The 56,342-nt window shown below is 61.9% G+C and carries 53 protein-coding genes and 2 tRNA genes (1 of these 55 only partly in view); 26 read left to right on the plus strand and 29 right to left on the minus strand.

Annotated features, from left to right (window positions below):
- The 3 genes in view from BMZ24_RS02345 to BMZ24_RS02355 are tightly spaced (at most 6 nt apart) and all read left to right on the plus strand, a layout consistent with a single transcriptional unit that may run on beyond the window.
- Positions 1-26, plus strand: partial view of a response regulator gene (locus tag BMZ24_RS02345; RefSeq protein ID WP_092188856.1) — the 3' portion only. Its footprint begins 358 nt before the window's first position; the window shows 26 of its 384 coding nt (coding positions 359-384); the start codon falls outside the window, past its left edge; its stop codon occupies positions 24-26.
- A 6-nt stretch (positions 27-32) separates the two neighbouring features.
- Positions 33-1,181, plus strand: a complete 1,149-nt coding sequence (locus BMZ24_RS02350; RefSeq protein WP_092188858.1) for a hybrid sensor histidine kinase/response regulator — start codon at positions 33-35, stop codon at positions 1,179-1,181.
- 2 nt (positions 1,182-1,183) lie between these two features.
- Positions 1,184-1,603: a response regulator gene (locus BMZ24_RS02355; protein ID WP_015774444.1), complete on the plus strand. Its 420-nt coding sequence runs from the start codon at positions 1,184-1,186 to the stop codon at positions 1,601-1,603.
- Positions 1,604-1,665: 62 nt separating this feature from the next.
- Here BMZ24_RS02355 and BMZ24_RS02360 read toward each other — a convergent pair whose 3' ends face one another.
- The 7 genes from BMZ24_RS02360 to BMZ24_RS02390 form a co-directional block, all read right to left on the minus strand.
- Positions 1,666-2,025 carry a DNA-binding transcriptional response regulator gene (locus BMZ24_RS02360; RefSeq protein ID WP_092188860.1) on the minus strand — a complete coding sequence of 120 codons (360 nt, stop codon included), beginning with the start codon at positions 2,023-2,025 and terminating at the stop codon, positions 1,666-1,668.
- A 76-nt stretch (positions 2,026-2,101) separates the two neighbouring features.
- The gene (locus tag BMZ24_RS02365; protein WP_092188862.1) at positions 2,102-2,479 is read right to left on the minus strand and encodes a NifB/NifX family molybdenum-iron cluster-binding protein; all 378 of its coding nucleotides are present in this window, start codon (positions 2,477-2,479) and stop codon (positions 2,102-2,104) included.
- Between the two features lie 27 nt (positions 2,480-2,506).
- Entirely contained in the window at positions 2,507-3,379 is an 873-nt protein-coding gene (locus tag BMZ24_RS02370; RefSeq protein WP_092188864.1) for an ATP-binding protein, read from the minus strand.
- Positions 3,372-4,241 carry an ATP-binding protein gene (locus BMZ24_RS02375; protein WP_092188866.1) on the minus strand — a complete coding sequence of 290 codons (870 nt, stop codon included), beginning with the start codon at positions 4,239-4,241 and terminating at the stop codon, positions 3,372-3,374. Before BMZ24_RS02375 ends, BMZ24_RS02370 begins: the two co-directional genes overlap by 8 nt.
- Positions 4,242-4,250: 9 nt before the next feature.
- The gene (locus BMZ24_RS02380; RefSeq protein ID WP_092188868.1) at positions 4,251-4,943 is read right to left on the minus strand and encodes a DUF134 domain-containing protein; all 693 of its coding nucleotides are present in this window, start codon (positions 4,941-4,943) and stop codon (positions 4,251-4,253) included.
- A gap of 84 nt (positions 4,944-5,027) precedes the next feature.
- Positions 5,028-5,591, minus strand: coding sequence for a DUF134 domain-containing protein (locus BMZ24_RS02385; RefSeq protein ID WP_092188870.1), 564 nt, complete (start codon positions 5,589-5,591; stop codon positions 5,028-5,030).
- A gap of 195 nt (positions 5,592-5,786) precedes the next feature.
- Entirely contained in the window at positions 5,787-6,767 is a 981-nt protein-coding gene (locus BMZ24_RS02390; protein WP_092188872.1) for an ABC transporter substrate-binding protein, read from the minus strand.
- A 456-nt stretch (positions 6,768-7,223) separates the two neighbouring features.
- Between BMZ24_RS02390 and BMZ24_RS02395 the strand changes: the two genes are divergently transcribed.
- The 10 genes from BMZ24_RS02395 (at position 7,224) to BMZ24_RS02445 (ending at position 19,202) form a co-directional block, all read left to right on the plus strand.
- Positions 7,224-7,877 carry a CBS domain-containing protein gene (locus BMZ24_RS02395; RefSeq protein ID WP_092188874.1) on the plus strand — a complete coding sequence of 218 codons (654 nt, stop codon included), beginning with the start codon at positions 7,224-7,226 and terminating at the stop codon, positions 7,875-7,877.
- On the plus strand, positions 7,864-8,658 hold the full coding sequence (locus BMZ24_RS02400; protein WP_092188876.1) for an ABC transporter ATP-binding protein: 795 nt from the start codon (positions 7,864-7,866) through the stop codon (positions 8,656-8,658). The genes BMZ24_RS02395 and BMZ24_RS02400 overlap by 14 nt, the downstream gene beginning before the upstream one ends.
- Positions 8,659-10,563 (plus strand): AMP-binding protein, encoded by a 1,905-nt coding sequence (locus tag BMZ24_RS02405; protein WP_092188878.1) that lies wholly within the window; start codon positions 8,659-8,661, stop codon positions 10,561-10,563. It begins immediately after the preceding gene.
- A 220-nt stretch (positions 10,564-10,783) separates the two neighbouring features.
- Positions 10,784-11,671 (plus strand): branched-chain amino acid ABC transporter permease, encoded by an 888-nt coding sequence (locus BMZ24_RS02415; protein WP_092188882.1) that lies wholly within the window; start codon positions 10,784-10,786, stop codon positions 11,669-11,671.
- Positions 11,668-12,717, plus strand: coding sequence for a branched-chain amino acid ABC transporter permease (locus BMZ24_RS02420; protein ID WP_225940225.1), 1,050 nt, complete (start codon positions 11,668-11,670; stop codon positions 12,715-12,717). The genes BMZ24_RS02415 and BMZ24_RS02420 overlap by 4 nt, the downstream gene beginning before the upstream one ends.
- A gap of 51 nt (positions 12,718-12,768) precedes the next feature.
- Entirely contained in the window at positions 12,769-13,926 is a 1,158-nt protein-coding gene (locus BMZ24_RS02425) for an ABC transporter substrate-binding protein (protein WP_092188884.1), read from the plus strand.
- 95 nt (positions 13,927-14,021) lie between these two features.
- On the plus strand, positions 14,022-14,819 hold the full coding sequence (locus BMZ24_RS02430; protein ID WP_092188886.1) for an ABC transporter ATP-binding protein: 798 nt from the start codon (positions 14,022-14,024) through the stop codon (positions 14,817-14,819).
- Between the two features lie 97 nt (positions 14,820-14,916).
- Complete coding sequence (locus BMZ24_RS02435) at positions 14,917-16,173, plus strand: phenylacetate--CoA ligase family protein (protein WP_092188888.1); 1,257 nt, start codon at positions 14,917-14,919, stop codon at positions 16,171-16,173.
- A gap of 9 nt (positions 16,174-16,182) precedes the next feature.
- Entirely contained in the window at positions 16,183-17,595 is a 1,413-nt protein-coding gene (locus BMZ24_RS02440; protein ID WP_092188890.1) for a sigma-54-dependent transcriptional regulator, read from the plus strand.
- Positions 17,592-19,202, plus strand: a complete 1,611-nt coding sequence (locus tag BMZ24_RS02445; protein WP_092188892.1) for a PAS domain-containing sensor histidine kinase — start codon at positions 17,592-17,594, stop codon at positions 19,200-19,202. Before BMZ24_RS02440 ends, BMZ24_RS02445 begins: the two co-directional genes overlap by 4 nt.
- A 238-nt stretch (positions 19,203-19,440) precedes the next feature.
- Here the strand turns inward: BMZ24_RS02445 and BMZ24_RS02450 are convergent, their stop codons facing one another.
- Both BMZ24_RS02450 and BMZ24_RS02455 read right to left on the minus strand, forming a co-directional pair.
- Positions 19,441-19,671 (minus strand): hypothetical protein, encoded by a 231-nt coding sequence (locus BMZ24_RS02450; protein WP_092188894.1) that lies wholly within the window; start codon positions 19,669-19,671, stop codon positions 19,441-19,443.
- A gap of 12 nt (positions 19,672-19,683) precedes the next feature.
- Positions 19,684-20,175: a YajQ family cyclic di-GMP-binding protein gene (locus BMZ24_RS02455; RefSeq protein WP_092188896.1), complete on the minus strand. Its 492-nt coding sequence runs from the start codon at positions 20,173-20,175 to the stop codon at positions 19,684-19,686.
- Between the two features lie 302 nt (positions 20,176-20,477).
- Between BMZ24_RS02455 and BMZ24_RS02460 the strand changes: the two genes are divergently transcribed.
- Positions 20,478-20,882, plus strand: a complete 405-nt coding sequence (locus BMZ24_RS02460; RefSeq protein WP_092188915.1) for a Ros/MucR family transcriptional regulator — start codon at positions 20,478-20,480, stop codon at positions 20,880-20,882.
- 50 nt (positions 20,883-20,932) lie between these two features.
- Here the strand turns inward: BMZ24_RS02460 and BMZ24_RS02465 are convergent, their stop codons facing one another.
- The 6 genes from BMZ24_RS02465 to BMZ24_RS02490 form a co-directional block, all read right to left on the minus strand.
- Complete coding sequence (locus tag BMZ24_RS02465; RefSeq protein ID WP_092188917.1) at positions 20,933-21,331, minus strand: response regulator; 399 nt, start codon at positions 21,329-21,331, stop codon at positions 20,933-20,935.
- Between the two features lie 15 nt (positions 21,332-21,346).
- Positions 21,347-22,147, minus strand: coding sequence for a hypothetical protein (locus BMZ24_RS02470; protein WP_092188919.1), 801 nt, complete (start codon positions 22,145-22,147; stop codon positions 21,347-21,349).
- The gene (locus tag BMZ24_RS02475) at positions 22,144-22,377 is read right to left on the minus strand and encodes a hypothetical protein (protein ID WP_092188921.1); all 234 of its coding nucleotides are present in this window, start codon (positions 22,375-22,377) and stop codon (positions 22,144-22,146) included. The genes BMZ24_RS02470 and BMZ24_RS02475 overlap by 4 nt, the downstream gene beginning before the upstream one ends.
- Before the next feature lie 72 nt (positions 22,378-22,449).
- On the minus strand, positions 22,450-23,061 hold the full coding sequence (locus BMZ24_RS02480; RefSeq protein WP_092188923.1) for a DUF4881 domain-containing protein: 612 nt from the start codon (positions 23,059-23,061) through the stop codon (positions 22,450-22,452).
- Positions 23,062-23,086: 25 nt separating this feature from the next.
- Positions 23,087-24,142, minus strand: coding sequence for a sulfite exporter TauE/SafE family protein (locus BMZ24_RS02485; protein ID WP_092188925.1), 1,056 nt, complete (start codon positions 24,140-24,142; stop codon positions 23,087-23,089).
- Between the two features lie 30 nt (positions 24,143-24,172).
- Positions 24,173-24,472: a DVU0150 family protein gene (locus tag BMZ24_RS02490; RefSeq protein WP_092188927.1), complete on the minus strand. Its 300-nt coding sequence runs from the start codon at positions 24,470-24,472 to the stop codon at positions 24,173-24,175.
- Between the two features lie 289 nt (positions 24,473-24,761).
- Between BMZ24_RS02490 and BMZ24_RS02495 the strand changes: the two genes are divergently transcribed.
- From BMZ24_RS02495 to BMZ24_RS02530, 8 genes are all read left to right on the plus strand, one after another.
- Positions 24,762-27,341 carry a sigma 54-interacting transcriptional regulator gene (locus BMZ24_RS02495; protein WP_092188929.1) on the plus strand — a complete coding sequence of 860 codons (2,580 nt, stop codon included), beginning with the start codon at positions 24,762-24,764 and terminating at the stop codon, positions 27,339-27,341.
- A 22-nt stretch (positions 27,342-27,363) separates the two neighbouring features.
- Entirely contained in the window at positions 27,364-29,922 is a 2,559-nt protein-coding gene (locus BMZ24_RS02500; RefSeq protein ID WP_092188931.1) for a PEP/pyruvate-binding domain-containing protein, read from the plus strand.
- Positions 29,923-30,279: 357 nt separating this feature from the next.
- Positions 30,280-31,917 (plus strand): glutamate synthase-related protein, encoded by a 1,638-nt coding sequence (locus tag BMZ24_RS02505; protein ID WP_092188933.1) that lies wholly within the window; start codon positions 30,280-30,282, stop codon positions 31,915-31,917.
- A gap of 108 nt (positions 31,918-32,025) precedes the next feature.
- Positions 32,026-33,171: a sensor histidine kinase gene (locus BMZ24_RS02510; protein ID WP_092188935.1), complete on the plus strand. Its 1,146-nt coding sequence runs from the start codon at positions 32,026-32,028 to the stop codon at positions 33,169-33,171.
- On the plus strand, positions 33,158-33,826 hold the full coding sequence (locus BMZ24_RS02515; protein ID WP_092188937.1) for a response regulator transcription factor: 669 nt from the start codon (positions 33,158-33,160) through the stop codon (positions 33,824-33,826). Before BMZ24_RS02510 ends, BMZ24_RS02515 begins: the two co-directional genes overlap by 14 nt.
- Before the next feature lie 146 nt (positions 33,827-33,972).
- A complete protein-coding gene (locus BMZ24_RS02520; RefSeq protein WP_092188939.1) occupies positions 33,973-35,283 on the plus strand; it encodes a hemolysin family protein in 1,311 nt (436 codons plus the stop codon).
- Between the two features lie 206 nt (positions 35,284-35,489).
- The gene (locus BMZ24_RS02525) at positions 35,490-35,735 is read left to right on the plus strand and encodes a type II toxin-antitoxin system CcdA family antitoxin (RefSeq protein WP_092188941.1); all 246 of its coding nucleotides are present in this window, start codon (positions 35,490-35,492) and stop codon (positions 35,733-35,735) included.
- Positions 35,736-36,053: a CcdB family protein gene (locus BMZ24_RS02530; RefSeq protein ID WP_092188943.1), complete on the plus strand. Its 318-nt coding sequence runs from the start codon at positions 35,736-35,738 to the stop codon at positions 36,051-36,053.
- Between the two features lie 928 nt (positions 36,054-36,981).
- Here the strand turns inward: BMZ24_RS02530 and BMZ24_RS02535 are convergent.
- The 9 genes from BMZ24_RS02535 to BMZ24_RS02575 form a co-directional block, all read right to left on the minus strand.
- A complete protein-coding gene (locus tag BMZ24_RS02535; RefSeq protein ID WP_092188945.1) occupies positions 36,982-37,215 on the minus strand; it encodes a hypothetical protein in 234 nt (77 codons plus the stop codon).
- Positions 37,215-37,961 carry an N-acyl homoserine lactonase family protein gene (locus tag BMZ24_RS02540; protein WP_092188947.1) on the minus strand — a complete coding sequence of 249 codons (747 nt, stop codon included), beginning with the start codon at positions 37,959-37,961 and terminating at the stop codon, positions 37,215-37,217. The genes BMZ24_RS02535 and BMZ24_RS02540 overlap by 1 nt, the downstream gene beginning before the upstream one ends.
- Before the next feature lie 52 nt (positions 37,962-38,013).
- A complete protein-coding gene (locus BMZ24_RS02545; protein ID WP_092188949.1) occupies positions 38,014-38,853 on the minus strand; it encodes an MBL fold metallo-hydrolase in 840 nt (279 codons plus the stop codon).
- A 15-nt stretch (positions 38,854-38,868) separates the two neighbouring features.
- A complete protein-coding gene (locus tag BMZ24_RS02550) occupies positions 38,869-39,780 on the minus strand; it encodes an Mrp/NBP35 family ATP-binding protein (RefSeq protein WP_092188951.1) in 912 nt (303 codons plus the stop codon).
- 158 nt (positions 39,781-39,938) lie between these two features.
- A complete protein-coding gene (locus tag BMZ24_RS02555) occupies positions 39,939-40,478 on the minus strand; it encodes a NifB/NifX family molybdenum-iron cluster-binding protein (protein ID WP_092188953.1) in 540 nt (179 codons plus the stop codon).
- Between the two features lie 160 nt (positions 40,479-40,638).
- Entirely contained in the window at positions 40,639-42,015 is a 1,377-nt protein-coding gene (locus BMZ24_RS02560; protein WP_092188955.1) for a sigma-54 interaction domain-containing protein, read from the minus strand.
- Between the two features lie 105 nt (positions 42,016-42,120).
- Positions 42,121-43,290 carry a methionine adenosyltransferase gene (gene metK / locus BMZ24_RS02565; protein WP_092188957.1) on the minus strand — a complete coding sequence of 390 codons (1,170 nt, stop codon included), beginning with the start codon at positions 43,288-43,290 and terminating at the stop codon, positions 42,121-42,123.
- Between the two features lie 30 nt (positions 43,291-43,320).
- The gene (ahcY, locus tag BMZ24_RS02570; RefSeq protein ID WP_092188959.1) at positions 43,321-44,742 is read right to left on the minus strand and encodes an adenosylhomocysteinase; all 1,422 of its coding nucleotides are present in this window, start codon (positions 44,740-44,742) and stop codon (positions 43,321-43,323) included.
- Positions 44,743-44,782: 40 nt separating this feature from the next.
- A complete protein-coding gene (locus BMZ24_RS02575) occupies positions 44,783-45,718 on the minus strand; it encodes an ArsR/SmtB family transcription factor (protein WP_092188964.1) in 936 nt (311 codons plus the stop codon).
- A gap of 124 nt (positions 45,719-45,842) precedes the next feature.
- Between BMZ24_RS02575 and BMZ24_RS02580 the strand changes: the two genes are divergently transcribed.
- From BMZ24_RS02580 to BMZ24_RS02595, 4 genes are all read left to right on the plus strand, one after another.
- The gene (locus BMZ24_RS02580; protein WP_161949012.1) at positions 45,843-46,325 is read left to right on the plus strand and encodes a DciA family protein; all 483 of its coding nucleotides are present in this window, start codon (positions 45,843-45,845) and stop codon (positions 46,323-46,325) included.
- A complete protein-coding gene (locus tag BMZ24_RS02585; RefSeq protein ID WP_092188968.1) occupies positions 46,322-46,957 on the plus strand; it encodes a DUF2927 domain-containing protein in 636 nt (211 codons plus the stop codon). The genes BMZ24_RS02580 and BMZ24_RS02585 overlap by 4 nt, the downstream gene beginning before the upstream one ends.
- Before the next feature lie 61 nt (positions 46,958-47,018).
- Positions 47,019-47,092: transfer RNA gene (locus BMZ24_RS02590), tRNA-Gln, on the plus strand.
- A 6-nt stretch (positions 47,093-47,098) separates the two neighbouring features.
- Positions 47,099-47,176: transfer RNA gene (locus BMZ24_RS02595), tRNA-Glu, on the plus strand.
- Between the two features lie 122 nt (positions 47,177-47,298).
- Here BMZ24_RS02595 and BMZ24_RS02600 read toward each other — a convergent pair.
- The 5 genes from BMZ24_RS02600 to BMZ24_RS02620 all read right to left on the minus strand — a co-directional run bounded on the left by BMZ24_RS02600 (position 47,299) and on the right by BMZ24_RS02620 (position 56,278).
- Positions 47,299-48,354 (minus strand): Fic family protein, encoded by a 1,056-nt coding sequence (locus BMZ24_RS02600; protein WP_244150267.1) that lies wholly within the window; start codon positions 48,352-48,354, stop codon positions 47,299-47,301.
- Between the two features lie 253 nt (positions 48,355-48,607).
- Complete coding sequence (locus BMZ24_RS02605) at positions 48,608-52,471, minus strand: efflux RND transporter permease subunit (RefSeq protein WP_092188970.1); 3,864 nt, start codon at positions 52,469-52,471, stop codon at positions 48,608-48,610.
- 2 nt (positions 52,472-52,473) lie between these two features.
- Positions 52,474-54,591, minus strand: coding sequence for an efflux RND transporter periplasmic adaptor subunit (locus tag BMZ24_RS02610; protein WP_092188972.1), 2,118 nt, complete (start codon positions 54,589-54,591; stop codon positions 52,474-52,476).
- 18 nt (positions 54,592-54,609) lie between these two features.
- Positions 54,610-54,891, minus strand: coding sequence for a YHS domain-containing protein (locus tag BMZ24_RS02615; protein ID WP_092188974.1), 282 nt, complete (start codon positions 54,889-54,891; stop codon positions 54,610-54,612).
- 16 nt (positions 54,892-54,907) lie between these two features.
- Entirely contained in the window at positions 54,908-56,278 is a 1,371-nt protein-coding gene (locus BMZ24_RS02620) for a TolC family protein (protein WP_161949013.1), read from the minus strand.
- Positions 56,279-56,342 lie beyond the last annotated feature (64 nt).

A 56,342-nucleotide genomic window follows, 5' to 3' on the forward strand; every position in this document is an offset into this window, starting at 1 on the left:
AAGGCAACCAACATCCCCAGCGGTAAATCGATATGGTACGAGTCCTGGTCGTTGACGACGAACGCGATTTCACGGACCTGCTCTCCGAGCGGCTGCGCACGCGCGGCATGGAGGTCCGAACAGCGTATGACGGGCAGGGGGCACTTGAGGTCGCGAAGATTTTCGCGCCGGAGGTCGTGGTCCTCGACATCACCATGCCGGGCATGAGCGGACTTGAAACCATGGACGCCCTGCGGGCCGAAAAACCCGCTCCGGAAGTGATCCTGCTCACGGCCGACACCACCCTGGGCACGGCCGTGGCCGGCATGAAAGGCGGCGCCAGGGATTACCTGACCAAGCCGACGGACATAAACGTCCTGGTTGCGGCCATCGGGGAAGCCGAAGGACGGCGGATGGAAAACATGTCCAGGCAGCGCATGGCCGAAACGGCCAAGCTGGCCGCCATGGGGGAGCTGGCCACGGGCGTGGCCCACGAGATCAACAACCCGTTACAGGTCGTGCTCAATGAGGCGGGATGGATCGAAGAAATCCTGGATGACGTGGTTCTTGAGAACAACAGCCGAGAGCAGATTCTCGAATCCATAGACCTGATCCGGCGCCAGGGCCTGCGTTGCAAGGCCATCACCTCCAAGCTGCTGACCTTGAGGTGCGCCTTGGACGCTAAGGGAACGACCGCAAGTCTCCCTGAACTGGCGCAGGATGTTCTCGATGCACGCCGGAACCGGATCGAGCAGATGAGCGCAAGGGTCGAGCAGCTCTGGCCGGAACCGCTGCAAGGAATCCGCCTGCCGGATTCGGAGTGGAACCAGGTCCTGGGCAACCTCGTCGACAATGCCCTGGACGCGCTCGAATCAACGCCCGCCAAGGAGCGCCTGCTGCGTTTGCAGGGCAGCATCGAAGACGCCCGGCTGCGGATTTCGGTCCAGGATTCGGGCTGCGGCATGGAAGAGCATCTGCTGACACGAATTTTCGAACCCTTTTTCTCCACCAAGGAGGTGGGCAAGGGGATTGGACTGGGGCTGGCTATTTGTCACGGCATCATCGAGGCCATGGGAGGGAGCATATCCGTGCGCAGCACACCTGGGCATGGCTCAACCTTCACCATAACGGTGCCCATGGCCGTGCATGCACACAACGAACATAACGGGCCGGAAGAACCGGCATCTGCCAAGGAGGAATGAACATGAACAAGATGAAGCTTCTGATCGTGGACGACGAGAAGGATCTCTGCCGCATTCTCGCCGATCGCCTGAATATCCTGTATGGCGTGTCTCCGGATGTGGCCCACACAGGTGACGACGCCCTGGAGATGGTCAAGAAGAAAAGCTACGATGTCGTGGTTCTCGACATCGAGATGCCCGGCATCGACGGCATCGAAACCCTCAAACAGATAAAGGCCATCAACTCCAAGATCCAGGTCGTCCTCTTCACCGGTCACGGCAGCGAAGAGACCCGCCGCCTGGCCGAAGTCATGGGCGCCTTCAGCTATGTCGACAAGATCGACGGCCTGCCCAAGCTCGCCCCCATGATCGAGGGCGCCTTCCGTCTGCGCAAGGTGCTCGAAGACACCTACGCCGACGCGGCCATGAACGAATACAACTAGGCACGAAAAGGGGGGAGCGCGATTGCTCGCACTCCCCCTTCAAATTTTCATCCGGCCTTTTTTCAGCCCATTCCGTAAAGCACGCAAAGCAGATTCATGGCCTTGGCCCCGTCATCCCACTTCGGGTTCCCGGGCACGGCGCAAAGCACTCCGAGTCCTTCGCTGTCCTCGTGAAAATCTTCCTCGCCCATGTCCGTGATGACCACGGTGTTGAGCATGGCGTTGACGCGCAGCAAATCCATCACAAAGGCCTTGTAGTCCATCCCGGGCGTCATGGCGTCGACCACGACAAGCTGCCAGGGCGGGGTCTTTGCACGGCTCAGTACATCTTCCGTGCTTTTCGCCCACTCGACATCGCCCCCCAGTCCCTGCGCAAAATCGTGCAGAGCTTCGTTCCGATCGGTGACAATGACCACCTGCATGTCGTTCTCCTTCAAAGGTGCTTGAGAAAAAGGCCGAACGATCTCCATCGGCGAAATCGTCCGGCCAGGAGGATGGCTATTGACCGCCGCCGCAGGTGTATTCCTGGGTAAAGGGCACCAACGCGCCCTTCAGGAGCGCGTCCACGGCCGTTCCGACACTCGGTGCGCCGGCGCCGTAATAAACCTGGATGCCAACCTGGTTGAAACCCATCAGCGGACGCATGCCCATGCCGCCGGCAATGAGCAGGTTCACTCCGTTGCTGGCCAGATGATTGACGGGGGCCATGCAGCCGCCCTGGGCATGAGGGACGTTGGGGAGGGTGCTGACCTGAGCCACGGAGCCGCCCTCGACGTCGATGATGGTGTACAGGTCGCAATGCCCGAAATGAGCGCCGACTTCTGCTTCAAGTCCGCCCGGGAGCGCCGAAGGGACTGCAATTCTTACTTTTTCCATGAACGTGATTCTCCTTGTTCGATAAACTTATGAATGCAAAAGATCCGTGATCGTCCGCCACGCCTGCCGAACCTGCGTGGCGATGGCGCTGTCTTCGCCCTCGGTAATGGCCTGCCTTCGGACCATGGCCTCGGTGACCGCCGTGTCATGAGGCAGCAGCGCAGCCAGGGTGTAGCCCTTTTCCTTGCACAGCGCACCAATTCGACTTGTTTGCTCTGGATTGAGGTCATGCTTGTTGACCACGACCGCGACCCTGGTGCGGAAATGATCGCACAGGCTGGCCACCCGCTCCAGATCGTGCACTCCCGATGGAGTTGGTTCGGTCACGACCACGGCCAGATCCGTCTGTGAAAGGGAAGCTATGACCGGACAACCGATGCCTGGCGCGCCGTCGCACAGGATGAGTTCAAGGCCGCGCTCTTCGGCGAGGACGCGGGCCTCTTTCTTCAGGCGCGAAACCAGAAGCCCCGAATTCTCCTGCCCAGGGAAAAGCTGCGCATGCACCATCGGACCGAAACGGGTCTCGCTCATGTAATGCTGCCCGCAGTGACGGGGGGGGAAATCTATGGCCTGCTCCGGGCAGAAAGCCACGCAGACCTTGCAGCCCTCGCAACGCAGCGGGGCGATGCGGTACACGTCACCGTCCTGATCGATGGCATCGTACCGGCACATGGATGCGCACAGGCCACAGCCCGAGCACTTTTCCGGATCGATGATAGCCTCGTGCCCGGAAATGAAGGCCTCGTCGCGAACGACGGCGGGATCCAGCAGAAGATGCAGATCCGGCGCGTCCACGTCCAGGTCGCAGATCACCTTGCTCTCGGCCAAATGGGCGAACGCGGCAGTCAGAGAGGTCTTGCCGGTGCCGCCCTTGCCGCTGATCACAACTACCTCACGCATTTCGGGCCTCCTTGGCCATACGCCGCAAGTCCTGGCCCAGCTTGACAAACAGTTCGCCCAAGCCCTCATCCATTTCGGCCAGGATCATCCCTTTGGAGTAATGCTCCGCGATGTCGCGGCGGTAGGGAATTTCGGCCAGGATAGGCAGGTTTTGGGCCGTGCAGAATTCGTAGACACGCTTGTCTCCCAGACCAGCCCGGTTAATGACCACGGCGATGGGCTTGCCGTAGGGGGAAAACGCCTCGAAGGCCAATTTGAAATCATGAAAGCCGAACGGCGTGGGCTCGGTGACCAGCACGATGACATCGCTGTCGGCAACGGCGCTCATGGCCGGGCAACTCACGCCGGGAGGGGCGTCGACGAGCACGTCCAGGGACCGCTCCTCGCTCTCTGCCCTCATGCATGAACGCACGTGCCGCATGAGCGGGGGGCTCATGGCCTCGCCGACGCGCAGCCGCCCGGTCAGGCACGGCAACGCGCCCCGGGCAACACCGCGTTCCATGACGCCAAGCTCGCGAGTTCCCGTGCCGATGGCGCCTTCGGGACAGATGGCCATGCATCCGCCGCAACCATGGCACATCTCCGGAAAGGTCATGATGGCCTTGCCCATGACCGCGATGGCCTTGAACTGGCACAGCTCGGCGCACTTGCGGCAATGCGTGCACTTGCTCTCGTCCACTTCGGGCACTTCGATGGTCACGACGTCGGTGTCCGTGACTTCCGGTTTCAAGAACAGGTGAAGATTTGGTTCTTCCACATCCAGATCAACGGCCATGAGAGGCCGGGACCAGGAAACGGCCAGAGAGGCCGTGACCGTGGTCTTGCCCGTCCCGCCCTTTCCGCTGGCAACCGAAACGATCATGATGGCACCCTATCTGTTTGGAGAGTCGGTGAATTCAACCTTGCCGGCCTTGAATGCCTCCACCGCGTCGGCCACAGTGCCGCCGCTCATGTTGTGGCCAATCTTGACGCCGCCGCCCTTCAGCGCCGCAAAAGCCTTGGGGCCGACACTGCCGGTCAGAAGCACCGAGGCTCCGGCATTGATGATGTTTTCGGCGGCCTGGATTCCGGCCCCGTGGGACAGGGTCTGGGAGCCGCCGTTGTCGATGTACGTGGACTCCATGGTCTCAAGATCGACGACGACGAATCCCGCGGCGCGGCCAAAACGCGGATCAACGCGATCCGTCATATTCGGGCCTTCACTGGTAATGGCTATCTTGGTCATGCTAAGCTCCTTCTTGCGGGCCGCCACACGGTCCGGATTCAGTTGAAAACACGGCATCTGGGCATCATGGGCGATGTGCAGAGCCAATCCTTCCACCAGCGCCTTGGCCACGACGCGACGGGCATCTCCAAGGATGCGGCCGAAAGTGTGCCGGGAAACATGCATGCGCTCGGCGCCTTCCTCCATGCCAAGCCCTTCGTAATCGGACAGGCGCAGGGCTTCAAAACCATCCATGGACAGATAGACTTCCGTCAGTTCGCGCAGGGGAATTCCCTGCGGCTTGAAAAACGACGCCTTGGGGCATCCTTCGATGCGACGGCATTTCCTGGGTCGTGGCATGGCACCTCCGTTTTGCTCAAACGAGCATTTATTCCTCGGATTTCACGGTGTCAATCCCCGGCGAAGCCGGAGCCTTGTCGTCGGTCAGACAGGATCCGTCGCGACGGACCCGCCCCTGGCCGGCTCCACCCTGTCCGGCCCCACCCTGACCGCCTCCGGCGCCGCAACCCGGGCGCCTGCCGCGACATCCGCCGCCCTGGCCGGCTCCGCCCTGACCGCGTCCGCCCTGTCCTCTTCCACCGCCGCCTTGTCCTGTTCGTCCTGGCATGATCGTTCTCCCTGCATTTGCCCCGCGCCCTTTGCGCAGATCTTGCCACGCAGACAACACGGAGTCGTTTCCTCAAAATCGGCGCCCGTCACGGTATGCTCGCCCTCTATATCGATACGTATGACCCAGCCACGCGAGAGAGCCCGCGCCGTCTGGGTCCGGGCCTCTCCCAGAATGCGGCACAGCGTCGGCCTGGAGACCTGCATTCGTAAGGCTGCGTCCGCCTGACTCATACCCTCGCCGTCCACCAGCCGCATGGCCTCGAAGCCATCGAGCCCGATCACCACACCGTGCAGCCGCCCCATGGGCACGCCCACGGGCTTGAAAACCGTCACTTCAGGCACATCGGCCACAAATCTGCATTTTCTCCTGCGTCCCACGCGCTCTCCTTGTTTTATATTGAAATTATGTTCAAAATAGTCCCGCTATCACGGTCTGTCAACAGGCACGCGAATAAAACAAGGGGGACTTTGAAAAATGACAATCCAACCGGGATCGAATCGAAGAAGAAGGGGGCTGTCGTGAAAGGCAAGGCTGCAATGGAGGGGATATGAAAAAGAAGAAGCTGTGCGGGGTCAGTCCAAAAGAAGGGCGTTGCGCCGAATTTCCTCGGGAAGAAGAATGCCAAACCGTTCCAGTTGCTTGCGGCTGAAGTAAAATTGTCCCGCCCTGTCCGTCAGGAATGGAGCATTCTGAGGCGAAAACGTTCCTTCCAGAATTCCACGGGCTATCTCCCCGGCAAGGCGGCCATGCTCCGTACCCACCAGAACCAACGCTCCGGTGAAACCGTCTTCGCCGATAGTGTAATCCTGATTCGAGAAGACCGGGACCGGACTATTGGAGGATGTCCACGAAACCACGACCGGGATGTCGACATAGCCCTCTGAGCCTCGCACGGCGTGGAAGGTCGGCGTGAGTACAAAATCGTAATCCGAAGCCCCGCGAATCCGATCTTGCCAGTCGGCCCAGTCGGAAGCCACGTGAAATTGCACGTCCAGCCTTCCGACATGGATAGACGGACGGCCCTGAAAAACCAGATCGACGATGGAAACCGAGGTCAGACTATTGTCCAGCAGTACGAGAACACGGCGCGCCAGGGGCATGATTTCGGTCAGATGCCGCAACCAGGGGATCACTGGGGTGCGTTCCAACACTCCGGCCATGTTGCGGGGAAGTTGCGTGAAGTAGTTGCGCGGATTGTTGTTGATGCCGAAGTAGACAATCGGGATGCCCGTTTGCGCCACTCGCGGACCGAGCATGCTCAAGGCGTCGTCGTCCCCGAGCATGACCAGGTCAGGTTCGATGCTTTGAATGGCTTCCCAGGCCCTGCTGGCGCTCAATGCAAAATCAGATTCGGGAATCCTCTTGGTATCCATGAAGAAGGAGTGGACATCAAATCCCTCGCCCAGGGCCTGACGAATGCCTTCCTCGCACTGGGCGGTCCAGGCCAGCACCGGGTGATAACTCTCGATGATCAGAACCACTGGCGTCCGGGCCAGGGCGACCGATCCAAAAAAAACGAACACAAGGCAACACGCCACTCGGACACCCAACATAGACGCCTCCATTTTACTCCGGGCGCGACCAGCTTGAGGAGGTACCCGAGGGAGAGCTGCGGATATTCAATACTTTCAGGCAATGAATATTTTAGCAGTTCTGTATGGACAACGCAAGAAACGGTCTTTTTTTCACCACACTTCGCAACTTTTAATGCCAATGCAATAAAAGTTGCTCTTGCTTCACTGCGTCGTAGCCAGGGGACTTGATGCATCGCACCAAATATCCTCAATAAAAGTTGCTCACCCCCTCGCCCATTCTGCCAATTCCGCACCTTGACCAGTAAATTCGCCAACCGCGAAAAGTTTCCACAAATATAACACAACAACCTGAAATTGTACAATATTAATCCACTTCAATACATCATTCAACGCCGTTCTGGCACGAGCGAACCTTTTTGGCACGAACCTTTCTATTAGGAAAACATTCCCGCATACGACGAAAAAGGAGCAATCATGTTTGTCGGGCTTAAAATGCTTAAGAATTTCATAGCGATGCCACCGGATGCACTGGTCGAGGACGCGCAACGGCTCATGGATGAGCAGCAACTCTGGATGCTGTTCGTCGTCAAGGACGAAAAACTGATCGGATACGTGCGCACCGAGGACATAAGCGCCGCCATGCCCTCGCTGGCCACGGGTCTGGACAAGCACGAGATCAACTATCTTCTGTCCAAGCTCACCGTCGGGCGAATCATGCGCACGGACATCACGCCCGTGACCCCCGAGACGGAGATCGAGACCGCCGCCATGCTCATGCACGCCAAGAACCTGGCCGGACTGGCCGTGGTCGATCAGGACGGCGACCTCATCGGCTACATCAACCGCACCATCATGCTTGAAGTGCTGGCCGAGGAAATGGGCTACGGTCAGGGCGGCTCGCGCATCGTCTTCGAGGTCGTGGACCGTCCCGGCGTGCTGCGCGAAGTCTCGGGCATCATCGACGCCATGGGATATTCCATCATCTCCACCGGCACCTTCACGCACAGGGAACGGCGCATGGTCGTCATCCGCGTGGACACGCCCAACCCGTCGTCCATCGCGGCCGCCCTGCAGAAAGCCGGCTACGACGTGGTCGGCCCCGAGGATTTCAAGCATGAATGGCAGTAGCGCCCTGCTCGAAATCAAGGAGGTCAGCCTGACCTTCAAGAACGTGGCCGCCCTTTCGCGGGTCTCGTGCTCCGTTCAAAAAGGCAGCATCAGCTCTCTCATCGGGCCCAACGGCGCGGGAAAGACCAGCATGCTCAACTGCATCTCCGGCCGTTACACCCCGACCAAGGGCAAAATCAGCATGGACGGCCGGGAGCTTTCCGGCGTGCCCGCGCACAAGCGCACGGGCTTCGGACTGGCCCGGACCTTCCAGAACATCGCACTGTTCAGGGGGCTCTCGGTCCTGGACAACCTCATGGTCGGTCGCCACTCACGCCTGAACTACGGGCTGCTGGCTTCCATCTTCTACCTGGGCAAGGCCCGCGCCGAAGAGACCCGTCATCGGGAGCGCGTGGAAGACATCATCGATTTCCTGAACCTCTCGCCCTACCGCCACCAGATCGCCGGGCACCTGCCTTACGGGGTGCAGAAAAAAGTCGAGCTCGGACGCGCGCTGGCCGCCGAACCCGAACTGCTGCTGCTCGACGAACCCATGGCGGGCATGAACCTGGAGGAAACCGAGGACATGGCCCGCTCCATCCTGGACATCAACGAGGAATGGGGCGTGACCGTCTTTCTGGTGGAGCACGACATGGGCGTGGTCATGGACATCTCCGACCATGTCGTCGTGCTCGATTTCGGCCGTGTCCTGGCCAGCGGCACGCCAGAGGCAATCCAGAACAATCCCAAAGTCATCAGCGCCTACCTCGGCGACGATGACGGCCTGTATAAGGGACGCTGAATGACCGCTCCGTACGATACCACCCTGCCAAGCCTGCTCCTTGAAAACAGCCGCAATCGTCCCGGGCGCACGGCCCTGCGCGAAAAGACCCTGGGCATCTGGAAACCCGTGACCTATGCCGAATACTGGGCCATCACCTCCGAGTTCGCCGCCGGGCTCAGGGCGCTGGGCCTTGGCCGGGGAGACATCATCGTCATCATCGGCGACAACCGTCCGGAGTGGCTCTGGGCCCAGCTGGCCATCCAGGGCCTCGGCGGGGTGTCCCTCGGACTGTACCAGGACTCGCCCGGCGAGGAGATCGGCTATGTCTTCGAGCTGTCCAAGGCCCGGCTGGTGGTGGCCGAGGATCAGGAGCAGGTCGACAAGATCCTGTCCATCCGGGACGATCTGCCGCTGCTGGAATACATCATCTATCACGATTCCAAGGGGCTGATCGGCTACGATGCGCCGGGACTCAAATCCTTCGATGACATCCGCAAACTGGGCCAGGACCACGCGCACGAATTCGAGCAATGGATCAAGGACGTCACCCCCGACGACACAGCGCTCATCGCCACCACCTCCGGCTCCACAGGACGGCCCAAGCTGGCCATGCTCTCGCACAGGAACCTTCTGTCCATGGCCTGGAATCTGGGCCTGTCCGATCCCAAACACGCAAGCGACGAGTTCGTGTCATTCCTGCCCCTGGCCTGGATGGGCGAGCAGATGATGGCCGTGTCCTCGGCCCTCCTGTTCGGTTTTTGCGTCAATTTCCCAGAGGAACCCGACACTGTGCAGGAAAACATCCGCGAAATCGGGCCGCACCTCATCTTCTCGCCGCCAAGAGTCTGGGAGAACATGGCCGCCAAGGTCCGGGTGCGCATCATGGAGACAACCCGCTTCAAGCGTTTTCTCTTCAACATCTTCATGCCCATCGGGCTCAGGTACGCAGGCACCGTGCTGCGCGGCGAAACGCCGTCCGCGGGCCTGCGCATGGCCAACAGGCTGGCCGACTGGGGGCTTTTCAGGGCCCTGCGCGACCGGCTCGGCTTCTCGCGCGTGCGTTCGGCGTCCACGGGCGGCGCGCCGCTTGGCCCCGACACCTTCACCTTTTTCCACGCCCTGGGCGTGAACCTGAAGCAGATCTACGGCCAGACCGAGATCGCGGGCATTTCCTGCATCCACCGCGACGGCGCGGTCAGTTTCGAGTCCGTGGGCGAACCCATAGCCGAGACCGTGATCCGCATCGCCGAAGACGGCGAGATCCTGTCCAGAAGCGCGGCCGTGTTCAAAGGCTACCTCGGCAACGACGCCGCCACCGCCGAGACCGTCACCGACGGCTGGCTGCACTCCGGCGACGCAGGCTTCTTCAAGGACAACGGCCAACTGGTCATCATCGACCGCCTCTCCGACGTCATGACCACGGCCAGGGGCGTGCGTTTCTCGCCCCAGTTCATCGAAAACAAGCTCAAGTTCTCGACCTACGTGCAGGAAGCCGTGGTCCTCGGCCACCAGCGCGACTTCATCACCGCCATCATCTGCCTCGACGGCGACATCGCGGGCCGCTGGGCGGAATCCAGGGGCCTGACCTACACCACCTATCAAGACCTGGCGGCCAAGCCCGAGCTCTACGACCTGATCGAATCCGAAATCCGGACCATCAATTCGTCATTGCAGCCCGGCACCGAGGTCACGCGCTTCGCCCTGCTCTTCAAGGAGCTCGACGCCGACGACGGCGAGCTGACCCGCACGCGCAAAATCCGGCGCAAGGTCATCGGGGAGCGTTACGCGGAGCTGATCCATGCACTCTACGACGGCACGGACAACACGGACCTGTGCATCGCCATCACCTACCAGGACGGGTCGCACCGCGAAATGACAGGGGCCATCTGCATCCGCGACGTTACGGATGGGGGAATGTCATGATGGAGACGAGGATGGAAACGGAACTTTACGGAAGATGGATCCCCGCCTTCGCGGGGATGACTCGGTGGATTGTCCGAGGACCGCGCTCTCTGGTTCCGGAGTCGGCATGTCCGCCTTGCGTCGATGTCATTCCCGCGAAGGCGGGAATCCATGCCTTTCACGCATTCCAGAGACTCTGGAACGAAAACGCCGCCGACGGCAACAACCCATAAGGTCATTTATGGAATACTACCTCCAACTCATCATAAACGGCCTGGTGGTCGGCTCCATCTACAGTCTGGTGGCGCTGGGATTTGTCATCATTTTCAAGGCCACCAAGGTCGTCAACTTCGCCCAGGGCGAACTGGTCATGGTCGGCGCGTACATCTGCTTCGCCCTGACCGTGCAGTACCAGCTGCCGTTTCTGGTCTCCTTCCTCCTGACGCTGGTCTTTTCCATCGCCCTGGCCATTCTCGTGGAGCGCCTCATCCTGCGCCCGCTCATCGGCGAGCCCATCATCTCCGTCATCATGGTCACCATCGGACTCTCATCCATGCTCAAATCCTTCGTGCAGATGACCTGGGGCACGCAGATCCAGGTTTTTCCGCCCATTCTGCCGCAGGAACCCTACATGCTCCTTGGGCTGCCCATCGCGCCGGTCTACGTCGCGGCCTTCGGGCTCTCGGTGCTGCTCTTCGGGGTCTTCAGCATCTTCTTCAAATATTCATCCCTGGGCATCGCCATGCGCGCCACGGCCTTCGACCAGCAGGCCGCCCAGTCCATGGGCATCGGCATCAAGTCCATCTTCGCCCTGTCCTGGTGCATCGCGGCCGTGGTTTCGAGCATCGGCGGCATCATCCTCGGCAACATCAACGGCATAAACGCCCAGCTCGGCCAGCTGGGGCTGAAAGTCTTTCCCGCCGTGATCCTTGGCGGGCTGGACAGCCTGCTCGGCGCGGCGCTCGGCGGCCTGATCATCGGGGTGCTGGAAAACATCTGCGAGGGCGCGGCCAAGGACCTCTTCGGACTGGGCGGATTCAAGGAGGTGGCCTCCTTTGTGATCCTGGTCATCATTCTCATGATCAAGCCTTACGGGCTTTTCGGAACCAAGGAGATTGAACGGGTATGAGCATGCAAAAATGCGGACTTTTCTACACCACCTACGCCCGCGAGGACGGCCTCTTCCCCTCCAAATTCCAGAAAATCTGTCTGGCCCTTTTCTTCGCGGTCCTGCTGGTGTGCCCCCAGTTTCTGGACTCCTACGTCATGTCCATCCTGAACCTGATCCTCATCGCGGTCATCGGGGCGGTGTCGCTGAACCTTTTGACCGGCGTCTGCGGCCAGATGTCGCTGGGGCACGGGGCTTTCGTCGGGGTCGGGGCCTACGGCGCGGCGGTGCTGTCCAACATGGGAGTGCCCTTTTTCCTGGCCCTGCTCGGCGGAGGCGCGGTGGCGGCAATGGTGGGCATGATCTTCGGCATCCCGTCGCTGCGCCTCAAGGGAATCTATCTGGCCATCTCCACCCTGGCCGCGCAGCTCATCCTGGAATACGTCTTCCTGCATGCCGGAAGCATCACCGGCGGGGCCAACGGCCTGCCCGTCGATGCGCCCGAAATCATGGGCTATTCCTTCGACACCGATTCCAAAATCTTCTACCTCATCCTGCTGGTCACCGTGCTGTGCGTCCTGGTCGTGACCAACGTGATCCGCACCCGCCCCGGGCGGGCCTTCGTGGCCATCCGCGACTACCACCAGTCCGCCGAGAACGTGGGCGTGAACCTTTTCGCCTTCAAGCTGCAAGCCTTTGGTCTGAGCTCGTTCCTGGCCGGCATCGCAGGTGGCCTCTGGGCCCACTACACCATGTACATCACCCCGGAGCAGTTCTCCATGGGGCTGTCCATCAGCTATCTGGCCATGATCATCATCGGTGGAATGGGGTCTGTCCTGGGCTCCATCTTCGGGGCCATCTTCATCACCCTGCTGCCGGAGATGCTCAATCTGCTGACCACGTCCCTGGGGGGCATCGCCCCGGACCTGAGCGCCATCATCGTGCCCATGAAGGAAGGGGTCTTCGGGCTCATGCTGGTGCTCTTCCTCATCTTCGAGCCCGAAGGACTGGCCCGTAAATGGAGGCTGACCAAGGCCTACTGGAAACTCTACCCCTTTGCATACTAACGGCCCGGCCCTCTCGCGCCGGGGAAACCTTTTGCCGCATCCGGAGACACCATGAAAAAACTTCTTGCCCTGACCATCCTGGCCCTCATCGCCAGCATCAGCACGGCATCGGCCGCCTACAAGGTGGGCCTCCTGTCCGACCTCACCGGCCCCACGTCCAGCGTGGGCGGCCCCTACGCCGACGGCATCAAGGCCTATGTAGGATGGCTGAACGACAGCGGCGGCATAGACGGCGAACCCGTGGAACTCATCCAGGTCGACTACGCCTACAACGTGCAGCAGGCCCTGGCCGCCTACAAGCGTTTCACCTCCAGCGGCATCGTGGCCATGCAGGGCTGGGGCACGGGCGACACCGAAGCCCTGGTCAAGTTCGTGGCCAAGGACAAGATCCCGGTCTTCTCGGCTTCCTACTCCGCGCACCTGATGGACCCGGCCAAGGCACCCTACAATTTCACCGCCGCGCCGGATTACTCCACCCAGGGCCGGGCCGGACTCAAATATCTGCGCGAGACCTGGAAGGAAGAGCGCGCCCCCAAGCTGGCCTTCGTCTTCCCGGACAATCCCTACGGATCGGTGCCCATTCCGGCTATGAAGGAATATGCCGCCGAACTGGGTTTTGAGATCGTGGGCCAGGAAAACGTGGACCTGAAAGCCATCGACGCGACCCCGCAGCTTTTGAGCCTCAAGAAGGTCGGACCCGACTTCGTCTGGACCGGCGGGACCACCCCTTCCACGGCCGTGATCATGAAGGACGCCCAGAAGCTCGGCATGACCTGCACCTTCCTGACCAACATCTGGAGCAGCGACGAGAACATCTTCAAGCTTGGCGGCGAAGCGGCCAACGGCCACTTCGGCCTGCAGGGCGGAGTCATTTACGGGCAGGACGTACCGGGCATGGCCCTGATCCGCGAACTGACCAAGGATGAGCCGCAGATGACCCACTACGTACGCGGATTCGTTTCCGCCATGGTCATGTGCGAAGGCATGAAAATGGCCAAGGCCAAGGGCGAGGTGACGGGAGAAAGCATCAAGGACGCGCTCGAAACCATGCGCGATTTCGACCCCGAGGGACTGGCCCCGGCCATCAGCTACTTCGCCGACGACCACCGTCCGAACCTCTCGGTGAACATCACCGCCTTCAAGGACGGCAAGCTCGAATTCGTCAAGACCGAAACCCTGGAACGCAAGAAGGAATGGCTCGGCCATTAGGCGTAAATTGTGGAGGCGGAGCGCCAAACCGGTCCCGCCTCCACAATCACGCGGACGGTTCTTTTCAATCAACAGCAACTTCTTGAGAACAAAGCATGAACATCCTCCAAGTGATGAACCTGGAAGTGGTCTACAACGATGTGGTCCTGGTCTTAAAAGGCCTGTCCCTGGACGTAACCACGGGCAGCATCACCACCCTCCTGGGCGCCAACGGGGCCGGCAAATCCACGACGCTCAAGGCCATTTCCGGCCTGCTGGCCGGAGAAAACGGCAAGGTCACCTCCGGGTCCATCATGTACGACGGCACGGAGACTGTCCGCCTTGTGCCGGAAAAACTGGTCCGGGCCGGAGTTTTTCAGGTCATGGAAGGTCGGCGCATCTTCGAGGACCTGACCGTGGAGGAAAATCTGCGCTGCGGAGGGTACACGCAACCCGCGCGCCTTTTTGCGCACAACTCCGAAAAAGTGTACGCGTATTTCCCAAGACTCAAAGAACGCCGCCATCAGCTGGCGGGCTACATGTCCGGCGGCGAGCAGCAGATGCTGGCCATCGGGCGGGCGGTCATGGCCAGTCCCAAGCTGCTGCTCCTCGACGAACCGTCCCTGGGCCTGGCGCCGCTCTTGGTGGAGGAAATTTTCGAGATAGTGGGCAAGATCAACAAGACCGAAGGCGTGAGCGTGCTGCTGGTGGAGCAGAACGCGCGCATGGCCCTGTCCCTGGCCGATTACGGCTATATCATGGAGAACGGGCGCATCGTCATGGACGGCAAGGGCGAGGACTTGCTGCGCAACCCGGATGTGCAGGAGTTCTATCTTGGCCTCGGACATGGCGGGGAAAAACGCAGCTATCGCGACATCAAGCATTACAGACGCAGAAAACGCTGGCTCGGATGAAGACGTCGCTCTCGGGGCCGTTCCCCGTGCAGTGACTTCACCCTGCCGACCCCGGCCATCTGAAAACATCTCCAAACATCTATTGATCGGAGCGTTCATGGACAGGACAAAGGGCTACTATCACGATCTGGAAACCGAATCCCGATCCGTAAGGGCAGGCAAGCAGCGCAACTCCATTCAGGCCATGGTGAAAAAGGCGTTGTCCTTTGATGGAGAATTTCGTGAACGGCTCGCATCGGCGGGCGTCGTTGCGGACGAAATCCGCTCCCTGGACGATTTCACCTCCATCCCCGTGCTGCGCAAAAAGGACCTGTCCCGGCTGCAACGCGAGAAGGGGCTGACCTGGTTTCTGCCCGGCGCCCCGGGAACTCTGGCGCGCATCTACCAGTCTCCGGGTCCCATCTACGACCCCGAAGGCCGGGGGCCGGACTACTGGGGCTGGACCGAGGCCTTTCATGCCGCCGGCTTCCGCTCCGGCGATCTGGCGCAGATGACCTTCAGCTACCATCTCACCCCTGCCGGGCTGATGCTCGAAGAACCCCTGCGCGCCCTGGGTTGCGCAGTGATCCCGGCCGGACCGGGAAATTCCTCCGTGCAGTTGCAACTCATGCAGGAATTGCCCGTGACGGCCTTCGTGGGCATGACCAGTTTTCTCAAGACCCTGGGCGAAAAGGCCAGGGACAAGGGGCTCGACCCGAAAAAGGATTTCGGGCTGCGGGTCGCGTTTGTGGCCGCCGAACGCCTGCCGGAGAGCCTGCGCACGGAAGTGCAGGACATGTTCGGCATGATCATCCGCCAGGGCTACGGCACGGCCGACGTGGGCTGCATCGCCTACGAGTGCCCGGAGCTTGGCGGCATGCACCTCTCAAACCGCTGTTTCGTCGAGATCTGCGATCCGGCCACGGGCCGCCCTGTGTCCACGGGAGAAATCGGCGAGGTGGTGGTCACGCCGTTCACCCCGGACTATCCCCTGATCCGCCTGGCCACCGGAGACCTTTCGCGCCTCGATGACGCCGATTGCCCCTGCGGCCGCACAGCGCCGAAGCTGCAAGGCATTCTGGGACGGGTGGACGACACCGCCAAGGTTCGCGGACAGTTCGTCTATACCGCCCAGGTCGCGCAGGCCTTGAGCCGTTTTCCGCAGGTCCTGCGTCATCAGGTGGTGGTGAGCAACGACGAGGGCAAGGAAACCCTGACCCTGCGCATCGAAACCAATGGCCCGGCGGACCACGGCGCCATCGCCGCAGGTTTTCAGGAAGTGATCAAGCTACGCCCGGTCGTGGTCACCCTCGGCCTGGGGGAAACCATCCCGGAAGGCGCGTCGGCCCTTGTTGACGAACGCACATACGATTAGGAAACAGACATGACGAAATTCCCATCCTATCCCGTCCTGCTCGTCGATGATGAGGACACGTGGCTGCGGTCCTTTTCCCTGGCTCTCAAATCCCACGGAATCGACAACATCATCTGCTGCAACGACAGCTCCACGGTGCCCGAAATCCTGGCCAAGACCGAAATCGAGGTCATGGCCGTGGATCTGGCCATGCCCGGCATGTCCGGACAGGACCTCATCGACACCGTGTCCGCGACCAATCCGGACATTCCCATCCTGGTCATCACCGGCATGAGCCAGGTGGAGACGGCGGTGCAATGCATCAAACGCGGCGCCTTCGACTTTTTCGTCAAGACCAACGACAAGAGCAGCCTTGTCTCCGGCATCAGGCACGCCATCGAAATCCGCGAACTCAAGCGCGAGAACAGCAGTCTGCGCACCCGCTTCCTGCAGGACACCCTGGAGCACCCCGAGGCCTTTGCGCCCATCGTGACCTGCTCCAAGGCCATGCGCTCCATCTTCCAGTACATCGAGGCCATCGCGCGCAGCACCCAGCCCGTGCTCATCACCGGCGAATCCGGGGTCGGCAAGGAGCTTGTGGCCAAGGTCATTCACGATTTGAGCGGACGGCAGGGCGAATTCGTGCCCGTCAACGTGGCCGGTCTCGACGACAACATCTTTGCCGACGCCCTGTTCGGGCACAAGAAGGGAGCCTTCACCGGCGCCGACAGGGCCCGCCCCGGCCTGGTGGAAAATGCCAAGGCAGGCACCCTTTTTCTGGACGAGATCGGTGACCTCCCCCAGGCCTCGCAGGTCAAGCTGCTGCGCCTGGTCCAGGAACGCGAATACCTGCCTATCGGCTCCGACGTGACCCGCAAGACCGACGCCCGCATCATCGCGGCCACCAATGTGGACCCCGGCGTCATGGCCGAGGCGAAACGCTTCCGGTCCGACCTGTACTACCGCCTGCGCGCCCATCACGTGCATCTGCCCCCCTTGCGCGAACGCCGCGAGGATCTGCCCCTTCTGATCGACCACTTCATGCGCCAGGGCTGCCAGCAGCGCAAACGCCCGGCAGTGCCGGTCGAGCTTTTGAACCTGCTCGCAAGCTACGACTTTCCGGGCAACATACGTGAACTGCGATTCCTGATCCTGGACGCCCTGAGCTGTTCCGGAGACGACGAACTGAACCTGGACCGCATCAAGGCGCATGTGCGCAAGAATCCCGCCGCATCCCGCAAGGTCCAGCCCGGGGAAGGCACGCGCCTGCAATTCGGCCCGGAACTGCCGACCCTGAAGCATGTCTGCGCCGAACTCGTACGCGAGGCCATGCGCCGCACCGGAAACAATCAGGCCCTGGCCGCGAGCATGCTGGGCGTGTCCCGGCAGGCGCTCAACAAGCGCCTCAACAAGCTTCGCCAGATGGAGGGCCCTGAAGAGTGAACGCCGGACGGGAGGATCTGCTGCAACGGCTGCGCGAGCTGGAACGCTCCAATCGCCAGCTCTCCCGTGAAGTGCAGGATCTGCGCGCCCTGATCGACACGCCGCTCAATGTCATGCTTTTTTCCCTCGACCTGAACTACAATTACATCACCTTCAACCAGGCCCACCGGGAATTCGTCAAACACAACTGGAAGCTCGACATCCACCCCGGCATGCACGTTTTCGACGTCCTGAACGAGCCCGATGAGCGCGCCAGCTCCCGCCGCAATTTCGACCGCGTCCTGGCCGGCGAATCCTACATCCTGCGGCGCAAATACAGAAAACCCAAAGGAGAGATCGGCTTCTACCAGAACACCTACGTGCCCTTGCAACGCGGAGGGGAGATTCTGGGTGCCGTGGTCTTTGCTCACGACATCACCGAGTGGAACGAGCGTGAAGAGGAAGGCAAGAAATACCGCGCCATTTTCGAAAAGGCCCTGGAGGGCATCTACCGCTCCACCTCCGGTGGACGATTCATCGAAGCCAACCGCGAGATGGCCCGCATCCTGGGCTACGATTCACCCCAGGATCTCATGTCCACGATCACCGACATCAGCCGCCAGCTTTACTGCGACCCCGACGACCGGGAGCTGGTCTTCTCCATCCTGCGTCGCGACGGTGTGCTCAAGGATTTCGAGACCCGCATGCGTCGCAAGGACGGCAGTGAAATCTGGGTGGAATTCAACGCCCGGATCGAAAAGGATGATCAGGGCCGCACGGTGTTCATCGAGGGCAAGCTGACGGACATCACGACCCGCAAGGAAGCCGAGCGCAAGGCCCAACTCCGGGGACAGAAGATGATCCAGGCCGACAAGATGGCCTCCCTTGGGGTGCTGGTGGCGGGCGTGGCCCACGAGATCAACAACCCCAACAGCTTTCTGACGCTGAACCTGCCGCTCCTGCGCGACGTCTGGGCCGACGCCCTGCACGTGCTGGACGAATATCAGGAAGAACATGGGGATTTCGTGCTCGGCGGGCTCGAATATTCGGAACTCAGGCAGCAGATGCCGCTGCTGCTGCAGGGCATGGTGGACGGGTCGGAGCGAATCAAGGATATCGTTTCAAGACTCAAGGACTATTCACGCCAGCGCCCTGAAGGGGAACGCGAGACGACCGACGTGAACAGCGTCGTGGCCGGAGCCCTGGCCTTCGTGCGCCAGAAACTGAAAACCGCGGCCCCGGGCTATCTCGTCAGGCTGGGCGCGGAGCCTGTGCTGGTGGAAGCAGACCTGCAACGCCTCATCCAGGTGCTCATCAATCTGCTGGTCAACGCCTGCGAAGCCGTGCCCGCCTCGGACGGCGAGATCACGCTGCAGGTCCTGTCCGGATACGGGGAGGACAAGGCCTGGGCCGGAGTGGAGGTGCGCGACAACGGCTGCGGCATCCTCCCCCACGACCTCAAATACATCCAGGACCCGTTCTTCACCACCAAACGGGAACTGGGCGGAACGGGCCTTGGCCTGTCCATCTCCTCGGCCATCATGCACGACCATGGCGGTCGCCTGGAATTCTCGTCCCAGCCAGGCCAAGGCACCTGCGTACGCATGCTCCTGCCCATGACACGATGAAATGGTGAATAGTGTGCGGAAAAACATAGGGCATGCAAGACGGTAACTGCAAAAAGTCGCCATCCCCTTGAAGAAGGAGATGACGACTTTTTAACTATCTAAAAAGAATGGATTTCGCGACTTTTCCAACCATATCCCGCATTCGCGGGAATGACCATCAGGTTCTTTCGTAACTGTTTTTGCAGTGCAGTCTGCAAGGGCTTGCCCTCACTGCCTTCCATTCACCAATCACCATTAACTATTCACTCTTCTCTATCATCCGCTCCTTCACGATGGCGCTGTCCATGGCGAAGTCGATTATCCCCGATACAAGGTAGCCAAGGGCCACAAGCACAAGCAGCGCAATCAGAAGCTTCATGGTCTGCCGGGGCTGTCTCCAGAAAAGAAACACCACGACCGCGCCCACTCCCAACCCGATCAGCGGATTGGACATGATCCAGGCCCAAATCCCCATGATGAATGCGTGCATGCGCACCTCCGGTTACTTTTTCATGTTCACGAACTGCAAGGGCAACTCGAACTCGGACCCTCTCAGCAGCGCCATGACCTCCTGCAGGTCATCGATCTTCTTGCCGGAGACCCGCACCTGTTCGTCCTGGATGGCGGCCTGGACCTTGAGCTTGCTGTCCTTGATCAGCTTGACCAGCTTGCGGGCGGCATCCTTGTCTATGCCGTCGTGCAGCTTGATTTCCTGTTTGAGCTGACCACGGGAGGTATTTTCGGTCTCCCCGAACTCCAGGGACTTGGGATCGACCTTGCGGCGCACGAAATGCGAGATCAGCATCTCCCTTATGGCCCGTATCTTCATCTCGTCTCCGGTAACCAGAGAGAGGATTTTCGTCTTGCGATTGAAGTCCATTTCCGTGATCACGCCCTTGAAGTCGTACCGGGTCTCGACTTCCTTGCGCACATTGTTCACCGCATTATCAACTTCCTGCAAATCGATTTCATTCACAATATCAAAAGATGGCATTTGTCCTCCTTTTGGTCTCGCCGTCTATCGTAACATGGACGCATGCTGACCTCAAAATCCCATCGTCGTCAAGCTTCCCAAACAAATGTATTCCCCCGGAAAGATAATCACCACCTTGGGAAACCACATATTTCCTCAACGGATTCAGACACGTTCACAACGATCCTCCCGGCAATCAGGAGCAGACATAACAGATTGTCAACAAAGCATTTGACATTCCATCATTCTCTACTATGAAGTAAGCTACTTTGTCTGACGGTTTACAGCGTTATCAATGACCCTATTATAGCTATGGAGTAAAAATGGAAGATTATCTGAAGCAAGCAATCGAAATCGTGAAGGCCCAGGCTTCTGTCCGCAACATGAACGAAGACGAAATCACCTCAATGATCCGCGCCCTGACGCAGAGCATCCGTGGTGTCGCCGAAGGCGTTGTCCCCGTTGTCGACACTGAACCCGCCGTGGATCCCAAGAACGCCATCCGTGAAAAGAGCGTCATCTGCTGCGAATGCGGCAAGTCCTTTAAGGTCCTGACCAAGCGCCACCTGGCCACCCACGGTCTGACCCCCGAAGAGTACCGCGAAAAGTACGGCTACAAGAAGGGCACCTCCCTGGTCGCCAAGTCCCTGGCCCGCGACCGTCGCAAGACCATGCAGGGCATGAAGCTCTGGGAAAAGCGCAAGAAGGCCGTCAAGACCCCCGCGTAACGCAGAAAACCCTCGTCACCGAGGGTTTTTTCATTTCCGGAGTCCGGGATTCATGCGCTGCGGCGCTCAAGCAGGCGATCGCGGAGCAGGTCGATGCGCTCCAGAAGATTCTCCACGGAACAGGGCTTGAGCAGAAAGTCGTCGGCGCCAGCGCGCATGGCTTCCAGGGCCAAGCCCGTATGGGCGTGACCGGACAGGATGATCACCCCGAAATCCTCGCCCTTCAGTCGGCGCATCTCCCGCAGCACCTCGATCCCGCCCAGGTCCGGCATCTTCATGTCCAGAACCACTATGTCAACGGGGTGATTCCCGAACCAGTCCAGGCCTGCCCGGCCCGAGGACGCCGTGGCCACGTCGAGCTTCTTGCGCCGCAGGTACTTGGCCATGGTGCCCAGAAACTCTTCCTCGTCATCCACAAACAAGAGCTTGCAGTCTTCAAGAGAACTCATGGCCTCTCCATGGGATCATGCCTGAGCGGGACAGGCGATGTCGCCCAGCCGCACGGGCGAATCCGCGGGAATCCGTATTCTGATTTCATTGCGGTCGCAGGACAGCACCGTCCCCTGTCCGAGGTCGCCGCGCAGGGGATGCGTGAACCTGAACGGCGCACCTTCCTCCACGCTTGAGCACGAGCGCATCTCCACTTCCGCTTCCAGGTATCCGTCGATCTTCCGCAGTCTGAATATCTCCCCACACCCGTGCTCCGCAAGCAGTTCATGCCACTTCCTGCCCAGCAGGTAATTGCCGCCGGCTGTCGCAAGTCCGAAAAAACCAAGCACTGCGGCCACTATCAATGGTTCGGCCGCGGTCCAGCGTGTCACGAGGGAGGGGGAATCGGCCTGCCTGGCCTTGGCGCTGGTGAAGACGCGGACGGTGAAGACCAGGGCCGGGTTCTGCTTTTCCCCAAACCTGTCGCGGACCTTGAACACGTAGGTTCCGGGGCGCGGCACGGGACTGACTTCAAAATATCCGCGCCACATGCCACCGCCGAAGAGATAGCCCGTGAAAACGGCTTCGGGCACCAGGCGCAGGGAGCCGTCGAAGGCGCCGCCCTCAATCACGAAATCCCTGATCCGCTCGGTCTTTGGAGGCATGGGGCCGCTCACCACGTAGCGTTCACCCGGGATGAGTCGCACCTGCCCCGATCCACCGAAAATTCCGCCGCGCAGGCCGTCGAAAAGGATCAGCAGGGTCAGGACCAGCAGAATCATGGCCACGGTGCCGCTGGCGCGCTGGAGGCGCCAGATCCGCTGGGCACGGATCACGCCGCATCCCCGCACATGGAATCCGCGCTGCGCCGCAGCTTCCGCTTGGCCGCGAACCCCAGGACAATGATGGGCAGCAGCAGGCTCCCGAAAACCCTGAGGAAGACAAGGGTGAACTCCTCGGGATTCTGCGCGGCCATGTACATGGCAACGGTCAGCGCCCCGAGAACCAGGGCGTTGATGGACAGGACGAGGATCTTGTGCAGCAGGAAAAATCTGTATTCGCTCACGTCGGACTCCTTAAAGGGGGATGCGCGGGACGTCCAGGAGGGCGGTTGTCCACCCCGCGCATCCCCGAGGCGTTACTTCTTGAAGATGTCGGTCTTGCTGACGTTCATGAAGCGGATGGCTTCGCCTTCCGTCTTGTAGTACACCCGCACCTCGTCGCCGGCGTCCCAGGTGCTCTCGGGAAACCCGAAGTACTCTTCAGGCACGCTGAAGGTGGCGAGCATCTTCTGGCGACCTGAATAGACGGTGACGGTCTTATTGTCCTGATCGACCACGGGGAACTTCTTGGCCACGTTCTTGTCCTTGTCGAAAACCAGGGGGTGGTCCTTGGCGATGTCCTTCTGCACGTCCACGATGGTGATGGGCAGATCTTCAAGGGCCTGGTTGTTGGGATTGAAGATGCGGATGACCTTCTTGTCCACGTCCAGCTTCATGCGATACCCGGCCTTGGGGTCCGCGCCGCGCTCGGCCGGATCCGTAGGCATCTTGTACGTGTGCGGAGGCAGAATCGAATAGTCGGGATTCTGGGAATCCATGGCCTTGTCCTGGATCACGGTCACGGTCTGCTTGTCCTTGTCGAAGGCGATGACCCGTCCCTGATCCACCTTGCCGTATTCATCGCACCCAAGGACACCGAAGGTCAGCAGCGCGATGGCGAGTCCGAGCAGTATGCGTCTGGTATTCATGTTCAACTCCTTATCTGATTGCGGGCTAGTTCCTGCGGTTCTTGGCAGCCAGTTCCATCTTAACGCCCTGGACCATGCGCACGAAGATGTAGATGGACATGCAGCTCACCAAGCCGAGGACCAGGACCGTCGACGCATTATTGAGCAGGTTCTTGTAGGCGGGCAGCCAGGGCTGGACCAGCTTGAGCAGGATGGACACCGCGCAACCGATGACGGCCAGGCCGAAGGCGATGCGGATGCCATAGCCCTTGATGTACTTGGTGGCCACGGCGCCGACCTGGGCGCCCATGGCGGCGCCGACCAGCATGATCATGGCGGCGACGAGCTCGGTGCGGCCCTTCCAGGTGTAGGTGGCCGCGCCGTAAAGGCCGGAGATGGCCACTTCAAAGAGGTCGGTGCCGACGGCGACATGGGTCGGACAGCCGATCATGTAGATCAGGGCGGGCATGCGGATCAGACCGCCGCCGATGCCCAGGATGCCGGCCAGCCAGCCGGTGAAGAAACTGACGAAGATGGGCAGCCAGGCGGAACAGTAGATGCCGGCTTCCTTCAGGTGAACCATCGGGGGAATCTTGATCTTGTGGAGAGCCTTGTGCCACTCGACGCCGGTCTCGAGGCCGGTCAGCTTCTCGCCGCGGGCGAGGGCAGCGCGCTCCTTGGCCTTGCGCTTGGCGACATCATGGAAGACCATCCAGGCAATGAAGGCCAGAAGCACGATGTAGATCCAGCGCACGACTTTCTCGACACTGCCGATGCGTTCCAGCCACATGACCATCTGGGCCCCGGCCTCGAAGCCGACCACGGTGCCCACCAGCATGATCAGACCCAGTTTGTAGTCGACGTTGCCGAACTTGCCGTGGCGCATGGTGGAAATGAGAGACTTGCCCGCCATGTGCGCGATGTCGGTGCCGATGGCGAAGGCCATGGGGAAACCGAGAATGTTGAGACCGGGCGTGACCATCCACGCCCCGCCCATGCCGAAGAAACCGCCGATGATGCCGACGCCGACTCCGAGGATAATGAGGCCGGGCCAGAAAATTTTAACGCCTGCGATGGGCATGAGGACATAGAGCCAATCCATGGTTTATCTCCTTGGTCGATGGTGTACGGTTTAGTGTTCCGCCAGATTGCGGGACTTCAGGTCGATGCCGATCCAGCTCATGATGATGTCGGCCAGGACACCGAACACCACGCCAGTGATCGGGATCAGGACGACCGTCAGGATCATGAACTGAAAATGACTCTCATTGTACAGATTGGCCCACCAAGCCAGAATCCCGGTCAGCTTCCGGGTGTCCGCCACCAGCACGATGGGAGCCGCGCCTCCACCGCCGGCCGCCAGGGCGAAACCGGGACACAGCAGGACCATTGCCATCAGTGACCACCAGAGCCTGTTCAATCTTGCTTTCATCATAACCTCCAGAATGTTTGCTTCCCCGGTCCGGCCTCAGCCTCATTCAAGGCTTCCAGCCCGGACCTCTCCCCTGCCGTTTCGTTTCAGAAGTTCTTCCCGTCATGCAAATTCAACGGGTTAATCACGCATCTGTAGCCAAATTAGCAAAGGACGAGCCAAGGCGATCACGCATGAATTTTGCCCTGTATTTCAAGTGATTGAACATTCTTGTTGCGCAATTTTTCACAAGAGGACACTATACGCAAAAATATTTCGCGATAATCCAGCGACAACCCGGAGGACAGAAATGCCCTACTCCTACCCCCCCACGCTCGACCCGGTGCTCAACCTCGAAAAACCCGTGAAGGAATGGAGTATAACCCGCATCCTCCTGCTTCTGGGCACGCCGCTGGTGGCCGGAGTGCTCTTGGTCATGACCGTCTCGACCTACCGGATCTCCTCCCACTACCTGAATCGCGCCTACGCGCGAAACGCTCACACCAGGGCGCTGGCCCAGGCCCACGAGCTGCAGCAGCTGCTCAAGGACGCGCGCTATGAAATCCAGAATCTGGCGCGTTCCGATGTCTCGGCCCAGGCCATCCAGAAATACATGATGGACAAACCCGCGACAAAGCGGAACAAATACTGCGAAATCGCATTTCACGGCACTGCGCCACAGGACAACTACGTCCTATTGAACACGGGGGAGAAGGTCTGGAAGGTTCCGGACGAGCAGGCCGCGGGCGTCAAGTTCGGCGCCTTCACGCGCAGGGAGAGGATCGGGGGCAAGATCGAGGACTTCGTGCAGATCGAACAGCCCGTGCAGGCCTACTACACGTCGGTTCCGTACCTGGGCTCCGTTGAGAACATCGAGTTCTCGGTCATCAGGCTGAGCACGCCGGTGCTGGACGCGGAAAAGAGATTCCGGGGATACCTGACATTGTCCGTCGATATCATCGAGATTCAGCGGATCATGACCACCTTCTCCTCCAGGCAGTCGCCTCTCTACATCTTCCCCCAGGAAAAGGAGCAGGTCAGGAGCTTTTTCTTCGACGCAGCGGGATGGCTCATCTGCGAGACGGGGCAGGCCGGCAACCCGCACCTCAAAATCTCCATCGACGACATCCGCACGGGTCTGCAGGGCGATCTCGGCCGACCGGGATTCGCGACCGCGTTCCGGCCGAATCCGCAATACGAGAAATACTGGGCTGTGGTATCCGCCGTGCAGGCCGGTAAAGACGGCGAGATCGGATTTGCGAACTTCCTGAACGACCCAAGCAACACCGGCGGAGACCATTACCTCTATTATGTTCCAATCCGTTTCCAGGAGGAGGCCACGGGAAATCCGGTCATCCTCGGAGGGATCGGGTGCATCGACACAAGCTTCATGCTCAAGGCCTCGCGCTATGAAGTGGCCATGGCCCTCGGCATATCCTGGTTCGTGGCGCTCCTGCTCACCATCGCGGCGTTCGTTTATCTCAATCGAAGGATCAGCAACCCGCTGAAGAGACTGGCTTCCGCCACGGAACAAATAGCCATGGGCGACGATGCCGCCACCCTGGAACTGGCTCCGCTGCCCAAGGAGCTGCGTCACCTCCAGCACGTCATCAACATTCTTCTGCTGCAGCTGCAGACGGCCCGCAACGAGACCCGAATCCGCCAGGGCCTGATCTTCGACGAGATGCAGCGCCAGCCAGTCAGCCTCGATGCGCTGGCGGAAAACGCCTCAAGCAAAGAGTCGTCACGCTGCGCAGAGAAGGCCTTCGGCATCGTGGGTTCGAGCCAGGCGGTGCGCAACCTCAACGCCATGATCCACAAGGCGGCCCAGGTCATGGCCGACGTGCTGATCATCGGTGAAACCGGCACGGGCAAGGAGCTCACGGCCGAAGCGATCCACCGCGCCGGCACCCGCGCCACAGGCCCCTTCATTTCCATCAACTGCGGCGCGCTGGACGAAAACCTGCTCATGGACGCGCTCTTCGGACACGTGAAGGGCGCATTCTCCGAGGCCAAGACGGACCGCAAAGGCGCATTCCTCGCCGCTTCGGGCGGCACGCTGCACCTCGACGAAATCGGCAACGCATCGCCCAAGGTGCAGCAGTCCCTGTTGCGCGCCCTGGCGGCGCGCAGAATCCGTCCCCTGGGCAGCGATCAGGACCAGCCCTTCGACGCGCGCGTCGTGGCCGCCACCAACGTCGACCTGCTTGAATCCGCACGCAACGGGAAGTTCCGCGAAGACCTCTACTACCGGCTGGCCGTCATCACCATCTCGACCCCACCCTTGCGCGATCGCAGGGAGGACATCCCCGCCCTGGTCCGCTCGTTCATGCGTGAGCACACCCGGGGCACGACTCCGCCGGACATCAGCCGCGGTGCCCTGGACAAGCTGCTGCAGCACGACTGGCCGGGAAACATCCGCGAATTGAAGAACTGCATCACCCGCGCCATGACCTTTGCCGAAGGCAACCTCCTGCTGGCGGACCACATCGAGTTCGGTCAGAACCGCGCAGCCGGCCCCGCATCGGAGCCAGCCACGGCCCAGGGTCCTGCAGTCCAGGCCAAGACTCCGGCCGGTTCAAGAAACGGGAGCAGCCCGGAACCGCTCGCCACGACAACGCCGGAAGGGCCGCAAAGCCCCTCCGCGCACACGTCGTCCGCACTGCCCGAGGCGGTCCTGGCCACCCTGAACCCGCGGCAAGTCAAGGCCTGGCCCTCGATTGCCGCCAATGGTGGCACGAACCGTGCTTTGTATGAAAGCGCCGTCGGGGAGGAGATTTCGGTCAGAACCGCGCAATACGATTTGCAGGATCTGGTCAACAAGGGCTTGCTGAAGAAAACCGGCAAGGGCCCGTCCTCGCGGTACGTCGTGGCCGGCCGCACCCCATAACACACATCCGGGAGACTGCATCATGGGATTCCGGGATCTGATCCAGGCGCTGCTCCCCCAAAAAAAAGCCGGGCAGGAGAACGAAGCCGTGCTGCGTTCCTTCCGCCTGCAATACACGCATTTCAAGGACCTGCTCCTGTCCAATGCGGAACTCGGCACGATCATGGCGGAGATCGACGAGAAGCTGAAAGGGGCGGCCCTGTTCGGAATGAACGAGATCCGGGCGCTGGCCACCAGAAGCGTCTTCCACACCATGCGCATGGTCACCGCCCTGAACGCCATCTCGGGAGACCGCTACGGCACGCTGCCGGCCATGGTGGAACACATCAACGCCCGCATCAGCGCCATCCTGGACAGCAAACCCCAGCCCGTCATCACGGAATACACGTTTCCCCTGTCGGCCGTGAACAAAGGCTTGGTGGATGTCGTCGGCGGCAAATGCGCAAACCTCGGAGAAATGCGCAATCGCGCAAACATCCCCACTCCGGCCGGTTTCGCGATTACCACGGCCGCCTACGAAGCTTTTCTGCGCGGCGAGGGTCTGCGGGATGAAATTTTGAAGCAGCTCCGCGAAGCCAGGGCGGACGCCCCCGCCACCGTGGTCGCCGCGTCCGAGGCCATATTCAGGACCATCAACCGTGTCGGCGTCCCCGAAGACGTCATGCGCGACATCCTGGACGCCTGGGACCAGAGCTTTGCCGACCCCGTATCAACCCGGGCGGCCTTGCGCTCCAGCGCCATCGGCGAGGACGGCATCCTCTCCTTCTCCGGACAGTACCGGACCATCCTCGGCGTCACGCGGGAAACACTGGAGAACGCCTTCCGCGAGGTCCTCGCCAGCCTCTTCTCGCCCCGCGCCATCACCTACCGCATCCATCACGGCGTGTCCTTCGAGCACTGCGCCATGGGCATGGCCTGTATCGAAATGGTGGACGCCCTGGCCAGCGGAATCATCTTCTCGCGCCACCCCGTGAACCCCCTGTCCGACGAGATGGTCCTCAATGCCATCTGGGGCCTTGGGGCCTATGCCGTGGACGGGATCATCGAGCCCGACACCTGGCACGTCAGGCCGGGACCCGTCCCCCATATCGCTATGCAGCATGTCGCCGACAAACGGGTGCGCCTCGTCTCCGACGCGGCAGGCAAGCATGAGGAGGCGGTTCCGGAGGCATTGCGCACCGCGCCTTGCCTGAGCACCGCGCAGGTCCTGGAGCTTGCAGCCATCGCGTCCCGTCTGGAAGGACATTACCACCATCCTCAGGACATCGAGTGGGCCCTGGACCGGGACGGGCGGATCATGATCCTGCAAAGCAGGCCCATGCGGCTGGCCCACGCCCACCACAACGGCCTGGCTACCACCGCCATCGAAGGCGCGCAGCTGCTCATCGACCAGGCGGACATCGCCTGCGCCGGCATCGGCTCGGGACAGGCCGTCCTGGCTCAAAACCTCGACAATCTCGCCGATTTTCCGGAGGGCGGCATCCTCATCGCACCCCACTCGCTCCCCAACTACGTCCTGGTCATGAACCGCGCCCAGGCCATCGTCACCGAGGCCGGCAGCATCACCGGGCACATGGCTTCCCTGGCACGCGAGTTCGATGTCCCGACCATCCTCAACGCCAGGCTCGCCACCACGAAAATCCTCGACGGACAGACCCTGACCGTGGACGCCATCACCGGCCGGGTCTATGCCGGGGTCGTCCCCGAACTCATGACCTTCAAGTCGGCGCAGCGCTTCAGAATCGCCGATTCCCCGGTGCACGCCATCCTGCGTCAGGTCGCCGACCAGATCGTCCCCCTGCACCTGCTCGACCCGAAGTCGCCGGTCTTCAAACCCGAGTCCTGCACCACCCTGCACGACGTCATGCGCTTCGTGCACGAACTCTGCTACACGGAAATGTTTCGCATCAGCGACCGGGCCTCGGACGCCGGTGCCGTTTCCTGCCAGCTCAAGGCCAAACTGCCCATCGACCTGCACCTCATCGACCTCGGCGGAGGGCTGAGGGACGTCTACGGCCCATACGTATTTCCCGAACAGGTCACCTCGGCACCCCTGGCCGCCCTCCTGTCCGGGATGCTGCGCCCCGAGGTCCACGTTCGCGGACCACGCCCCATCGACGTGGGCGGTTTCCTCTCGGTCATGACCCAGCACATGCTCGAACCCCCGACGGTCCAGGCCCAGCGCTTCGGCGAACGCAGCTACGGCATCGTCTCCGACACCTACCTGAACTTCAGCTCGCGCGTGGGCTACCACTACAGCGTCGTGGACGCCTACTGCGGCGAGACCGTGTCCAAGAACTACATCACCTTCCAGTTCAAGGGCGGGGCCGCCGACGAGATCCGCCGCGAACGCCGCGTGCGCTGCATCGCCCTGATCCTGAGCCGCCTGGGCTTCACCACCGACGTGCGCGGCGACATGACCCAGGCCCGGTTCCAGAAATTCTCGCGGGAAGAGACCTGTGAACGCCTGGACCAGCTGGGCCGCCTGCTCATCGTCACCCGGCAGATGGACATGCTCATGACCAGCGAAGCCGCCGTGATGGCCATGGCCGACAACTTCATGGCTGGCGACTACCACTAGGCAGGTTGCCCGCCCTCCCGCACAGCACTGGACACGTCGCCAGTCCCATGCCCCACCCGCCTGTGCACGTCATGCCCTCGGATGCCGCCCGGCAACGATGCCTGGGATATTTGCCCTTAATTTGGGAAAAATGCCCGCTCCTGTGGTTTAAAATGACCAGAAAATCGGGCGCGGATCCTATCGACACGACCTTTCCATATCCATAGATAATCTATTGAATTTCTTCATGCGTCAGCGTCGCCGGGCCCAGGTCCGGACAGATGTGCAGCGTCACCACGCAAGGTCAGACCGCCTTCGTGGTGACGTCCGCGTTCAGGGGAAATATACACTCAAATTTGCATACGGGAGACGAAAACGATGATCCAATGGCCCAAAAGCAACGATGTTCTCGGCACCACCAACCGCGGAAACCCGGCCGAATCCGGCCTGTGCACGTTATGCCGCTCGGACTGTGCCGGAAAATGTGAAACCTGGATGTCCTGCCTCAAGGGGCGGCACATGCTCTATCCCCGGGATTTCGGCTCCGTCACCGCCGGCAGCGCGAACACATGTCATGTCGGCGTGAGCTACAATTCCCTGCGCATCCAGGGTTTCAGCTACGGTGCCCAGGGCGTCGCCGCAGGGCGCACCACCAATCCCGATGATTGTCTCTTCACCAACGTCTCCCTGGAAACGTCCTTTGGCGCCACGGAAAAGACCAAGGTGCGCATGCCGCTCATGACCGGCGCCCTGGGTTCCACCTTCATCGCCGCCAAATACTGGGACTCCTTTGCCGCCGGTTGCGCTCTGGTCGGCATCCCGATCGTGGTCGGTGAAAACGTGGTCGGCGTGGACCGCGCCTCCAGCATGTCCGGCGGCCGCATCGAGAAATCCCCGGAACTGGACCGCCGCATCGAGATCTACAACCGCTACTCCGACGGCTACGGCACCATGATCGTGCAGCTCAACGTCGAGGACGCGCGCAACGGCGTGGCCGAATACGTCATCGAAAAGTACGGCAACAAGGTCTGCATCGAGCTCAAATGGGGCCAGGGTGCCAAGAACATCGGCGGCGAGATCGAGGTCACGAGCCTGGACTACGCCCTGTTCCTGAAAAAGCGCGGCTACCTGGTCGATCCGGACCCGGAACTTCCCGAAGTGCAGGAAGCATTCAAGGCCGGAGCCATCAAGGGCTTTGCCCGTCACAGCCGCCTGGGCTACACCGACCTGCCGTCCTCCGATGCCGTGCACCAGAACTTCATGGAAACTGTGGCCTACCTGCGCGGGCTCGGCTACACCAAGATCTCGCTCAAGACCGGCTCCTATGGCATGGAAGCCCTGGCCATGGCCATCAAGTATGCCACCGACGCCAATCTCGACCTGCTGACCATCGACGGTTCCGGCGGCGGCACGGGCATGAGCCCCTGGAACATGATGGAGACCTGGGGCGTGCCCTCCGTCCTGCTGCACGCCAAGGCCATTGAGTACGGCAACATCCTGGCCTCCCAGGGCAAGAAGGTCGTGGACATGTCCTTTGCCGGCGGCTTGGCCCGCGAAGACCACATCTTCAAGGCCCTGGCCCTGGGCGCCCCCTTCGTCAAACTGATCTGCATGGGCCGCACCCTCATGATCCCAGGTTTCCTGGGCTCCAACATCGAAGGCGCGCTGAATCCCGAACGCAAGGAAAAAGTCGCCGGCAACTGGGACACCCTGCCCAAGACCGTGCGCGACATCGGCGAAAGCCCCGAGCAGATCTTTGCCGGCTACGAGTCCCTCAAGGCCAAGATCGGAGCCGACGAGATGAAGACCGTGCCCTACGGCGCCATCGCCGCCTGGACCCTGGCCGACAAGCTCGGCGCGGGCCTGCAGCAGCTCCTGGCCGGTGCACGCAAATTCTCGGTCACCGAGATCACCCGAGGGGACATCGTCTCCGCCAACCGCGAAACCGCGCACGAGACCGGCATCCGGTTCATTACCGACGTACAGGACGAAATCGCGCGCAAGATCCTGGCCTGATCCCAACAATCCCCAGGGGTGGACCGGCCGCATGCCGGTCCCGCCCCTGGCACCCTGCCCCATCCTGTGCTACACGGCCAACGCGCCCGTTGCCCAGGAGATACGCTCATGACCATCCACCCCGACACCACCGACAGTTTTCCCGCCTCAAGCGAGGAGTGGAGGATGTTTGTGGCCCAGAGCCGCAAGACCCACCACGATCTGCTCGAGCGCATAAAAGAGCTCAACTGCCTGTACGGGATCAGTCGGCTGGCCCAAAACCGCGAACAACCACTAGGCGAACTCCTGACAGGCATCGCCGACTTGATCCGCACTTCCTGGCAATATCCCGACATCGCCTGCGCCTCCATCCGCCTCGGCGACACGTGCCACAACTCCGGCAATTTCGTGCGCACCCGCTGGTGCCAGTCCAGCCCCATCATCATCGAGGCAGACGAATGCGGCACGGTCGAGGTCTGCTATCTGGAGGAACGTCCGGGCAGCGACGAGGGTCCGTTTCTGCGCGAGGAACGCAGCCTCATCGACGCCGTGGCCGACCAGATCGGCCGCATCGTCGCCCAGCGCCGGGCCGAGGAACAGATGCGCGCCCTGTCCCAGGAACTGATCATGGCCCAGGAAAATGAACGCCAGCGCATCGCCCGCGAACTGCACGACCACCTGGCCCAGGACCTCTCCCTGGCCCGAGCCGACCTGGAGCGCATCGGATGCGGCCTGCCCGAAGGGGGCCCCTGGCGCGCCCAGACCGGAGTCATCGCCGAGAGAATCGGCACGGCCATCCGCTCCATCCGGGACCTGGCTTACGGCCTGCTCCCGCCGGGGCTGACCGAGCTTGGCCTGGTCGAGACAGTGCTCGCGCATTGCGAGGACTTTTCCCTACGCCACGGCATCGCCGTCGATGTCTTTGCCGACGGACTTGGCGGAGTCGCCTTCGATTTCGACACCCAGATCAACATCTACCGCCTCATCCAGGAAGCTCTGAACAATGTGCGCAAACATGCCAAGGCCAGCCGCGTGACCATCCGCCTGCTCGGGTCCTACCCGAATCTGTTGGTGCGCATCGAAGACGACGGCTGCGGAGCCGACATGGACCGCTGCCTGTCCCAGGCCGGCCGCACCAAACGCATGGGCCTGTGGAGCATGCGCGAGCGGGTCAAGCTCCTGGGCGGCAAGATCAGCTTTCGCTCCAAACCCGGACAAGGCCTGCACATCCGCATCGAAACCCCGCTCAACAGGAGCAGCAATGAGCACGCCTAAACGCATCCTCATCATCGACGATCACCCGCTCTACCGTGACGGCCTGAAAGCCCGCCTCGACACCAGACCCGACCTCTGCGTCGTCGGCGAGGCAGGAACCTGCGCCGAGGGACTGCGCCTGACCCAATCCCTGGCCCCGGACCTGGCGGTCATCGACATCTCCCTGCCCGACGGCAGCGGCATCGAACTCACCCGGGAACTGCGAGCCTCGCGGCCGGACCTGCCCGTGCTCATCGTCAGCATGCACGCCAAGCTCGATTTCATCGCCGCCGCCTTCCAGGCCGGAGCCAGCGGCTACATGTCCAAGGAATCGGGAGGCGAGGGAATCCTGCAAGCCATCGGCACCGTCCTCTCCGGCGGACAATACCTCGACGGCTCCCTCTCGCCCTCGGTGCTGCGCCGCCTGAGCGACATCTCCGGCCGCAAGGCCAAGACCCTGGACGAGTCCTACGGCAGCCTCTCGCTGCGCGAACAGCAGGTCATGCGCCTTCTGGCCGAAGGACTGACCCCGGAGGAGATCGCGGCCAAACTCTTCGTGTCCCGCAAGACCATCCTCAACCACCGCTACGCCATCATGACCAAACTTGGCATAAAAAGCCCCGTGGCCTTCGTACGCCACGCCGCACGCCTCGGGCTGATTGAAATAGACGACTGATCCGGCGTTCGCGAAATTTCGGCGTCAACGCCATTTGCGTCTTTACCCTGACGGGCGATCATGGTTACAGATGAACGAGAACGCCGCGAGGGCTCCCACCACGCAGGCCAAAGTTCAAACAGCCCGTTTTCATCAAGGACTTCTTCATGCTCCGCTCTTTAGCCTTTCTGCTGCTGGTCGTCCTGCTGGTTCTGGCCAACGGCTTTTTCGTGGCTTCGGAATTCGCCCTCGTGGGCGTGCGACGTTCTCGTATCGCAACCCTTGCGGACAGCGGTAACAGAAAAGCCAAACTGCTGCTGCGCCTCATCGATCACCTGAACGCCTACATCTCCGCCACCCAGCTGGGCATCACCCTGTCCTCCCTTGCCCTGGGCTGGATCGGCGAACCCGCCATCGCCGAGCTGCTGCACCCACTGCTCGAAGGCCGAGTGCCCCCCGCCGTGCTGCACTCCATCTCATTCGCCATCGCCTTCAGCCTGATCACCTTCCTGCACATCGTGCTCGGAGAGCTCGCGCCCAAGACCATCGCCCTGGAACGGGCCGAGAAAACCGCCCTGGCCATCGCGCTGCCCATGGAAATCTTCTACCGCATCTTCTACTGGCCCATCCGCCTGCTGGACTGGTCCGGTACGCGCACGGTGCGCCTGCTCGGCTTCACCCCCAGCGCCACCCACGGCTCGGTCTACACCGAGGACGAACTGCGCATGCTCATCGACGCCAGTTACTCCAGCGGACAGATCGAGGAGGAAAAACGCCGCCTCATCCGCCGCGCCTTCGACTTCAACACCACCGAGGCCTGCGAGGCCATGATCCCGCGCTCCGAGATCGCGGCCCTGCCCGTCACCTCCACCCTGGACGAAGTCCTCGAAGCCTTCCGGATTCATGGCTACTCCCGCCTGCCCGTCTACGGCGAGGACCTGGACGATGTCGTCGGCGTGCTCTTCCGCCAGGACATGGAACCGTTCATGTCCCGCGAACCGGGACTGGTCTTCTCCATGACCGCCCTGCTGCACCCGCCCGCCTTCGTGCCCTCGGGCAAACGCCTGGGCAGCCTCTTAAAGCAGATGCAGGCCACACGCACCCACCTGATCTTCGTCATGGACGAATACGGCGGACTCGAAGGTCTGGTCACCCTGGAAGATGTGCTGGAAGAAATCGTCGGGGAGATCAACGACGAATATGACGAAGAAGTGCGTTCACAGATCGTGCGCGACGGCGCGGCGTTCATCCTCGACGGAATGCTCGCCGTGCGCGACGCCAATCGCAAGCTCGGACTCAGATTGCCTGAGGACGAGGCCTACACCACCGTGGCCGGATTCCTCCTGGCCCAGGCCGGACGGGTCCTTGAACCGGGAGACATCGTACCCGTCAAGGACGGCGAGTTCAAAGTCGAGCGCGTCGAAAGACGCCGCATCACCCGCATCCGCTTCACCCCCGAAGCGCGTCAGACGAGTTGAAAGCCATGGATTCCCGCCTGCGCGGGAATGACAAGGCAGCAGTGCGCCCAACCACAATATTTCCCGTACACTCCCCTCGAAAAGGCTCCCCGCGTAACTCGCGCTACGAGCGGGCCGGGGTGTTTCGGGGCGGAGCCGTCGACGCCCTTGCTCTTTGATCCATATGCGCATATTTTATCCACATACTTCATACAGGAGAGATGCGCATGAATCTCGCATATAACACTCAGGCACCCAAGAAACCGACCAACGTCAGCATCAACAGCGATCTGCTCGCCAAGGCCAAAGCCTTGAAAATCAATGTGTCCGCGACGCTTGAAACCGCCCTGGCCGACATCGTCGCGACCCGTCAGCGTACATTGTGGAAAGAGGAAAACCGCTCGGCCATCGAAGCATACAATCAGTTGGTTGAAGATGCCGGTGCCGCCGGTGACGGCATGCGGAGTTTTTAGATGGCGCAATTCACGGTCTATGCAAATCCGAACCGTTCCACTCGCGCGACCTACCCGTACCTGCTGGACATCCAGTCCGATCTTCTGGACGACCTGCGCACAACTGTCGTCATCCCCCTGTCTCCGCTCCGCCTTGCCGGCAAGGCCGCCATCTCCAGGCTCTGCCCAGTGCTGGACATCGACGGCGAATCGTACGTCGCACTCACGCAGCAACTGGCCGGTGTGGACAGAAAAATCCTCGGCAAGGCAATCTGCGATCTTGGCCGCTACCGATCAGACATCATCGCCGCCCTGGATTTCATCGTTTCAGGCATCTGAAACCCTGGCGAAACAAAATGCCTCCGGCGAACAGATAATTTTAAAGAGTTGAAAGGCATGGATTCCCGCCTGCGCGGGAATGACACGGCAACAGTGCGGCCAACCACATTGTTTCTCGTACACTTCGCTCGAAAAGGCTTCCCGCGTAACTCGCGATACGAGCGGGCCGGGGTGTTTCGGGGCGGGGCCGTCGACTGTCTGACTGATCCAGGCATCGTTTGTTTCCTGGCCGTTGACCGCAAAAAACACGGAAGGATGCCGAAAACTCAAGGCCGGGAAGCATTACGAGGCCGGAGAAGGAGTTTCGGCGGACCCGACCCGGAACGCACCGGATCGCGGCCGCCCTGCGCCAAAAGAGTTTCGGCGGACCCGACCCGAAACGCACCGGATCGCGGCCGCACGAAGAAACAGGATGCCTTCAGCGAGCAGGTCATTTTAAAGAGTCGAAAGGCATGGATTCCCGCCTGCGCGGGAATGACACAGCAACAGTGCGGCCAACCACATTGTTTCTCGTACACTTCGCTCGAAAAGGCTTCCCGCGTAACTCGCGTTACGAGCGGGCCGGGGTGTTTCGGGGCGGGGCCGTCGACTGTCTGACTGATCCAGGCATCGTTTGTTTCCTGGCCGTTGACCGCAAAAAACACGGAAGGATGCCGAAAACTCAAGGCCGGGAAGCATTACGAGGCCGGAGAAGGAGTTTCGACGGCCCCGACCCGGAACGCCCCGGATCGCGACCGCACGAAGAAACAGGATGCCTTCGGCGGGCAGGTCATTTCAAGGAGTTGAAAATCATGGATTCCCGCCTGCGCGGGAATGACTTGGCAGCAGTGCGCCCAACCACTTTATTTCCCTTGCGTTTCGATCAAAAAAAGCCCCCGACACGCTTCGTCTCTATGACCATTTTCCAGACACAGCCTCTTCCATCAGCCTAAATATCGATCTTGGTCCCCGAATACGTGAAGGCATTCCTGTTCATTTTTATGAACGAACCCTTGTCGATACCCACCGCCTTGCCGCACTGGCACCAGACCTTGCCGTCCCGCTCCTCCAGAATCCAGACCTTCTCGATCCGCTCCCGGTGGCACCGCAGCACCTCGCCCGGTCCCAGCTTGCGATAGCGCCACAATTTCTTGCGACACGCCGCGCACTTGATGATCAGCATTATTCCGGTACGCTCTCCATCCCGGCCCATTTCGGTTCGTGCAGGGGCAGGATGTGGTCGGCCAGGGTCTTGGCCCGGGTCAGGGTTTCGTAGGCTTCATAGGCATTGACGTGGGTGCCGGGGGGGATGACCTCCATCTCCATGGCCGTAACTGCCTTGGGGGGATAAAGATTTTCCAGAATGGTGCAGAATCCGCAGATGAGGACGCTGCCCTTGTCCGTCTCCACGCGCACGGACATGCCGCCCTCGGTGTGGGCCGGTGTGTGAATCATGGTGATGCCGGGCGCGATCTCCGTGTCGCCCGTCAAAGGCACGATCTGACCGTTCTCCTCCGCCTCCTCGATGTAGTCCTCCAGATAGCGGAAATCGAGAGGGTGCGGGTCGTGGATGCGCGCAAGCTCCTTTTCATGGACGTAGATCTTCGCGTTCACGCACCGTGCGTCGTTCTCGCAGTGGTCGTTATGCAGGTGGGTGTGCAGGACGATGTCGATGTCCTCGGGCGTCAGGCCGTAACGGGCCAGCCCCTCGTCGAAGGTATGGATCTTCCCGCCGATGGCCTTTTCCCGCTCCTCTGAGATCACCGGGTGCATCTCCCCCGTATCCACCAGGATCTTCTTGTCCCCGCCTTCCAGATACCAGCAGTAGATGGGGATGGTGTAGGGCGTGCCATAATCGTGCTGATAGGTCATCATGCCCTTGTCGAAGACCTTGGTGCCCATGACTATGGGATGAATGATGTAGGTCATGCAATGCTCCGGGGGATGGCGTCGCGGCCGGAAAGCCGCGAACGCATGTATATCAGGGCTCGGACGTATCCAAGCGAAATCCACTGTAGCCGGTGTGCACGGGACAGTCCAGATGATCGCGCAGATAGGCGATAGCCCCCTCCCCTGTACAATGACACGGGACCAGCAGTCCGGGCTGCATGTCACGCAGGGCCCGCGCGGTCATTTCCAGACGCTCACGGCTGGCCGAGCCAAGGTGAAGACCGCCGATCACGGCGCGGATGCGGCTCTCGCCGGTGATTTCCCGCAGATGGGTGAGGGTGTTGATCAGGCCCGCGTGACAGCAGCCCACGCAGACGATCAGCCCCTTTTCGGTGCTGATCCACAGGGCCTGGTCGTCATCGACGGGATCGGAACGCAGGCCATGGGGATCAAAATAGAATGGTCCCCCCGCATCCTCGAAATCCGTCCACCTCGGGATGAAACCGCTCAGGCCGATTCCATCTCCGAGCAACTGTGCCCCGCCATTCCAGAACATGCGTTCCGGAGGCAGAGTCGCCAGGGCCCGCATCGAGAACATGGGCATGCGGATGTCCCGGGCCTCGCCGCCCGAGATGCTGTAGCGGGGCTCGGTCACGCCCGAATGGCAGTACACCCGCACTTTCGGCGCGGCCCCGAGCACCATGGGCACCGCGCCGGTATGATCGTAATGGCCATGGCTCAGGACCAGCGCGTCGGCGCGGCCCAAATCTATCTCAAGCGCACGGACGTTTTCGGCCAGGGCGGTGCCCTGGCCGGTGTCGAGCAAGATGCGCCCGTCGCCATGTTCTATCCACAAGGCGAAGCCATGCTCCGCCAGACATCCGAAGCCGGCCTGATTGTCGACCAGCACCGTCAGCACGGTCTTGTGCATGATGAATCTCCGGGATCAGGCATCCTGTTTGACGGTTGGCAGCTCCAAAAGCGGTGCGACAACACTGCGCATGAGTACTGCCGTCGGGCTTGCGGCATGGTGCATGACGAACGCCTGTCCCATGTCGCCGGCTTCGGCCACCATCGGATCGATGGGGATGGAACCGAGAAAGGGAACGCCCATGTCCTCAGCCATGAGCCGTCCGCCGCCGGAACGCAGGATATGGGTCAGCTCTCCGCACTTGGGACACACGAATCCGCTCATGTTCTCGACCACGCCCAGCACCTTCATGCCGACCTGCGCGCAGAAAGTGATGGACTTGCGCACGTCCATGGCCGCCACGCGCTGCGGCGTGGTCACCACCACGGCTCCGTCGATGGGGTTGATGAGCTGGCAGATGGACAGAGGCTCGTCGCCGGTGCCGGGAGGCGCGTCGATGATCAGGTAATCCAGATCGCCCCAGGCCACGTCCTTCAGAAACTGCTTGATGACGTTGCCCTTGACCGGACCGCGCCAGATGACCGCGTCGTCAGGATTGCGCAACAAAAAGCCCATGGACATGACCTTCAGGTGCCCAAGCTCCACCGGCATGAGGCCGTCGGGACCGGCTTCGATGTTCGCCCCTTCCAGGCCGAGCATGGTCGGCACGCTGGGTCCATGGATGTCGACATCGAGGAGCCCGACCTTCTTGCCCGCGAGCATGAGTCCCATGGCCAGGTTCACGGCCACGGTGCTTTTTCCTACGCCACCCTTGCCGGACATGACCATGATCTTGTGCCCGATATGGCACAGCCGGGATTGCAGGGCCCGACGGTCCTCGAAATCCTGATCGTTCTCACCCAGCTCGCGCTTGGCCGCCGAGCAGTTGGAATCCTTGCATGAATCGCACGAACTGGCCCTGGGGGCGCTGTTTTCCATATTCTCCATTCAGTTACTCCACGATACGCGGTTAGTTGTTCAATTCTTCCAAACGGCGGCCAAGCCGCCCCTGTTCATCCTTCAACTCCCAAGCCCGCAAGACTTCGGTTTCGACACTTTCCACTGCTCCCGCATCCCGGGCGGAAAAAAACTTCCAGAGACGGAGGTCAGTCGACGGTGGACGAACCGTCCTTGCCCGAATCCTTCTCCGGCCCGCCGCGCAAATCCCGGCCCCGCCTGTTGCGGATTCGCGCGCAGCCCGGCTCCCCATCCGCCCAGCCGTCCAGGCTCCGCAGGCCTGAGCCCGTCCTTGCCGGGGATGGTTCCGGATCTGCCCTGCGTGATTGCTGCTGCATGCCCCTTTGACGCCCAAGACCTCTGCCCCGGCAGCCGGGCATGTCAAAACTTTCGTCCAGATCGCCACGCTCCCAGGCCGTAATGACCCGTTCCAGATCGCCGGTCACGAATCCGACAACCTTGATTCCTCCGGCCACGAGAGCTTCCTGCATGGGTCTGGAAATGGCCCCGCAAATAAGCGTCCCGACGTCCAGGCGGAGCAGGTCCTCGGCCCTGTGCAAGGGCTCGCCGCGCGACAGGACATGCTCTTCCCGCTCGCGGACCCCTTCGGCCAGCAAAAGGATGCGCCCGCCGACGTCAAAGACCGGCGCGATACGATCCTGCCATTGATGCAAGGCAATGCGCGACATTATGGCTCCTCTTTCCGTATTGCGAAGCATGAGGCGTGCCGCCGGACAAATGCACACAAAAAAAGAGACAACATACTGATAATAAAGAATATTACATACGAAAGAAAAAACATGGAGAGGCGCGAACGCACCACAAGGGGACAAATGGGTAGCGCCAAGGCTACTCTTTCGGGGAGGATCGACCGTCGCGTTCGGGCAGGGCCATGCCGAGGCGCTTCATGCGTCGAAAAAGCGTGGTCTTATGGATGCCCAGCTCACGCGCGGCGGCCAGGCGATTGAAGTCGTTGCGCTCCAGGGCCGCGTGAATGGCCTGCCTGTCGAGCATGTCGTGCATGGCGCGGCCTTCGCCGAAGTGTCCGCCAGGGGCCAGCAGGGTCAGTTCGTCCGGCAGGTGGTCGATGTCGATGCGCCCTTCGCCGCAAAGCACGAAGGCCCTCTCGATGCAGTTCCCAAGCTCCCGGATGTTGCCCGGCCAGTCATGGGCCATGAGCAGGGACAGGGCCTCGGTGCCGATGCCCGTGACCGTGCGGCCCTGGATGCGGTTCAGGCGGCGGATGAACTGTTCCACCAGCAGGGGCAGATCGTCCTTGCGTTCACGCAAGGGGGGCAGCTCGAGGCGGATGACATTGATGCGGTAATAGAGGTCCTCGCGGAAATCACCGGCCCGGATAAGCTCCGCCAGATTGCGGTTGGTGGCCACGATGACGCGGGCGTCGGTGGATTCGGTCCTGGATGACCCCAGCGGTTCGAAGGTGCGCTCCTGCAAGACGCGCAACAGGCGCACCTGCAGGGCCGGACTGATTTCCCCGATCTCATCCAGAAAAATCGTCCCGCCCCGGGCCTGGGCAAAACGGCCCAGCCGGTCGCGGTTCGCCCCGGTGTAGGCTCCGGCCTTGACTCCGAAGAGCTCGGATTCAAGCAATGTGTCCGGCAGGGCCGCGCAGTTGACGGCGATGAAAGGTCCACCGGCATGAGCGCTCAGGGAATGGATGGTGCGGGCGAAGAGTTCCTTGCCGGTGCCGGTTTCGCCGGTGAGCAGGACCGTGCTTGGACTGGCGGCGATGGCCGGCAGCATGGAGAAGAGCTTGTGCATGCGCGGACTGCGGCTGAAGAGCTCACCGACATGGTAGCGGCCTTCGAGTTCGCGCTTCAAGGCATCGATTTCCGAAAGATCGCGGAATGTTTCGGCTCCGCCCATGACCTGGCCATTCTCGTCGCGGAACACTGCCGTGGACACGCTGATGGGGATGCGTTCCCCCTGGGCCGTAATGATGTACCCACAGGTGCCGATGCGCGGCCTGCCGCTCGAAAGCGTATCCTGCAGGGGGCAGTTGTCGCCGCACAGGCTGGAGCGGAAAACTTCGGAGCACAGCCGTCCGATGGCCTCGGAGCGGGGCACGCCGGTGATCTCTTCGGCGGCGCGATTGAAGGACGTGACGCGCCATTCAAGATCGACGGTGAACACCCCATCCGAGATGCTCTCAAGGATGGCGTCCGTGGGCGTGCGTGCCGCTGTGTTCTTTGTGGACGGGGGCATGGCTTTTCTTGTCCCTCTCGGCAGGCCCGGTCAAGGGCGAGGGGAAACAAAGAAGGGCGGAAAGGAGACAATCCCTTCCGCCCCGCATGATGAATCAGGCCCGGCCTATACCTTGGCGGCGGTTTTCAGGTCCGCGACGGCGTCGGTCACTTCCCAGGGGAAGACGAAATCCTCGCGGCCAAAATGGCCGTAGCAGGCGCTCTTCCGGTAGATGGGCTGGATCAGGTTGAGTCTTTTGATGATGTAGTAGGGGCGCAGGTCGAAGACCGTGCGCACGGCCTTGGTCAGGACCTCATCCGGGACGACGCCCGTGCCGCCGGTGGTGACCAGCACGGAAACCGGCTCGGCCACGCCGATGGCGTAGGCGATCTGCACTTCGCAGGTGCCCGCCAGGCCAGCGGCCACGATGTTCTTGGCCACGTAGCGGGCCATGTAGGCGCCGGAGCGGTCGACCTTGGACGGGTCCTTGCCGGAGAAGGCGCCGCCGCCATGGTTGCCCATGCCGCCGTAGGTGTCGTTGATGATCTTGCGGCCGGTCAGGCCGCAGTCGGCCAGGGGCCCGCCAGCCACGAAACGGCCCGTGGTGTTGATGTAGATGCGGGTGTTCGCGTCCATCATGTCCTCGGGCATGACCTTGGCGATGACCTCGCGCTTGATGCCCTCGACGATCTCCTCGTAGGTCACCTCGGGGGTGTGCTGGGAGGAGACGACCACGTTGTCGATGCGCACGGGCTTGCCCTTGCGGTATTCGACGGAGACCTGGGTCTTGCCGTCGGGACGCAGGAAGTTCAGGATGCCGGACTTGCGCACCTCCGCCAGGCGGCGGCTCAGGCCGTGGGCATAGTAGATGGGCGCGGGCATGAGCGCGCTCGTCTCCGTGGTGGCGTATCCGAACATCATGCCCTGGTCGCCGGCGCCCTGATCCTCGGGCTTGGCGCGGTCAACGCCCATGGCGATGTCCGGGGACTGCTTGTCGATGGAGGACAGCACGGCGCAGGTGTTGGCGTCAAAGCCCATATCAGAGCTGACATAACCGATCTCGCGCACCGTGGAGCGCACGATCTCGGGCAGGTCGGCATAGGCTTCGGTCGTGATCTCACCGGCGATGACGGCCATGCCGGTGGTGACCAGGGTCTCGCAGGCCACGCGGGAACGGGGATCCTGGGCCAGCAGGCAGTCCAACACGGCGTCGGAGATCTGGTCCGCGATTTTATCGGGGTGTCCCTCGGTCACGGACTCGGACGTAAACAGATAATGATCGGCATTGAGAATCATGAAAAATCTCCTTCTTGCATGGGGAGGTTGTTAATAGCGGTAGTGATCGGGCTTGTACGGACCGGTCACGGGCACTCCGATGTAATCGGCCTGCTCCGTGGACAGGGTCTCAAGCTCCACGCCCAGACGCGCCAGATGCAGGCGGGCCACTTCCTCGTCCAGAATCTTGGGCAGAGTCATGACCTGCGGGGGATAATCGTTCTTGGCCAGATCGAGCTGGGCCAGAACCTGGTTGGTGAAGGAGTTGGACATGACGAAGCTGGGGTGGCCGGTGGCGCAGCCCAGATTCACCAGCCGGCCTTCGGCCAGGATGATGAGACTCTTGCCGGAAGGCAGGGTCCATTTGTCCACCTGCGGCTTGACCGTGACCTTGGTGCAGCCCGGTGTGTCTTCCAGGAAGCCCATGTCGATCTCGTTGTCGAAGTGACCGATGTTGCAGATGATGGCTTCATCCTTCATGGCCAGCATGTGCTCGCCGCGCACGACATGGTAATTGCCCGTGGCCGTGACGAAAATGTCCGCCTCCTGGCAACCCTTGGCCATGGTCGTGACCTCGTAGCCTTCCATGGCCGCCTGCAGCGCGCAGATGGGGTCAACCTCGGTGATGAGCACGCGCGCGCCGAAGCCGCGCATGGACTGGGCGCAGCCCTTGCCCACGTCGCCGTAGCCGCAGACCAGCACGACCTTGCCCGCGACCATGATGTCCGTGGCCCGCTTGATGCCGTCGGCCAGGGACTCGCGGCAGCCGTAGAGGTTGTCGAACTTGGACTTGGTCACGGAGTCATTGACGTTGAAGGCCGGGAAGAGCAACTCGCCGTTCTTGGCCATCTGATAGAGGCGATGCACGCCGGTGGTGGTCTCCTCGGACACGCCGCGGATGCGGGCGGCGATCTTCGTCCACTTCTGGGGATCGGCCTTGGCGCTGACGATGAGCCGGTCGAGCACACAGCGGAATTCCTTGTTGTCCGTGGTCCGGGACAGCAGGGACGGGTCCTTCTCGACCTTCACGCCCTCATGGACCAGAAGCGTCGCGTCGCCGCCGTCATCGACGATGAGGTCCGGACCAGTGCCGTCGGGCCAGGTCAGGGCCATCTCCGTGCACCACCAGTAATCTTCCAGGGTCTCACCCTTCCAGGCGAAAACCTTGGCCAGGCCCTGCTCGACAATGGCGGCCGCGGCATGGTCCTGGGTGGAAAAAATGTTGCAGGAGGCCCAGCGCACATCCGCTCCCAGAGCATGCAGGGTCTTGATGAGCATGGCCGTCTGGATGGTCATGTGCAGGCTTCCGGTCACGCGCAGGCCCTTCAGGGGCTTTTCGCTGCCGTACTTGTCGATGAGCGCCATAAGTCCGGGCATTTCGCGTTCGGACAGCTGCATTTCCTTGGATCCCCAATCGGCCAGACTCATGTCGGCGACCTTGTGATCAAGCTTTGGGTCAATGGGTAACGTCATGGTATCTCCTTTCCTTGGCTGTGGCCTTGGCCACCTGATGTTAAACTGGAAATTCTTCCCGGCGGGCGGTGATGACCATGAGGGTCAGCCCCAGATTGACGGTGTGCCGCTCGCAGCTCAGCTCCTGGAATCCGGCCTTCTCCATCCACGACTGCAGATCGTCCGGGGAAAAACCGAGCCAGCGGTCGCCGTAGCGCGTGCGCAGGGTCTCGTTGTCGTGCAGCAGAAAATCCACCAGCACCGCCTGTCCTCCGGGGCGGACCACCCGGCCCATTTCGGCGATGCCGTCCTGAGGCGCGGCCAGATGGTGCAGCACCAGCGACATGATGGCCGCGTCCGCTTCGCCGTCCCGCAGAGGCAGATGTTCGAGGTCGCCGATGCGCAGGCTGACCTCAAGCCCCTCGGGCAGGAGCTTGGCTGCCGCGTCGAGCATGCGCGGCGAGTTGTCCACCCCGATGACGCATTCCGCCGCTCCGGCCAGATGTCCGAGCAGAAGCCCCGGGCCGCAACCCAGATCGACCACGGTGCCCTGCTGCGTTTCGGCGGCGGCAAGGCGCTTCATGATGACCGGCCCAAGCGCGAAATCGCCGAGCATCTCGCGGCTCAGGCGGTTCCAGTCCGAAGCGATGCCGTCAAAGAAACGGGTCGTCGAAAGACGGCGATCGTTCAGGACCTGTGCGGCACGGTCCAGATCCTGCCGGTGCTCGGGCAGTTCCCCGAGCCCTTCGAGCACGGCCGCCAGCAATGCGCGGGAGCCGTTGGTCGAGGAGGATGAATAGAAGGCCCACAAGCCATGGCGCTGACAGGCCACCAGCCCGGCGTCCATGAGGATCTTCAGATGCCGCGAGATGCGCGACTGACCCATGTCCAGAACCTGCACGATCTCGCCTACGTTGAGCTCATGCGCGGCGAGCACGCCGATGAGGCGAAGCCTGGTTTCATCGGCCAGGGCCTTGGTCTGAGTCAGTAGTTTCATGAGTGGCGCATGTGGTTATTTTTATATATCAAGATATCCTGATATAGGGTCGACTACATGCCCTCCACGCAAAGGTCAAGAACCAGTCTTGCCTGGCACCGGCAAGACGGTTAGTCATAAAAAGATGCAGCAAAGACAAAAGAAAGTCCGGTCCGCCTCCGAGGCGCTGAACACGGTCCTCGGCACGCCGGAAGCCGCCCTGGAGCTGGCCATTGCCCGGTTGTGGAGACACTGGCCCGAAATTCTCGGGGCGGAGATCGCCGAAATGATCCGCCCCCTGGGACACCGCAAAACCACCATGCTTCTTGGCGCGACCAACTCCATGGTCATGCAGGAGTTTTCCTTCTTCGCGCAGAACATCCTGGACAAGGCCAACGCATTTCTGGGCAACGCCTATTTTCAGAAAGTGCAGATCGAGCTCATGGCCGGCCGCCCCGCCCTGGACCAATCCCTGCTCCCGAAGTTTCCGCCGCGTCCCGAGGCCCCGAAGCCCGACATCCTCGGCAACCTGCTGCCCTGCATGGACCCGTCTTCGCCCGTGACTTCCTGTTACCGGGCCTACGTCAGGCATTTCCGCCCGGACCTTAAAATCCCGGAGAACGAATGAACAGACACGCGCTCTTCCTGGTCGTCATCGCCCTGCTGTTCCTGCCCACGCAGGCCCTGGCGGACACGGACGCGATCCTTCGCGACTACATTCCAAGCGGCAAGATCACGCGCTTCGAGGAACCGGTGCTCTTCTGGATCGGCGGCAAGGATCGCCTTGAAGGACAATATTATATCGATACCGTCGTGAACGAAGTGCGGCGCATCATCCCCCAGCTGAACTTCAGGCAGGTCTCGTCCATGAACCAGGCCAACGTCCGATTCTTTCTGACCGACTCCAAGGAAGAGTGGCAGGCGACCGTGAGCAAAAGTGCCCAGGGCATGGCGGGCTGGCAGGAGATAGGGGATCTCATCCGAGGCTTCACGCTGCTGGCCTCGAACAACGGAGTCATCAGAAAGGCCGACATCGCTCTGCATCTGAACTTTCAGACCTCGGGCGGCCAGAAGCTCTGGATTGTCCGGCACGAACTCATGCACGCCCTAGGCATCATGACCCACCCGAAGGCAACCGTGGATACGGTCCTCAACTCCAGGCAGGCGCAGGAAGAAAAGAACAGCATCTTTTCGGACTCCGACATCCTTGTCCTGAAAACCATTTACAACCCGAATCTTTCCCCGGGAGGCTCTTGGTGAAAGTCTCCGTTTTCCGATCTTGACAGCCCAAAGCTCTTTCCCTAATGAGACTTTTCGCTGCTGGGCGATCGTTCAACGGTAGGACAGCGGACTCTGACTCCGTCAATCTTAGTTCGAATCTAAGTCGCCCAGCCACCATGCGTCCCCATCGTCTAGCTAGGTCCAGGACACCGGCCTTTCACGCCGATAACAGGGGTTCAAATCCCCTTGGGGACGCCACTTCAGCACAAAATCGGGACACGCTCCCGCCCCCCGGAGGTTCCGGGAAACACCCCCTAGGCCCCGCGCGAAAGCACGGGGCTTTTTCTTTCCATCCATCTAGTCTGTGCAATCTTGCTATTTCAGCCAAGCCTGTACCACACTCCTCTTCCTTGCCCCTGCATGACAAGATGCCTGTTCTGCACCAGCTTGCGAAAGTGTTCTTTCAGTGTATTACGGCTGTTACCTGTCAGGATGACCATTTCTTTCAACGTGACCCGGCCATGTTCTCTGGCGTGTTCCAGAATACGCAGGGAAAGTTCCGGCAACGCGGCCAGCAGCAGATGCTCTTTCTCTAGCTTCTTTTCCAACTTTTTCATTTGTTGATGTAGGGCACGTAAAAAAAACAGGATCCATGGCTGCCAGTTGGGGGTCTTTGTGCGAATGGTTGTTTGCGTCTGACGCAGGGCAAGATAGTAACCTTCCTTGCTGTTCTCAATAACGCTCTCAAGCGAGCTGTACGGAGTATATGAATAGCCGCAGCGCAGCAGAAGAAGCGTAGTCAGAATGCGTGATAAACGTCCGTTACCATCTTGAAAGGGATGGATCGCCAGAAAAGTAACTGTAAAGATGCCCATGACCAGCAGAGGGTGCATTTTTTTGGTTTCCAGTGCGGCGTTTGTCCACTCGACCAAATCACGCATGAGGTGGGGAGTGTCAAAGGGAGCGGCTGTTTCAAAGACGATACCTATTTGTTGGCCGTTCTCATCAAAAGCGGCAACATTGTTCGGGGATGTTTTGTAATTGCCTCGATGGCGTTCGTCTTTATCGCTGTGGCGCAGCACGTCCCGGTGCAGTTGGCGGATGTAGTTTTCAGTCAGGGGAATGTGTTCCCAGGACTGAAAAATTTGCTCCATTGTCTCAGCATATCCCGCCACTTCCTGTTCATCGCGCGTGGCAAAGGAGCGGATGGAAAGATTTGCCAGCAGTTTTTCCACCGCACTGTCGGAGAGCTTACTGCCCTCAATGCGCGTAGAAGAGCCTATGCTTTCAATGGTCGCAACCCAGCGCAAGGCGCAAAGTCTCTCTGGAGCAAGCGAACCAAGGGCCTTCCAGGCACCTTTGAATTCATCGATCTCTGCAATAAGGCCAAGTAACTCATGGGTGATGTTCAGGGTGTCGGCAATAATCATGTCCATTTACACATCCGAAAACATCCATTCTGTCAACCCATAAAAACACCCATTTTCATCCGATTTCCAGCTTTCCAGAAAAAACTCCGTTAAATCCCAAAAAGCATGAGGGCCCTTGTGCTCGACGATGGACAATCGACGCAAGGCAGGGTCTCCAGGCTTTTACACGTCAATGACAGGGCTCTGCCCAAATAGGAGGGTGGCATTTTCGACCATGACGGAGTTCATTCCGCCAGCTCTCCTCGGGATTGCCCGGCCATCAATCCCTGCGAAAACGGAGCCTGATTTCCTCCACCCAGCAATACAGCACCGGCACCACGAAGACCGTGATGGTGGCGAAGACCATGCCGCCAAAGGACGGGATGGCCATGGGGATCATGATGTCCGAGCCACGGCCCGAGGAGGTCAGGATGGGCACCAGGGCCAGGATGGTCGTGGCCGAGGTCATGACCGCCGGGCGTATGCGTCGCCCCGCCCCTTCCAGGACCATGGCCCGGATGGCGGCGACGGAGTCGGGCCGTTTGCGCGCCTTGCTCTCGTCCAGGAAGGTGGCCATGAGCACGCCGTCGTCCGAGGCGATGCCGAAGAGGGCCAGGAAGCCGACCCAGATGGCCACGCTCAGATTGACGGGCTGGACCTGGAAAAGCTCGCGCATGTCCACCCCGGCCAGGTGAAAATTCAGGAACCAGTCCTGTCCGTACAGCCAGATCATGGTGAACCCTCCCGACCAGGCCGTGAAGATGCCCGAGAAGACCATGAGGGTGGTCGCGATGGACCCGAACTGCAGATAGAGGATGATGACGATCAGCAACAGAGCCACGGGCAGGACGACCATGAGCTTCTTCTGGGCCCGGACCTGGTTCTCATAGCTTCCCGCGAATTCCAGGGTCACCCCGGCCGGGATGACCAGGTTGCCATCCGCGCGCTGCTGATCGAGGTACGCCTTGGCCGACTCCACCACGTCCACTTCCGCATACCCCGGCTTCTTGTCGAAGAGCACGTAGCCCAGCAGGAACGTGTCCTCGCTCTTGATGGCCTGGGGGCCGCGCACGTAGCGGATCTCGGCCAGCTGTCCGAGAGGTATCTGCCTGCCGCCTGCGGCCGGGACGGAGATGCGCTCCAGGCTTTCGACGGAATCGCGCAGGTCGCGCATGTAGCGCACCCGGATCGGATACACCTCGCGGCCTTCGATGGTCGTGGTCGCCACCATGCCGCCCACGGAGGCCTGGATGATCTCCTGTACCGTCGCGAGCATGATGCCGTAGCGCGAGATGGCCTCGCGGTCCGGCACGATCTCCAGATACGGCTTGCCCACGATGCGGTCCGCCACCACCGCGGCCGGCTGGACCATGGGCACTTCCTTGAGCAGCCGTTCCACCTCCATGGCCACGGACTCGATGGTCGCCAGGTCCGGCCCCTTGACCTTGACCCCCATGGGCGCGCGCATGCCCGACTGCAGCATGACGATGCGCGCGGCGATGGGCTGCAGCTTCGGGGCCGAGGTCATGCCGGGCACTTCGGCCGCTTTGACGATCTCGTCCCAGATGTCGTCGGGGGATTGTATCCCGCCCCAGGCCTCGCGCCCCCGGTTCAGGTCCGGGTCCAGCGCGGGCCGCCAGAGCCGGAAGGGCTGGCCGCCCGCGTCGGGAATGAGGCGGCCCTGTTCGTCGCGCTCGAACCAGCCGCGCACCAGATACGGCATGCCGTCGGCCGCAGGGACCGGGGTGCCGCCCGCGTCGCGGAAATAGTCCTTGGCGTCCTCGCGCCAGACGAAGCGCAGGCGTCTGCCATCGGCGCCCAGCAGGTACTCGTTCTTATAGTTGATGACGGTCTCGACCATGGACACGGGCGCCGGGTCCAGGGGCGAGTCCGCGCGCCCGAGCTTGCCCACGGCGCTCTCCACTTCCGGGATGGCCTGGATGGACATGTCCTGCAGGGCCAGGAGGTCCTTGACCTCGCCCAGTGAGGCGTGGGGCATGGTGGTCGGCATGTAGAGGAAGGAGCCCTCGTCCAGCGGCGGCATGAACTCCTTGCCCAGACCCGGGAAGGCGTGGACGAAAGCCACCATTGGCCGCGTGGTGCGCAGCCCCTCGGGCAGGACGGACAGGAAGGGGGCGGCCCCGAGCCAGACCACGCCTCCAAACAGGGTCAGAACACCCGGAATGACGAGAAAAAGGGCTTTATGCCGGAGAAAAATTCTCAGCAGCGGCCCGTATGCAAGGCGGAAGACCTGGAAAAAACCCATCAGCAGGCCGATGAGGCCAATCACGAAAAAGGTGTTGACCATCCGCCCCTTCTCCAGCCCCAGCGGCAGCCAGTCCAGGGCCAGGAACACGGTCACGGCCAGGGCCAGGCCCAGGCTTGCGCCCCAGCGCAGCCAGGTTTGCCAACGCTCGGGCAGCCGATCGTACACCAGGCGGTAGAGGCCGACCACGACGAGGCCCGAACCGATCCAGACGGACTTCCAGACCGCGACCACAAGACCAGCGACCACCAGGGCGGCCACGAACCACAGGGACGGACGCATCTGCCGGCGGCGGAAAATGAGCGCGGCCGCTGCCGGAAGGATGGTCAGGGCCACGATGATGGAGGCGATGAGGGCAAAAGTCTTGGTGTAGGCCAGGGGGCCGAACAGCTTGCCCTCGGCCCCGGTCATGAAGAAGACGGGCAGAAAGCCGACGATGGTCGTGCTCACGGCCGTAAGCACGGCGCTGCCGACTTCGGAGGCGCCCTCGAAGACCACCCTGCTCATGGGCGTGTCCTCGGGCGAAGAGTCCATCTTCTGCAGGATGCTCTCGCAGATGATGATGCCCATGTCGACCATGGTCCCGATGGCGATGGCGATGCCCGACAGGGCCACGATGTTGGCGTCCACCCTGAACTGCTTCATGGCGATGAAGCACATCATCACGGCCATGGGCAGAAGCGCCGAGATGAGAAAGGAGCTGCGCAGGTGCATGACCAGCACCAGGACCACGATGATGGTGATCAGGATCTGCTGCTGGAGGGCCGAACCGAGCGTATCGAGGGTCTCGTGGATGAGGCCCGAGCGGTCGTAGAAGGGCACGATGGTCAGCTTGGAGCGCGTGCCGTCGGGCAGGATCTTCTCCGGCAAACCGGGAGCGATGCGGGCGATCTCGGCCTTGACCGCGTCGATGGCCGCCAGGGGGTTTTCGCCGTAGCGCACGGTGACCACGCCGCCGACCACCTCCACCCCGCCCTTGTCCAGCAGGCCGCGGCGGTTCGCCGGGCCGAAGCTGACGTGGGCCACGTCGTCCACGGTGATGGGGATGGAGTCGCGCATCTTGATGACCGAAGTGCGCACCTGTTCGAGATTCTTGATGAAACCGATGCCGCGGATGACGTACTCCACGCGGTTGATCTCCATGGTCCCGGCGCCCACCTCCATATTGGCCATCTTCAGGGCGCCGACAATCTCCGGCAGGCTGACGCCGGCCGCGCGCATGGCGTCGGGATCGACCTCGATCTGGTACTCGCGCACGAAGCCGCCCACGCCGGCCACCTCGCTCACCCCCTCGGCCGAGGTCAGGGCGTAGCGCACGTACCAGTCCTGCACGGAGCGGATCTCGTCGGGATCCCAGCCTCCCGTGGGCCGGCCGTCTGGGTCGCGGCCCTCCAGGGTGTACCAGAAGACCTGGCCCAGGGCCGTGGCGTCGGGGCCCAGGGTCGGGCGCACGTCGGACGGCAGTGTGGACGGGGGCAGGGAATTGATCTTTTCCAGCAGGCGCGTGCGGGACCAGTAGAACTCCACTTCCTCGTCGAAGATGACGTAGATGGTCGAAAACCCGAGCATGGAGTAGGAACGCACGGTCTTCACGCCGGGCATGCCCAGCAGGGATACGGTCAGGGGATAGGTGACCTGGTCCTGCACGTCCTGAGGGGAGCGGCCGGGCCAGGCGGTGAAGACGATCTGCTGGTTCTCGCCGATGTCCGGGATGGCGTCCACGGGCACGGGGTCGCGCTCGATGCCGGGCGCGTGCCAGGCAAAGGGGGCGACGATGAAGCCCCAGCCCAGCGCCATGCAGACCAGAAGAACGACGACGAGCTTCTGATCCAGGCAGAAACGGATGATGCGGTCCATGAAGGACGTGTGCGCGCTCATGCCTACTCGCCCCTCAGCTGGCGTTTGACCTCGCCGCAGCGCAGCATGGCGGCCCCGAAATAGGGGTTGTTGACCTTCGGGTCACCCTGCAGCCACGTCGCGCCCTGGTTGCCGAAGGCCATGGGGCAGTAGAGTTCGTAGACCGGCCCTTGCCCTGCGCCGTAGGTTTCCACCATGCGGGACATGGCCACGGACAGGGGGTAGAACCCGGCGCGCAGGCCGTCCATTTCGGCGGCCTGCTCCATCTCGTCGAGGCCCGAAGCGATGGCCGCCGAATGCCCGGACCATGCTTCACCGCCCTCGGCGCGAGCGCTCTCGTTGACCTGCCCGAGGGCCTGCCTGAAAAGGACGAGAGCCGCGTGGGCCGTGTTCGCGTCATCGCCGGCCAGGGCTTCCTGTACCGGAATATAGGCGGCGTACAGGGCGTCGAGGGCGCTGCGCAACCCGGCGGGGGCCTCGATCTTGGCCGTGAGCTCCTGCAGGGGGAACGCGGCCCGGACCCGGGCGAAATGGCCGCGCATGTCGTCCAGCACCTGGGCGGCGCGGCGCGGGGTCGGGGACTCGTAACCCAGCAGGGCGTCGTTCCCCAGGAGCATGGACAGCTCCTTCCATTCCAGGGCCGCCTCGCCGTCCAGGGCGTCGGCGTCCACGCCGTTCAGGGCCTTGCCGAAATCATGGTACGCGCCGCGCACGGCGTCCAGGCCGCCCGCGGCCACCGCTTCCTCCACGGCCCCGAGGCGCTGGGCCAGGGCCGCCAGGCGGACGCTGAAGGGCTGCGGCACGTCCGCGAAGCGCACCCCGCTCGCGGCCGGGGATTCGGCCGGGTTCATCATGCTCGGCCGGGCCACGATCTGCAGGGCCGCGTCGATGCGGAAATTGCCCTGCACCACCACCATCTCGCCCTCGGCGATGCCGCCGCGGACCACGTAGCCCTGGTCGGTCCGGGGCCCGAGCACCACCTCCCGGCCCTCGTACACGCCGGGCCGATCCGGGTCGGCCACGTACACCACGGCGCGCTTCCCGGTGATGAGCGGGGCCGAGGCCGGGATGACCAGCTCGCGCGGCCGCTGCGCCGCACCGTCCTGCTGCATCGCGCTGACGAACATGCCGGGCTTCAGCGCCAGCCCGGGGTTCGGCACTTCCACCCGCACCTCCACGGTGCGCGTGGCCGGGTTCACGGACGTGCCCACATACACGACCTTGCCCGTGAACTCCTGCCCCGGCAGGGCCTCGACCCTGAAGGCCACGTCCTTGCCGGGGGCCATCCAGACCAGGTCCGATTCGTAGGCCTCAAGCACCACCCAGACCCGCGAGAGGTCCGCCACGGCATAGATGGGCATGCCCGTCTGCACGTACATGCCTTCCACGACCTTCTTCTCGATGACGATGCCCGACTGCGGCGCGGTCAGGGTGACATGGTCCGCCGGGGTTCCGCGCTTGACCATGCCTTCGATCTGCGCCTTGCCCATGCCCAGCAGACGCAGCTTCTCGCGGGCGGCGTTCTCCATGCGCAGGGCGGAGTCCGCGACCAGACGGCTGCCGCCCGACATGCGCTCGCGGGCCCGCACGGCCTGGATGAGTTCGGCCTGGGCCGCCACCAGCTCGGGGCTGTAGACGAGGGCCATGGCCTGCCCGGCCCGGACCACGGCACCGGTCGTGTCCACGTGCAGCCTGTCGATGCGGCCGCCGACCCAGGCCGTGATGACGCCCACGCGCGATTCGTCGTAGGCCACCTTGCCGAAGAGATGGGTCTGCACGGAGACCTCGGCCAGGCGCGCCGCTTCCACCCGGATGCCCGCCAGTCGGGCCGCGTCCGGGGAAAGGCTCAGCTGGCGCAGGCTCGTCCGCCGGTCCTCGCCGTCCGGTATGGCCAGTGGGATGAGGTCCATGAAGCAGATGGGGCACTGCCCGGGTTCGGGCAGCTTGATCTGGGGATGCATGGAGCAGGTCCACAGGGACGCGGCGGGCGCGCCTTCGGCGGTCTCCTGTCCGGCATGGTCGTGTCCGTCATGCCCGGACCCTGGAGGCGCCCACAGGAGGTACCCCCCGCCAAGGCCGAGGACCACGAGAAGGCATCCGGCCGTGGCCCACACCGCGTATTTCCTGAGTGTCGCGTTCATGCATCCCTCGAAGACGGTTTACTGTTTCTTTTCCGCCGGAGCGGCTTCGGCCGGGACCTTTTCCAGCTCGACGCCTTCGGCCTTGAGCTTCTTCATGTATTTCTCGGGATTTTTCCTGAAGGTCTCTGGGCATCCCGCGCAGCAGAAGTAAACCCTTTCGCCCTTGTAATCCACATAGAGTTCCTTGTTGATGGCGCCGCCCATGACGGGGCATTCGGTCTGGGGCGCGGCCCAGGCCGGGGACAGGGACAGGAAGGCGAAGACGGTGGCGGCCGCGCAGAGCAGAATGAGCTTTTTCATGATGATTCTCCTTGCCTCACTTGGAGGCTTCAGGTTGTGTCAGTGGGACCCGCAGGTCGCGGGCCTGTTCTTCTCCGGCCAAGGCCGGGGTCCTCGAAAATGTGCGGGGAATCTCCTCCCCGGCCAGGACGTCGAGATCGGCCAGGCGCACGGCCTGGTCCGTCAGCACCCGGTGGTACTGCAGTTCAAGTTCGATGAGCGTCTTCTCGGCGGTCAGCAGGTCCAGCATGGAGGCCTTGCCCGCCTGGTACGCGTCCATGGAGGCATCAAGGTTCTGCCGCGCCTTGGGCACGATGGTTCCGGACAGAAGCTCAAGGCGCCTGGACCCGTCGCGGACGCCGAAGAGCAGCCTGCTGGCCTGGGCCTCAAGGCCAGCGACCTTGTCCGCCCGCTCCAGGCGCGTCGCCCGGGCGGAATTTTTGGCCTGCCGCACCGCCGCCTCCCGCGCCTCCTGGTCGAAGGGCAGGTTGATGCCGAAGGTGATGGCCACTGGGTCCTTGCCCTCGTTGACCACCCCGGCCATGCGCGGGGCGTCGGTGTAGATGGACTCCAGCCCCACGGTCAGGTCCGGAAAGAACTCCCTGCGTGCGAGATCCGCGGCCGCATCGGCTGCTTCGGCCTTGGCGTCGAGGGTGGCCAGCGCCAGGTTGTGTTCCGTGATGGCCGAGGTGATCCGGCCGTCATCCCAATTCGTGTCCATGAGCGGGACGCTGCCGGGCATGGGCAGTATCTCCCCGGCGGGCCTGCCCAGCAGGGTGCGCAGGCGCTCGGACAGGGGAAGCCGGTAATCGTTCAGGGAAGCGACGCGCTCCTCGACCTTGGCCCGCTCCACCTGGACGCGGGTGAAATCCGCGTAGGAGGCGCTGGACACGGCGTACCGGGTTTCCACCAGTGCTTCGAAATATTTCAATATTTCAAGCTCTTCCCGCGCGGAATAAAGCGCCTTGCCCAGATAGGCGTACTCGAAATAGGCGGCCCCGATCTCGCGGAAAAGTGTCAGCTTGGCGCTCTGGGCCTGGGCTAGCAGGGCCGCGGCCTCGCGCTCGGCCACGGTGGCCTTGAGGTCGCGCTTGCCGAACCACGGCAGCATCTGGGACACGCCGTATCGCATGCGCTGGGGCCCGGTGCGCGTCTCGACGGGCACGGTGAAGACGCCGAAAGACAGCCTCGGATCGGGCCAGGCCCGGGCCTGGGGGACCTTGTCCAGGGCGGCGTCGAAGCGGGCGAAGGCGGCCTGCAGGCCCGGATTGGCCCGCGCGCCCTCCTCCAGATAACCGTGCAGAACGCTCTGCTCCGGCCACTCGTCAGCGAACGCGGCCTTGCCCGCAAAAACCAGGACCACGGCGAACCCCCAAACGGCCAGGCGGGTCAGGGACATCCTCATCATGAACCTCCGGCATAATAATCTCGGCAAAACATAAGCAACTGCCATGCTTGAACTCATAAGCCCC

It is taken from the genome of Desulfomicrobium norvegicum (genome assembly GCF_900114595.1).
Taxonomy (GTDB): Bacteria; Desulfobacterota; Desulfovibrionia; order Desulfovibrionales; family Desulfomicrobiaceae; genus Desulfomicrobium; species Desulfomicrobium macestii.

What these genes read in the sequence shown, in the direction of transcription:
- BMZ24_RS02610 (WP_092188972.1), bottom strand. Translation starts at nt 54,591, where the DNA reads ATGAACGCGACACTCAGGAAATACGCGGTGTGGGCCACGGCCGGATGC.
- BMZ24_RS02400 (WP_092188876.1), top strand. Translation starts at nt 7,864, where the DNA reads ATGAATGGCAGTAGCGCCCTGCTCGAAATCAAGGAGGTCAGCCTGACC.
- BMZ24_RS02455 (WP_092188896.1), bottom strand. Translation starts at nt 20,175, where the DNA reads ATGCCATCTTTTGATATTGTGAATGAAATCGATTTGCAGGAAGTTGAT.
- BMZ24_RS02450 (WP_092188894.1), bottom strand. Translation starts at nt 19,671, where the DNA reads ATGCACGCATTCATCATGGGGATTTGGGCCTGGATCATGTCCAATCCG.
- ahcY (WP_092188959.1), bottom strand. Translation starts at nt 44,742, where the DNA reads ATGACGTTACCCATTGACCCAAAGCTTGATCACAAGGTCGCCGACATG.
- BMZ24_RS02615 (WP_092188974.1), bottom strand. Translation starts at nt 54,891, where the DNA reads ATGAAAAAGCTCATTCTGCTCTGCGCGGCCGCCACCGTCTTCGCCTTC.
- BMZ24_RS02520 (WP_092188939.1), top strand. Translation starts at nt 33,973, where the DNA reads ATGCTCCGCTCTTTAGCCTTTCTGCTGCTGGTCGTCCTGCTGGTTCTG.
- BMZ24_RS02510 (WP_092188935.1), top strand. Translation starts at nt 32,026, where the DNA reads ATGACCATCCACCCCGACACCACCGACAGTTTTCCCGCCTCAAGCGAG.
- BMZ24_RS02540 (WP_092188947.1), bottom strand. Translation starts at nt 37,961, where the DNA reads ATGACCTACATCATTCATCCCATAGTCATGGGCACCAAGGTCTTCGAC.
- BMZ24_RS02365 (WP_092188862.1), bottom strand. Translation starts at nt 2,479, where the DNA reads ATGGAAAAAGTAAGAATTGCAGTCCCTTCGGCGCTCCCGGGCGGACTT.
- BMZ24_RS02395 (WP_092188874.1), top strand. Translation starts at nt 7,224, where the DNA reads ATGTTTGTCGGGCTTAAAATGCTTAAGAATTTCATAGCGATGCCACCG.
- BMZ24_RS02465 (WP_092188917.1), bottom strand. Translation starts at nt 21,331, where the DNA reads ATGAGTTCTCTTGAAGACTGCAAGCTCTTGTTTGTGGATGACGAGGAA.
- BMZ24_RS02585 (WP_092188968.1), top strand. Translation starts at nt 46,322, where the DNA reads ATGAACAGACACGCGCTCTTCCTGGTCGTCATCGCCCTGCTGTTCCTG.
- BMZ24_RS02525 (WP_092188941.1), top strand. Translation starts at nt 35,490, where the DNA reads ATGAATCTCGCATATAACACTCAGGCACCCAAGAAACCGACCAACGTC.
- BMZ24_RS02600 (WP_244150267.1), bottom strand. Translation starts at nt 48,354, where the DNA reads ATGGACATGATTATTGCCGACACCCTGAACATCACCCATGAGTTACTT.
- BMZ24_RS02415 (WP_092188882.1), top strand. Translation starts at nt 10,784, where the DNA reads ATGGAATACTACCTCCAACTCATCATAAACGGCCTGGTGGTCGGCTCC.
- BMZ24_RS02560 (WP_092188955.1), bottom strand. Translation starts at nt 42,015, where the DNA reads ATGCCCCCGTCCACAAAGAACACAGCGGCACGCACGCCCACGGACGCC.
- BMZ24_RS02390 (WP_092188872.1), bottom strand. Translation starts at nt 6,767, where the DNA reads ATGTTGGGTGTCCGAGTGGCGTGTTGCCTTGTGTTCGTTTTTTTTGGA.
- BMZ24_RS02500 (WP_092188931.1), top strand. Translation starts at nt 27,364, where the DNA reads ATGGGATTCCGGGATCTGATCCAGGCGCTGCTCCCCCAAAAAAAAGCC.
- BMZ24_RS02550 (WP_092188951.1), bottom strand. Translation starts at nt 39,780, where the DNA reads ATGGAGAATATGGAAAACAGCGCCCCCAGGGCCAGTTCGTGCGATTCA.
- BMZ24_RS02420 (WP_225940225.1), top strand. Translation starts at nt 11,668, where the DNA reads ATGAGCATGCAAAAATGCGGACTTTTCTACACCACCTACGCCCGCGAG.
- BMZ24_RS02430 (WP_092188886.1), top strand. Translation starts at nt 14,022, where the DNA reads ATGAACATCCTCCAAGTGATGAACCTGGAAGTGGTCTACAACGATGTG.
- BMZ24_RS02490 (WP_092188927.1), bottom strand. Translation starts at nt 24,472, where the DNA reads ATGAAAGCAAGATTGAACAGGCTCTGGTGGTCACTGATGGCAATGGTC.
- BMZ24_RS02555 (WP_092188953.1), bottom strand. Translation starts at nt 40,478, where the DNA reads ATGTCGCGCATTGCCTTGCATCAATGGCAGGATCGTATCGCGCCGGTC.
- BMZ24_RS02380 (WP_092188868.1), bottom strand. Translation starts at nt 4,943, where the DNA reads ATGCCACGACCCAGGAAATGCCGTCGCATCGAAGGATGCCCCAAGGCG.
- BMZ24_RS02485 (WP_092188925.1), bottom strand. Translation starts at nt 24,142, where the DNA reads ATGGATTGGCTCTATGTCCTCATGCCCATCGCAGGCGTTAAAATTTTC.
- BMZ24_RS02505 (WP_092188933.1), top strand. Translation starts at nt 30,280, where the DNA reads ATGATCCAATGGCCCAAAAGCAACGATGTTCTCGGCACCACCAACCGC.
- BMZ24_RS02580 (WP_161949012.1), top strand. Translation starts at nt 45,843, where the DNA reads ATGCAGCAAAGACAAAAGAAAGTCCGGTCCGCCTCCGAGGCGCTGAAC.
- BMZ24_RS02575 (WP_092188964.1), bottom strand. Translation starts at nt 45,718, where the DNA reads ATGAAACTACTGACTCAGACCAAGGCCCTGGCCGATGAAACCAGGCTT.
- BMZ24_RS02535 (WP_092188945.1), bottom strand. Translation starts at nt 37,215, where the DNA reads ATGCTGATCATCAAGTGCGCGGCGTGTCGCAAGAAATTGTGGCGCTAT.
- BMZ24_RS02360 (WP_092188860.1), bottom strand. Translation starts at nt 2,025, where the DNA reads ATGCAGGTGGTCATTGTCACCGATCGGAACGAAGCTCTGCACGATTTT.
- BMZ24_RS02425 (WP_092188884.1), top strand. Translation starts at nt 12,769, where the DNA reads ATGAAAAAACTTCTTGCCCTGACCATCCTGGCCCTCATCGCCAGCATC.
- BMZ24_RS02545 (WP_092188949.1), bottom strand. Translation starts at nt 38,853, where the DNA reads ATGCACAAGACCGTGCTGACGGTGCTGGTCGACAATCAGGCCGGCTTC.
- BMZ24_RS02435 (WP_092188888.1), top strand. Translation starts at nt 14,917, where the DNA reads ATGGACAGGACAAAGGGCTACTATCACGATCTGGAAACCGAATCCCGA.
- BMZ24_RS02460 (WP_092188915.1), top strand. Translation starts at nt 20,478, where the DNA reads ATGGAAGATTATCTGAAGCAAGCAATCGAAATCGTGAAGGCCCAGGCT.
- BMZ24_RS02440 (WP_092188890.1), top strand. Translation starts at nt 16,183, where the DNA reads ATGACGAAATTCCCATCCTATCCCGTCCTGCTCGTCGATGATGAGGAC.
- BMZ24_RS02375 (WP_092188866.1), bottom strand. Translation starts at nt 4,241, where the DNA reads ATGATCGTTTCGGTTGCCAGCGGAAAGGGCGGGACGGGCAAGACCACG.
- BMZ24_RS02605 (WP_092188970.1), bottom strand. Translation starts at nt 52,471, where the DNA reads ATGAGCGCGCACACGTCCTTCATGGACCGCATCATCCGTTTCTGCCTG.
- BMZ24_RS02480 (WP_092188923.1), bottom strand. Translation starts at nt 23,061, where the DNA reads ATGAATACCAGACGCATACTGCTCGGACTCGCCATCGCGCTGCTGACC.
- BMZ24_RS02355 (WP_015774444.1), top strand. Translation starts at nt 1,184, where the DNA reads ATGAACAAGATGAAGCTTCTGATCGTGGACGACGAGAAGGATCTCTGC.
- BMZ24_RS02405 (WP_092188878.1), top strand. Translation starts at nt 8,659, where the DNA reads ATGACCGCTCCGTACGATACCACCCTGCCAAGCCTGCTCCTTGAAAAC.
- BMZ24_RS02620 (WP_161949013.1), bottom strand. Translation starts at nt 56,278, where the DNA reads ATGATGAGGATGTCCCTGACCCGCCTGGCCGTTTGGGGGTTCGCCGTG.
- BMZ24_RS02530 (WP_092188943.1), top strand. Translation starts at nt 35,736, where the DNA reads ATGGCGCAATTCACGGTCTATGCAAATCCGAACCGTTCCACTCGCGCG.
- BMZ24_RS02350 (WP_092188858.1), top strand. Translation starts at nt 33, where the DNA reads ATGGTACGAGTCCTGGTCGTTGACGACGAACGCGATTTCACGGACCTG.
- BMZ24_RS02495 (WP_092188929.1), top strand. Translation starts at nt 24,762, where the DNA reads ATGCCCTACTCCTACCCCCCCACGCTCGACCCGGTGCTCAACCTCGAA.
- BMZ24_RS02515 (WP_092188937.1), top strand. Translation starts at nt 33,158, where the DNA reads ATGAGCACGCCTAAACGCATCCTCATCATCGACGATCACCCGCTCTAC.
- metK (WP_092188957.1), bottom strand. Translation starts at nt 43,290, where the DNA reads ATGATTCTCAATGCCGATCATTATCTGTTTACGTCCGAGTCCGTGACC.
- BMZ24_RS02370 (WP_092188864.1), bottom strand. Translation starts at nt 3,379, where the DNA reads ATGCGTGAGGTAGTTGTGATCAGCGGCAAGGGCGGCACCGGCAAGACC.